53 protein-coding genes, 3 pseudogenes and 2 riboswitches (1 of these 58 running past the window's edge) are annotated in these 57,671 nt (G+C 40.9%); of the genes and pseudogenes, 46 read left to right on the top strand and 10 right to left on the bottom strand.

Translation table 11 applies throughout. The annotated features are described in order from the left end of the window. Window positions 1–118: 118 nt before the first annotated feature. Entirely contained in the window at window positions 119–1,291 is a 1,173-nt protein-coding gene (locus NCCP133_RS13340) for an SAM-dependent methyltransferase (protein WP_264805659.1), read from the top strand. 126 nt (window positions 1,292–1,417) lie between these two features. On the opposite strand, the gene NCCP133_RS13345 is transcribed toward NCCP133_RS13340, so the two are convergent. Next, the gene (locus NCCP133_RS13345) at window positions 1,418–2,497 is read right to left on the bottom strand and encodes an inorganic phosphate transporter (protein ID WP_442874265.1); all 1,080 of its coding nucleotides are present in this window, start codon (window positions 2,495–2,497) and stop codon (window positions 1,418–1,420) included. A gap of 264 nt (window positions 2,498–2,761) precedes the next feature. Then, a riboswitch (purine riboswitch) is annotated at window positions 2,762–2,861 on the top strand. Window positions 2,862–2,919: 58 nt separating this feature from the next. Between NCCP133_RS13345 and add the strand changes: the two genes are divergently transcribed. The 9 genes from add to NCCP133_RS13390 all read left to right on the top strand — a co-directional run bounded on the left by add (window position 2,920) and on the right by NCCP133_RS13390 (window position 15,639). Continuing rightward, complete coding sequence (add, locus tag NCCP133_RS13350) at window positions 2,920–3,921, top strand: adenosine deaminase (protein WP_264805514.1); 1,002 nt, start codon at window positions 2,920–2,922, stop codon at window positions 3,919–3,921. Between the two features lie 208 nt (window positions 3,922–4,129). Further along, window positions 4,130–4,660, top strand: a complete 531-nt coding sequence (locus NCCP133_RS13355; RefSeq protein WP_264805515.1) for a cell wall hydrolase — start codon at window positions 4,130–4,132, stop codon at window positions 4,658–4,660. A gap of 229 nt (window positions 4,661–4,889) precedes the next feature. After that, on the top strand, window positions 4,890–5,963 hold the full coding sequence (locus tag NCCP133_RS13360; RefSeq protein ID WP_264805516.1) for a DUF2220 domain-containing protein: 1,074 nt from the start codon (window positions 4,890–4,892) through the stop codon (window positions 5,961–5,963). After that, window positions 5,954–7,465, top strand: a complete 1,512-nt coding sequence (locus NCCP133_RS13365) for a hypothetical protein (RefSeq protein ID WP_264805517.1) — start codon at window positions 5,954–5,956, stop codon at window positions 7,463–7,465. Before NCCP133_RS13360 ends, NCCP133_RS13365 begins: the two co-directional genes overlap by 10 nt. After that, entirely contained in the window at window positions 7,465–8,211 is a 747-nt protein-coding gene (locus NCCP133_RS13370; protein ID WP_264805518.1) for a DUF6063 family protein, read from the top strand. Before NCCP133_RS13365 ends, NCCP133_RS13370 begins: the two co-directional genes overlap by 1 nt. Next, window positions 8,189–12,649, top strand: coding sequence for a hypothetical protein (locus NCCP133_RS13375; RefSeq protein ID WP_264805519.1), 4,461 nt, complete (start codon window positions 8,189–8,191; stop codon window positions 12,647–12,649). The genes NCCP133_RS13370 and NCCP133_RS13375 overlap by 23 nt, the downstream gene beginning before the upstream one ends. Before the next feature lie 83 nt (window positions 12,650–12,732). Then, window positions 12,733–12,839: riboswitch (SAM riboswitch) on the top strand. A 108-nt stretch (window positions 12,840–12,947) separates the two neighbouring features. Continuing rightward, window positions 12,948–13,526 (top strand): O-methyltransferase, encoded by a 579-nt coding sequence (locus NCCP133_RS13380; RefSeq protein ID WP_264805520.1) that lies wholly within the window; start codon window positions 12,948–12,950, stop codon window positions 13,524–13,526. A gap of 220 nt (window positions 13,527–13,746) precedes the next feature. Beyond that, window positions 13,747–14,937: an aminotransferase-like domain-containing protein gene (locus tag NCCP133_RS13385; protein WP_264805521.1), complete on the top strand. Its 1,191-nt coding sequence runs from the start codon at window positions 13,747–13,749 to the stop codon at window positions 14,935–14,937. Window positions 14,938–14,985: 48 nt separating this feature from the next. Next, complete coding sequence (locus NCCP133_RS13390) at window positions 14,986–15,639, top strand: DUF1801 domain-containing protein (RefSeq protein ID WP_264805522.1); 654 nt, start codon at window positions 14,986–14,988, stop codon at window positions 15,637–15,639. Between the two features lie 122 nt (window positions 15,640–15,761). Here the strand turns inward: NCCP133_RS13390 and NCCP133_RS13395 are convergent. The 3 genes and pseudogenes from NCCP133_RS13395 to NCCP133_RS13405 all read right to left on the bottom strand — a co-directional run bounded on the left by NCCP133_RS13395 (window position 15,762) and on the right by NCCP133_RS13405 (window position 18,312). Continuing rightward, window positions 15,762–16,043, bottom strand: a pseudogene (locus tag NCCP133_RS13395) (hypothetical protein). Between the two features lie 412 nt (window positions 16,044–16,455). Then, window positions 16,456–17,445: a GMP reductase gene (gene guaC / locus NCCP133_RS13400; RefSeq protein ID WP_264805523.1), complete on the bottom strand. Its 990-nt coding sequence runs from the start codon at window positions 17,443–17,445 to the stop codon at window positions 16,456–16,458. Window positions 17,446–17,933: 488 nt separating this feature from the next. Beyond that, a pseudogene (locus tag NCCP133_RS13405) lies at window positions 17,934–18,312 on the bottom strand (nuclear transport factor 2 family protein). Between the two features lie 209 nt (window positions 18,313–18,521). Here NCCP133_RS13405 and NCCP133_RS13410 point away from each other — a divergent pair. Together NCCP133_RS13410 and NCCP133_RS13415 are read left to right on the top strand one after the other, a co-directional pair. Then, entirely contained in the window at window positions 18,522–19,172 is a 651-nt protein-coding gene (locus NCCP133_RS13410; protein WP_264805524.1) for a YdeI/OmpD-associated family protein, read from the top strand. A 193-nt stretch (window positions 19,173–19,365) separates the two neighbouring features. Next, window positions 19,366–19,572 carry a hypothetical protein gene (locus NCCP133_RS13415; RefSeq protein WP_264805525.1) on the top strand — a complete coding sequence of 69 codons (207 nt, stop codon included), beginning with the start codon at window positions 19,366–19,368 and terminating at the stop codon, window positions 19,570–19,572. A gap of 120 nt (window positions 19,573–19,692) precedes the next feature. On the opposite strand, the gene sstT is transcribed toward NCCP133_RS13415, so the two are convergent. Next, entirely contained in the window at window positions 19,693–20,925 is a 1,233-nt protein-coding gene (gene sstT / locus NCCP133_RS13420) for a serine/threonine transporter SstT (protein ID WP_264805526.1), read from the bottom strand. A gap of 451 nt (window positions 20,926–21,376) precedes the next feature. On the opposite strand from sstT, the gene NCCP133_RS13425 reads away from it, so the two are divergent. The 5 genes from NCCP133_RS13425 (at window position 21,377) to NCCP133_RS13445 (ending at window position 26,807) form a co-directional block, all read left to right on the top strand. Continuing rightward, window positions 21,377–21,772: a VOC family protein gene (locus tag NCCP133_RS13425; protein WP_264805527.1), complete on the top strand. Its 396-nt coding sequence runs from the start codon at window positions 21,377–21,379 to the stop codon at window positions 21,770–21,772. Between the two features lie 1,668 nt (window positions 21,773–23,440). Then, entirely contained in the window at window positions 23,441–24,391 is a 951-nt protein-coding gene (locus NCCP133_RS13430; RefSeq protein WP_264805528.1) for an ABC transporter ATP-binding protein, read from the top strand. Next, the gene (gene opuFB / locus NCCP133_RS13435) at window positions 24,392–25,909 is read left to right on the top strand and encodes an osmoprotectant update ABC transporter permease/substrate-binding subunit OpuFB (protein WP_264805529.1); all 1,518 of its coding nucleotides are present in this window, start codon (window positions 24,392–24,394) and stop codon (window positions 25,907–25,909) included. 267 nt (window positions 25,910–26,176) lie between these two features. Next, complete coding sequence (locus NCCP133_RS13440; RefSeq protein WP_264805530.1) at window positions 26,177–26,287, top strand: gamma-glutamyl-gamma-aminobutyrate hydrolase family protein; 111 nt, start codon at window positions 26,177–26,179, stop codon at window positions 26,285–26,287. Window positions 26,288–26,459: 172 nt separating this feature from the next. Next, on the top strand, window positions 26,460–26,807 hold the full coding sequence (locus tag NCCP133_RS13445; protein WP_264805531.1) for a hypothetical protein: 348 nt from the start codon (window positions 26,460–26,462) through the stop codon (window positions 26,805–26,807). 47 nt (window positions 26,808–26,854) lie between these two features. On the opposite strand, the pseudogene NCCP133_RS13450 reads toward NCCP133_RS13445, so the two are convergent. Next, window positions 26,855–27,031 (bottom strand): annotated as a pseudogene (locus NCCP133_RS13450) (response regulator transcription factor); the annotation flags it as partial. A 209-nt stretch (window positions 27,032–27,240) separates the two neighbouring features. On the opposite strand from NCCP133_RS13450, the gene NCCP133_RS13455 reads away from it, so the two are divergent. The 3 genes from NCCP133_RS13455 to NCCP133_RS13465 all read left to right on the top strand — a co-directional run bounded on the left by NCCP133_RS13455 (window position 27,241) and on the right by NCCP133_RS13465 (window position 29,892). Next, window positions 27,241–27,864, top strand: a complete 624-nt coding sequence (locus NCCP133_RS13455) for a flavin-containing monooxygenase (RefSeq protein WP_264805533.1) — start codon at window positions 27,241–27,243, stop codon at window positions 27,862–27,864. Window positions 27,865–28,011: 147 nt separating this feature from the next. Continuing rightward, window positions 28,012–28,884 (top strand): flavin-containing monooxygenase, encoded by an 873-nt coding sequence (locus tag NCCP133_RS13460; protein WP_264805534.1) that lies wholly within the window; start codon window positions 28,012–28,014, stop codon window positions 28,882–28,884. Window positions 28,885–28,947: 63 nt separating this feature from the next. Further along, on the top strand, window positions 28,948–29,892 hold the full coding sequence (locus NCCP133_RS13465) for an alpha/beta hydrolase (RefSeq protein WP_264805535.1): 945 nt from the start codon (window positions 28,948–28,950) through the stop codon (window positions 29,890–29,892). 379 nt (window positions 29,893–30,271) lie between these two features. On the opposite strand, the gene NCCP133_RS13470 is transcribed toward NCCP133_RS13465, so the two are convergent. After that, window positions 30,272–31,207 carry a DMT family transporter gene (locus tag NCCP133_RS13470; RefSeq protein WP_264805536.1) on the bottom strand — a complete coding sequence of 312 codons (936 nt, stop codon included), beginning with the start codon at window positions 31,205–31,207 and terminating at the stop codon, window positions 30,272–30,274. Between the two features lie 317 nt (window positions 31,208–31,524). Between NCCP133_RS13470 and NCCP133_RS13475 the strand changes: the two genes are divergently transcribed. From NCCP133_RS13475 to NCCP133_RS13485, 3 genes are all read left to right on the top strand, one after another. Then, on the top strand, window positions 31,525–32,649 hold the full coding sequence (locus NCCP133_RS13475) for a M14 family zinc carboxypeptidase (RefSeq protein WP_264805537.1): 1,125 nt from the start codon (window positions 31,525–31,527) through the stop codon (window positions 32,647–32,649). A 622-nt stretch (window positions 32,650–33,271) separates the two neighbouring features. Next, a complete protein-coding gene (gene yyaC / locus NCCP133_RS13480) occupies window positions 33,272–33,892 on the top strand; it encodes a spore protease YyaC (RefSeq protein ID WP_264805538.1) in 621 nt (206 codons plus the stop codon). Between the two features lie 116 nt (window positions 33,893–34,008). Then, the gene (locus NCCP133_RS13485) at window positions 34,009–34,683 is read left to right on the top strand and encodes a GntR family transcriptional regulator (RefSeq protein WP_264805539.1); all 675 of its coding nucleotides are present in this window, start codon (window positions 34,009–34,011) and stop codon (window positions 34,681–34,683) included. Window positions 34,684–34,806: 123 nt separating this feature from the next. Here the strand turns inward: NCCP133_RS13485 and NCCP133_RS13490 are convergent, their stop codons facing one another. Next, entirely contained in the window at window positions 34,807–35,613 is an 807-nt protein-coding gene (locus tag NCCP133_RS13490) for an aspartate dehydrogenase (protein ID WP_264805540.1), read from the bottom strand. Between the two features lie 603 nt (window positions 35,614–36,216). Here NCCP133_RS13490 and NCCP133_RS13495 point away from each other — a divergent pair. Both NCCP133_RS13495 and NCCP133_RS13500 read left to right on the top strand, forming a co-directional pair. Next, window positions 36,217–37,659 (top strand): hypothetical protein, encoded by a 1,443-nt coding sequence (locus NCCP133_RS13495; RefSeq protein ID WP_264805541.1) that lies wholly within the window; start codon window positions 36,217–36,219, stop codon window positions 37,657–37,659. Between the two features lie 119 nt (window positions 37,660–37,778). After that, window positions 37,779–38,471: an NAD(P)-binding domain-containing protein gene (locus tag NCCP133_RS13500; protein WP_264805542.1), complete on the top strand. Its 693-nt coding sequence runs from the start codon at window positions 37,779–37,781 to the stop codon at window positions 38,469–38,471. Between the two features lie 271 nt (window positions 38,472–38,742). Here the strand turns inward: NCCP133_RS13500 and NCCP133_RS13505 are convergent, their stop codons facing one another. Further along, on the bottom strand, window positions 38,743–40,125 hold the full coding sequence (locus NCCP133_RS13505; RefSeq protein ID WP_264805544.1) for a hypothetical protein: 1,383 nt from the start codon (window positions 40,123–40,125) through the stop codon (window positions 38,743–38,745). 441 nt (window positions 40,126–40,566) lie between these two features. Next, on the bottom strand, window positions 40,567–40,902 hold the full coding sequence (locus NCCP133_RS13510) for a hypothetical protein (protein ID WP_048008850.1): 336 nt from the start codon (window positions 40,900–40,902) through the stop codon (window positions 40,567–40,569). A 319-nt stretch (window positions 40,903–41,221) separates the two neighbouring features. On the opposite strand from NCCP133_RS13510, the gene NCCP133_RS13515 reads away from it, so the two are divergent. The 21 genes from NCCP133_RS13515 to NCCP133_RS13615 all read left to right on the top strand — a co-directional run. Next, entirely contained in the window at window positions 41,222–41,554 is a 333-nt protein-coding gene (locus NCCP133_RS13515; RefSeq protein ID WP_264805545.1) for a 2Fe-2S iron-sulfur cluster-binding protein, read from the top strand. Window positions 41,555–41,605: 51 nt separating this feature from the next. Then, window positions 41,606–42,376, top strand: a complete 771-nt coding sequence (locus NCCP133_RS13520; RefSeq protein ID WP_264805546.1) for a creatininase family protein — start codon at window positions 41,606–41,608, stop codon at window positions 42,374–42,376. Window positions 42,377–42,598: 222 nt separating this feature from the next. After that, window positions 42,599–43,330 (top strand): TenA family transcriptional regulator, encoded by a 732-nt coding sequence (locus NCCP133_RS13525; protein WP_264805547.1) that lies wholly within the window; start codon window positions 42,599–42,601, stop codon window positions 43,328–43,330. A gap of 307 nt (window positions 43,331–43,637) precedes the next feature. Beyond that, entirely contained in the window at window positions 43,638–45,104 is a 1,467-nt protein-coding gene (locus NCCP133_RS13530; protein WP_264805548.1) for an aldehyde dehydrogenase family protein, read from the top strand. 21 nt (window positions 45,105–45,125) lie between these two features. Then, window positions 45,126–45,605 carry a GlcG/HbpS family heme-binding protein gene (locus NCCP133_RS13535; protein ID WP_264805549.1) on the top strand — a complete coding sequence of 160 codons (480 nt, stop codon included), beginning with the start codon at window positions 45,126–45,128 and terminating at the stop codon, window positions 45,603–45,605. A gap of 94 nt (window positions 45,606–45,699) precedes the next feature. Next, a complete protein-coding gene (locus NCCP133_RS13540; RefSeq protein WP_264805550.1) occupies window positions 45,700–46,296 on the top strand; it encodes a chromate transporter in 597 nt (198 codons plus the stop codon). Then, complete coding sequence (locus tag NCCP133_RS13545; RefSeq protein ID WP_264805551.1) at window positions 46,293–46,823, top strand: chromate transporter; 531 nt, start codon at window positions 46,293–46,295, stop codon at window positions 46,821–46,823. The genes NCCP133_RS13540 and NCCP133_RS13545 overlap by 4 nt, the downstream gene beginning before the upstream one ends. A gap of 42 nt (window positions 46,824–46,865) precedes the next feature. Next, window positions 46,866–47,552 (top strand): GntR family transcriptional regulator, encoded by a 687-nt coding sequence (locus tag NCCP133_RS13550; protein WP_264805552.1) that lies wholly within the window; start codon window positions 46,866–46,868, stop codon window positions 47,550–47,552. Window positions 47,553–47,750: 198 nt separating this feature from the next. After that, window positions 47,751–48,101, top strand: coding sequence for a (2Fe-2S)-binding protein (locus tag NCCP133_RS13555; RefSeq protein ID WP_264805553.1), 351 nt, complete (start codon window positions 47,751–47,753; stop codon window positions 48,099–48,101). Window positions 48,102–48,396: 295 nt separating this feature from the next. Beyond that, window positions 48,397–48,870 carry a RidA family protein gene (locus NCCP133_RS13560; protein ID WP_264805554.1) on the top strand — a complete coding sequence of 158 codons (474 nt, stop codon included), beginning with the start codon at window positions 48,397–48,399 and terminating at the stop codon, window positions 48,868–48,870. A gap of 240 nt (window positions 48,871–49,110) precedes the next feature. Beyond that, window positions 49,111–49,887: a hydroxypyruvate isomerase family protein gene (locus NCCP133_RS13565; RefSeq protein ID WP_264805555.1), complete on the top strand. Its 777-nt coding sequence runs from the start codon at window positions 49,111–49,113 to the stop codon at window positions 49,885–49,887. A 1-nt stretch (window position 49,888) separates the two neighbouring features. Further along, window positions 49,889–50,779 (top strand): NAD(P)-dependent oxidoreductase, encoded by an 891-nt coding sequence (locus NCCP133_RS13570; protein ID WP_264805556.1) that lies wholly within the window; start codon window positions 49,889–49,891, stop codon window positions 50,777–50,779. Window positions 50,780–51,077: 298 nt separating this feature from the next. Beyond that, window positions 51,078–51,752, top strand: coding sequence for a lysozyme family protein (locus tag NCCP133_RS13575; RefSeq protein ID WP_264805557.1), 675 nt, complete (start codon window positions 51,078–51,080; stop codon window positions 51,750–51,752). 390 nt (window positions 51,753–52,142) lie between these two features. Next, entirely contained in the window at window positions 52,143–53,558 is a 1,416-nt protein-coding gene (locus NCCP133_RS13580) for an ATPase domain-containing protein (protein ID WP_264805558.1), read from the top strand. 13 nt (window positions 53,559–53,571) lie between these two features. Further along, a complete protein-coding gene (locus tag NCCP133_RS13585; protein WP_264805559.1) occupies window positions 53,572–53,829 on the top strand; it encodes a hypothetical protein in 258 nt (85 codons plus the stop codon). Further along, window positions 53,826–55,949, top strand: coding sequence for a LuxR C-terminal-related transcriptional regulator (locus tag NCCP133_RS21885; RefSeq protein ID WP_309298068.1), 2,124 nt, complete (start codon window positions 53,826–53,828; stop codon window positions 55,947–55,949). The genes NCCP133_RS13585 and NCCP133_RS21885 overlap by 4 nt, the downstream gene beginning before the upstream one ends. Window positions 55,950–56,131: 182 nt before the next feature. Further along, window positions 56,132–56,500, top strand: coding sequence for a DUF192 domain-containing protein (locus NCCP133_RS13595; protein WP_264805560.1), 369 nt, complete (start codon window positions 56,132–56,134; stop codon window positions 56,498–56,500). Between the two features lie 36 nt (window positions 56,501–56,536). Beyond that, window positions 56,537–56,704: a Flp family type IVb pilin gene (locus tag NCCP133_RS13600; RefSeq protein WP_264805561.1), complete on the top strand. Its 168-nt coding sequence runs from the start codon at window positions 56,537–56,539 to the stop codon at window positions 56,702–56,704. Window positions 56,705–56,788: 84 nt separating this feature from the next. Continuing rightward, window positions 56,789–57,295 carry an A24 family peptidase gene (locus NCCP133_RS13605; RefSeq protein ID WP_264805562.1) on the top strand — a complete coding sequence of 169 codons (507 nt, stop codon included), beginning with the start codon at window positions 56,789–56,791 and terminating at the stop codon, window positions 57,293–57,295. Then, entirely contained in the window at window positions 57,289–57,663 is a 375-nt protein-coding gene (locus NCCP133_RS13610) for a TadE/TadG family type IV pilus assembly protein (protein WP_264805563.1), read from the top strand. The genes NCCP133_RS13605 and NCCP133_RS13610 overlap by 7 nt, the downstream gene beginning before the upstream one ends. Before the next feature lie 2 nt (window positions 57,664–57,665). Further along, window positions 57,666–57,671 carry the 5' end (the start) of a Tad domain-containing protein gene (locus tag NCCP133_RS13615; RefSeq protein ID WP_264805564.1) on the top strand. The gene runs 903 nt beyond the window's last position, so the window shows 6 of its 909 coding nt (coding positions 1–6); the start codon lies at window positions 57,666–57,668; its stop codon lies beyond the right edge, outside the window.

The following is a 57,671-nucleotide window of genomic DNA, read 5'->3' on the forward strand; positions in this document are numbered from 1 at the left end:
AGTTAAATTGCAGAAGCGCTTTACAGCCGCACCGATTGGCTCACGTTATATCGGTGCGAAAGTTGAGTTAATTAGTTATAGGGAAGGTAGTTATATAAATTTTTTCGAGGTGTTTATCGTGATTGATAAAATGTTTTATAAAACATTACTTAAAAATACTTTTTCAAGTCCTGTAAAAATAACCTTCTGGGATGGTGAGGAAGTCCATTATGGAGATGGAGAACCTCATTTCAAACTTATTTTTCGTGATATCATTCCAAAAGGAGACCTGATTCAAAACCCTTCAATTGCGTTTGGTGAAGCGTATATGGACGGAGTTATCGAAGTAGAAGGAAGCCTAAAAGAAGTTGTTGCCTCGATGTACCGCAATCAGGAGAGCTTCCTGAGCAATAGCAAAATCTATGCCCATCTTTTAAAAAGGATTTCCAATACATCAAAACGAAGTAAAGATAATGTCGCTTTTCACTATGATATCGGAAATGACTTTTACAAGTTATGGCTTGATGAAACAATGACATATTCTTGTGGCTATTTTAAAACGCCTAATGATTCACTTAAAACGGCACAGCAAAATAAAGTAATGCATATTTTAAAAAAACTGAATCTCCAAAAAGGCCAATCGTTATTAGACATTGGATGTGGCTGGGGAGAATTAATTATAACGGCTGCCAAACATTATGGAGTAAAAGCAACAGGCATTACATTATCAGAGGAACAGTATGAACGAGTAAAAGAGCGTACGATAGAAGAACAACTAGAAGATTTAGTCGAAGTGCATTTAGTTGACTATCGAGAATTGAAAAAAAGGCAATTTGACCGTATTGTAAGTGTTGGAATGCTTGAACATGTTGGACAAGATCATTTGCCGGAGTACTTTCACAAGGTGAATGAATTGCTTGTAGAAGGCGGATTGTCGGTTCTTCACACGATTACTTCTCCACGAGAAGGCGGTACGAACGCTTGGATTGATAAGTATATTTTCCCTGGAGGATATATTCCATCCGTAAGTGAGCTTGTAAATCATACGACAGATAATAATTTCTTTTTAACCGATCTGGAAAGTCTGCGCAGGCATTATGCAAAGACGCTTGATAAATGGGCAATGAATTTCGAAAATGAACTGGAAGAAATTAGCAAGACAAAAGACGAACGTTTTATTAGAATGTGGAGATTGTATTTAAATTCATGTTCGGCTTCATTCCAAGCAGGTAATATTGACCTAAGTCAATTTATTTTTACAAAGGGGCCTAATGATTCAATTCCTATGACACGAGAATACATGTATCGTTAACCGATTTCTACACCAATAGCTTAGGCTTTCATAAAATTTAAAAGTCACTTTAACAAGATAGGTGCCTATTCCCGACTTCGTTGATATATTAAGAAGTGAGGGGACAGGCACCTTTTTCACGATTCCTTATATCCCGCCACCGGCATCGTGGAAGCTTCTTTTCTCAGCCCTTTCGATTCGGGATAGTGCCATACTGCCAACTGCCACAATGATGGCGCTGCATACTATTAGGACGTTGTATATATCAAATTTGCTAAATAGATTGATTAATAGATACGATACAGTAAGAGAAGCTAAAGGTGAGATAATCCATACTAAAGCGATTTTCTTGATCACGCTTTTTTTCAGAATGGAAAATCCGTCCTTTGCTGCCCCAACACCCAGGATTCCGCAAGTGGTTACTTGAGTTAATGGAATAGGCAATCCGAAGATAGAAGCGATGATAACCAGCGTACCACCCGTAAAGGAAACAGCACTCCCCTGCAATAAAGAAAGCTTCGTGATTTTTTTACCGTTTGTTTCTAAAACCCTGCTTCCTAGAAACAAAGCGCCTAAGGAAACAAATAGGGCACCCATTAACAGTCCATTATCTGAAGAGATCATGTTTGCACCCACAAGAGGCCCAATCGCGTTGGCTACATTATTCATCCCGGCAGAAAAAGCTTCTAAACAGCCGCCCATTACCAACAATACAGAAAGCCACTTAGTCCAGGGGCCGTTTACTTTAAGGTTATTCCAGCGATTTTCTGAATAATGGATCAGCCAGCCCAGCACATAAGTAATTAGGAATGAACCGACAGGGATAATGACCCAAAAAGCCAAAATTACCAACAAGGTATCTGTGTATAAAGCCTGAAAGGCAGCGCCGACTCCAATAATGGCACCGACCGTAACTTCACTCGTAGACAAAGGAATTCCGATAATGTTTGCAATGAAAAGGGTTAATGTCGCTCCTAATAGGATGATAACAACGATCTCAACATCCAATATATTAGCAGGTATAATGCCTTCACCAATTGTCTTTACCACTTCACCGCCGCCTAAAAAAGCACCCAAAAAGGCGGAAACGGCCACTAAAAGAAGTGCCAGCCGTTTATTCTGAATAGCTCCTGCGCCGTATGGTGCACCCATGGAAGCTGCAGTTCCGCTTGCACCAATGTTCATGGCAAAGAAAAGTGCGACTCCAATAGCGATGTATGTAAGCAAAATCAAAACCTCTTTTCATCGATGTATTTTCAAAAGAGAGATAATTCAAATTGTTAATTCCTAGTAATCCAATAGGATTTTAATAAATTATATAGTTATTGAAAGAAATAAACAAGAGTTTTGATAAAGAAAGCTGCCTGACCTCGGCTCCGTTGTAGCGTTAATTAATATCAAAGGCACCTAAAACTTATTGTGTGAAAAAAATAACCTGTGAGAAAATCTACCCAACCCTTGACAATAAAGATAAATTTCATTATCCTTTTAAAAAACTGAACTACTCAAATTCGTATAACTCCAATAATATGGTTTGGAGGTCTCTACCAGGAACCGCTAATTCCTGATTACGAAGAAGATACAAGCATACATTTGTATTTTCTTCGTAATCAGGAATTTTTTTTTGAAAAAATTGAGGAGGATTAACGATGAATTTTTCTATCATGCCGAAAATTGAACTTCACTGCCATCTGGATGGGAGTGTTAGACCTGAGACGATTATTGATATAGCGAGAAGTGAAGGCATTAGTTTGCCTTCCTTTGATCAAATAGAGATTAAAGAAGAACTAATTGCCCCATTCGATTGCGAATCGTTAGATGAATACTTAAAAAGATTTTCCATCCCTAATTTAGTGATGCAGTCAAAGAAAAATTTAAAAAGAATTACCTTTGAGCTTTTTGAAGATGCAGCAGAGGAAAATGTAAAATATATGGAGGTTCGATTTGCCCCATTGCTTCATACGCGAATGGGGTTATCTGTAGAAGAAATCATTCAAAGTGTGATAGAGGGAATGAAAGAGGCAGAAAAACAATTTGATATTAAAGGCAATATCATTTTGTCATGTATGAGAACGATGAGTGTGGATAGTGCTTTTGAGGTCGTCGAAAGGGGTAAGAATTTCCTTGGAAAAGGAGTTGTCGCAATCGATTTGTGTGCTTCCGAAGAGGAAGGGTTCTGCGGGAAATTCATTGAACCAATCGCATTGGCAAGGGAATATGGCTACAGAGTCACGATCCATGCTGGTGAAACGGGAATCGGAAAAAATGTGCTTGAGGCCGTTGAATGGTTAGGGGCTGAAAGGATTGGACATGGAGTATTTATTAAAGACTGTGCAGAGGCTTATCAAATTGTGAAAGATAAACATGTAGTGCTTGAGATGTGCCCAACTAGTAATGTCCAAACTAAAGCAGTTAAGCAATTTAGTGAGCATCCGATTTACGACTTCCATAGAGATGGAATAAAAGTAACCGTTAATACGGACAACAGAACGGTATCAGACACAACGATGGCGAAGGAATATGGTGTAGTCAGTAATGAATTTGCATTGAGTACAGAAAATTATAAACAAATTTACCTGAATAGTGTAGATGCAGCTTTTGCAGATGAGAAAACAAAGGAAAAACTAAAGAAATATCTGCTTGATATTTAACAATTAATATTGTTTAAAATAATGAAAAACAAATGGAAGTAGGTCCCTGAACAGAAATAGTATAACTAGGTTATTATAACAGCAATTGGAATAGCTTTTCATGATTGGTAATTCCCCCACCTATTCACTAATGAGATACGCTTGTAAACCTGTTAGCCTTATAAATGGCCTGTTTTTATTCTAAAAACGACAAACAGGAGGTTTACAAATGAAAAATTTATTTACATTTGTTGTTGCTATTTCACTCATAATGGGTTCTTATAATGTATTTCCTGCTGATCATTTTAATGCTGAGTCAGTAGATCAAAAGGCTGCAGAAACTTTGACATATAAAAAAATTGAGGTCAATACGAAAGAGGCTGCATCAACGGATCATCGTTTTATTAAACCGGAAGAGAAAAAGCTGCTTGCGCGTCTTGTACAGGCTGAAGCAGAAGGCGAACCTTTTGAAGGGAAAGTTGCCGTGGCTGACGTTGTATTGAATCGTGTCGAGCATGAACAATTTCCAGATACAGTCAAGGATGTTATTTATCAAAAGAATGCTTTTGAACCAGTTCAAAATGGCTCCATAAATGAACCGGCAAGTAACGAAGCAGTTCAGGCCGTTGAGACAGCTCTTGTTGATAAGGAGAAAAACGTTGAGCTACTTTATTTTTATAATCCTGAAACAGCGACAAGTCAGTGGATCTTTTCCCGTGAAGTAGTGAAAAAGATCGGCAATCACGCATTTGCTATTTAAAAAGCGCGAACAGCATAAAAGCTGCGCGCTTTTTTTTTAGCAAAAAATTGTATATAATGCTGTCTCAGTCCATAGGAACGAGGAAAAGCTTGGAAGCGCCAACTTAACAATTGAGGATAAAAGTATAGATTTTTAATTAAACGTAATTCACTTACCAAGAATTACGCAATTCGTTATAATTAAGGATGGCACATTTAGCAGGAGCCTATTCACAGTTAGATTTAAGAAGGTGAAAAAAATCAACATCATTGAAACAAGGGTGAGAAGTTTTATAGAAGATATTCAACACCCGAAGCAAAAGAAGAAATTAAATATAAACGATTTAGAATTTCAGCTGCGGAAGCTGTTGGATGATTATTATGAAATGGATGGTTATTCGCTGTTTTATGAAGTCATTCAATCATTGCAAAATGAAGGGCAGCTGACACCAATACATAACAGTCAATACAATGGCAGAACACCGTCTCTGCCTTTATACTACTGGGTTAACGTGAAAGTTCAGGCTGATACATGGGATCGGCTCGAGATGATGAAGTTAAGTGATCGGTTTGATTTTTCGTTTTATGAACGGCACCCTGAATGGCAGACGAAAGAGGAATGGAACCGGATCCTGAATTTATATGTTTTCCTCCAATCCAGTCAGGAGCGGGAAGTCGTTTCACTCGAGGAAAGAAGCCTGGAGCTTTTTGGCCATGAAAAGTTCTTGCTGGATGGGATTAGCTTTCCTGACGGGAAAGGCTTTTTAGCTCGAATTGGCGTATCGGAAGAGCAGCTTCAGGTGGTGAAATACGGGGAACCTTTTGTGTTCTGGATGAAGCAGGGGAAAGAAATAAAAGATGTTCAGAGAGTGCTGATTGTCGAGAATCTATCTTTCTTTCATACTTCGATTCAATTATTGGAAACGGATCAGCTCGATTATGAGCCGGAACTTATCATTTATGGGGAAGGCACTAAAATTGAACGGAGCTTTTCATTTTTCTTTAAAATTTTCCCGGCCAAATCGTATCTTTTTTATTATGCAGGAGATCTAGATGCAGCAGGATACGGGATCCTCATTCGGCTTGTCGAAAAATATTCGGAGTGCTGCATTCAGCCTGCACTGAAGATTTATCGGAAGATGCTCGAATGTATGGATCAAAGAAATGAACAGAAATCAGGCCAGCTTCAAAATCTTAAATTCCGGGATGCATTCTTTGAGTGGTTTACGGAAGATGAGCAGCATCTATTAATGCAATTATGGCAGGAAAATAAACGGATTCCTCAGGAAGTCTTAACAATTGAAACATGGAGGAGATGGATGTGAACGAATCATGGGAAGGGTTTGCCCAGCGGATGCAGCGATTGAATCCGCTGTTTGAGCTTGGGAGAGGAATGGAAGTTGGAGAATTGAAGCCTCATATCCAAACGATTCTTATGCAGGTGCTCCTCACCATTTTTTATCGGGAATTGAATGATGATGATCATCGGAGTAAATCGGATATCAAGTATTTGGTGGAAGATTCGATTAAACAGATGAAGCTTTTGGCGGATGAGAAGCAGATTGAAAGGATCACAAGCGGGCTTCTGTATCAGGGAAAAGAGGAGTACAGCAGACCGTTTGAAGCTCTTTATTACGATGAAATCAGGCAATCATGGGAGACCCAGGTTTTCCGCTACGTGACGATGGATGAATTATATACAAACCTGGAGATGGGCGGATCGATTGTTTACAAACTCACCGATGTCTCACAGGAAATGATTTTTATGAGCAGAGAAATGGCTGAGGAATTCTCGATCACGATTGAACAGCTTTATAGTATGCAGCTAATTAAAAACGGTAATTTCCGCAAAGCTACTCGGAACCTCGATCACCTCATTTCACGGGTAAACCGCTTAATGGCAAAAGAATTCTCCTTTCAAAAAGAAATGATCAACAATCCCAAAATCTTATTGATGGAAGAAGAAATGCAAAGAGCTGATAATCGTGCAGAAATCGAAAAGCAATTTGAAGAAGAGAAAAATCATTTCCGCACCATCAGCAGCATGATTGAGAAAACGAAACGAAGAAATGAAGAAGATGATCTCATTCAAAAAGAATTGATCCTTCTCCAGGAGAAGATTGGCCATACAAGGCAGCTGCATGACCGCTTTGCCAAGCTCGTTATTCAAAACATCTCCTATGAAATGAAATTAAAAGCGGAAAACCCATCGCTTTTCTGGGAAACAAGCCTGGTTTCATTTCGGGAACATATTTATGAGAATTGGTTCATGAAGGAAGGATTTTCTTCTTTCGATATGATTGATAAGCTGCTAAGTCCTTTATTTTCTCCCAAAAATGATTTTATTTTGCCCTTGGACTGGATTTGGGGCGAACAGGAATTTGATGAAAAGCAGCTGACAGAAACAATCGAAGAAGAAGAGGAAGCAGAGGGTATTTCCCATCAGCGGGTGACGAACTGGGATTCTGTTATCAAGGCCTGGAGCTATGTTTTTCAATATTTGCAGACGTACGGAGAGTTTTCATTGGCCGATTTATCGACGCTGCCGCTCGAAGTTCAGGATTTATGGGTTGAAGAATCGGAAACGATTGATTTATGGATGATGTTTGATAAAAAGCCGCTGAAGGTACAGGTTCTGTATCGGAAGGAAGAGATTTTAAGCGATGAGCGGGAAATTCTTCTTTATAAGCTTATGCAGGAGTATCCTCAATTTCAGGTGTTTGAAGGATTGAGGATCTTTACCGAGTTTGATCATCGGGCGGAACCTTTCCTCTGGTATCAAATGAAAATCACCCCGTTTAAAATTTGTGTGCAGGAGGAGAAATGATGAGTGCAGAAAGTATCAAGAAAGCATCAGCTGTTTATTTTACGCTTTTAAAAGAGAAAGTCATCGACGAAAACAGCGAGCACTTCCAGGCGTATTTTGATCCAGATGTGAGACAGACGGTTCTTTTATTGGCAGATGAATCTGGTACCTATATCATTGAATCGCCTAAACGGATTCAGCTGGTTGTACAGCCGACCGGCTCTGTGTTTGCTACGAATTTTACTCATATGAAGGACAGGCATAAGCAGGTTGAAACGAAGAAACATTTTCACTTGATGAGCGTTGTTATAATGGCTTTTTTGGCGGGCATCGACCAGAACCAGGCTGCTAAGATCCGAACGAAGCGGGAAGGGATTAGCTTCTACGCGTTGGAACGGCAAGTCAATGATGTGATTATGAACTGGGAAAGCATTCTGAAAGCTAAGCAAGATTTCGGAGAAGATGAAAAAATTGATATGAAGGATGTTGTGACAACATGGAAATACATGGAAGTAGACACGGACGATTACGGTGCTAAGAAAGCCAACAGGCGAACCCGAATCGGTTTGATTGCGAGCAGCATGCGTTTATTGGAGACGGAAGGGCTGATCGTCATCCTTGACCGGGAAGATATTCCAAAGGCAATTCCGAAACAGGAACTTTTTGAGCGGATTGAGTACCTGTATCACGATTATGACCGCTATGAAATGTTCAAGGAATTAATGAAGACAGAGGAGGATCAGCATGCCGAAAATCCATCGAATTAGAATTGCCGGCCTGAAATATGATGGCATGCAAAAACAATACAAGGATACGACGTTTAACTTCCATAATGAGGAGACTTCCACAAACGGCCTCATTTCCATGATGAATGGCGGAGGGAAAGGAGTTTTCCTGCAAACTATCTTCCAGATCCTAAAACCCGGAACGGCATGGGGAAAGCAGAACAACCGCTATTATCAGCAATTCTTTTTTAATAATAAAGAGCAATTTATTCCTTATACCTTTCATGTGCTTATTCAGTGGGAGCTCGACGGTGCTGACCGTAGGCATTTGGTGACGGGGGGGATGTTTTCAGCTGAACAGCGGATTTCCCTGAACGAAGAAAGCGGAGAAAGCAAGACGCTTGAACAGGAAGCGAAGATTGTCCCGAATATCACCTTTTATACAAGAGAGTTTGAACGGAAAGAAGAGGCATCGCTTGATCATATTCCACTCTCTGAAGATGGTGAAGCAGCTGAAACGGATGGCCTGAAGGATTACTTAAAATGGAACGGATATGATGTTTACCGGGATACAAAGAAGCACTGCCGCATCCTTGATACGTACGGCATTAACCGCAAAGACTGGGATATAATGAAAGATATTAACAGAGATGAAGGCGGTGTTGGAAAATTCTTTGAAGGCGCTGAGGACGATCACTCCCTGTTCCAGAAGCGAATTATTCCAACTGTCAGTCAGGTCCTTCACCGGACAGAGCACCAAAAGAACGATCTGGTGGAGATTTTTAAAAGTCAGGCAAGCATCGCGAAAGACCTGCCGGTTCTGTTAAAAAGAGAGCAGGCCCATAAGGAGTTCCTGGAGGATATTCTACCTTTTGAAGAAAGTCTTGCAAAGGGTGTCCAGCATAAAGAAATTGCTGAGGACAGCATCAAGGATGGAAGGCAGCTGCTTGGTGCTTTGGAGCATTTGAAAAAAACGGAAGAAGAAGCTCTAATTGAGCTGGAAAAGGAAATCGAAAAATTAACGGGGAAGCAAGTGGATCTACGCTTTCAGAAGAATAACCTTGAGTACGCAAAGGCCCATCGGGAAGTGGTGGATTGGGAGAAGAAATTAGCAGAAGAACAGAAAAAGCATACGGTCCTTCAGGAAGCTGTAAAGGAAAAGCAGGAGCGAAAAGAGAACCTCGCTTTTCAGCTTTTATTGAAAGAGTGGCATGAAGAAGAACAAAGCATTCGCGCGCTTTCCCAGCAGATTGCGAAACTGGAGCAAAACAGCGGATTAGAGCAAGTAAATCACAGAATGGATGAAGTTAAAAAAGAAGCAGCACAGCAATGGGAGAAGTCTTCTGCAGCCATTTGGGAAGCTGTAAAGAAGTATTCCGGGTATCAGAAATATCTGAAGAAAAAAGCGAATGATCTCTCGAAACAGGATAAGCAAAAGACAAAAGAGATCGCCAAGCTTCATACGGAAATTGATTTTCTGTATACACAAATTCATGATTTTGAGTCGAAAGAAGAAAAGCTCATCAAAGAATACGGAGATCGCTTAACCTATGATCTGCAAGGATTTATTAAGAAGCTATCAAATCAGATTGAAATCAAAAAAGCGAGTATGCAAGATTTGCAGACAAAAGATAAACAATCAAATGAAAAGCAGAATCAGCTTGCATCTGCCCATGGAACACTCGCTCAATCCATACAGTTTTCTGAAGAAAAATGTGAAGAGTTAAAGGTCAAAAGTGAAGAGCAGAACCGCAAAGAAGCGAAGCTGGCCGATAAACTGCACGGACTATTGGATGAAGTCACAGCTCCGTTTACGAACGCGCTTTTATCAAAGTATGCCCTAAAGGTGGAAGAGCTCCTCGGTCAGAATCGGGAGCAAGGGGAAGAAATGAAAAAAGCACTCTGGGAAACTCAGCTGGATTATGCCTTGAATGATGAACATTTCTGGATTGCCAATAATGATGTGAAGGAACTGAAGGAGTGGATAGATGAAAAGACTGGGATTGACGTTTTCTACGGATCCCAATTCCTCCAATCCTTAAAACCGGAGGAAATGGCGAACCATTTGCTGGCGCACCCGCTTCTTCCTTATGGCTTAGTTGTAAGCAAGCCGCAATGGGAGAAAATTAATCAGCAGGTTTTGGCAGGAAGAATGTTTAAAAGCCCGGTTCCGATTTTTATGCGTGAAGAAATGACGAGCGAAAATCAGCAGGGTTCTTTTGTGATGATTACTGGCACGGAGAAGGAACTGCTGACAGATAAAAATCAATTCACGAACTGGAAAATTAAGATTGCGAAACAAATAGAAGAAAGGAAAGATACGCTTGCAGAGATTGAAAAAACGGAAACATCTTTACGACGAATTTTAAAAGAAATCGACCTCTACCTGGCGAATGACCTGGCCATTGATATCGATCGGGCGCTGAATGAGGAACAGGAAGCCATGGCTGCCAAGAAAACAGAATTACAGGCAATCATCGTGCAGGAGCAAAAAGAAACAGAACAGCAGCTGGGACTAAGAGAACAGCTGGAGAAGACAAAAGAAAAGGCTGGAAAACTATTAAAAGATGTAGAAACGCTTGAGGAATTTGACCGTGAAAAGTCGCTGCATCAGGAAAATAAGCGGGTAATGCAAGAAAAAGAAAAACAAAAGGACGCATTCGCAGCCGCCCAGCAGGAGATTGCCAGCGAGCATCAAACAATCGCTGACCTGCAGGAAAAGTGGAGTCAAACGTATCTGGAATGGAAACTATCCACCGAGCAACATATTAAAGAAATTAGCTTTTTTATTGAAAGTGCAGCTTTCCCAGGGGAAGAGAAGGCTGAAGCTTCTGAAGAGGTACCGCGTTTATCTTCCCATATGCTCGAAGAGGTCAACGGTAGCATTGATGAACTGAAACAGCTTCAAAAATCGAAAGAAGAACAAGCCAGTGAGTTGCTTGCGATTCAAGCGACTAGAGAATCTGAGCAAAAGCAGCAAAAGAAGCTGGAGAAAAAACTTAATGCTCTTAACGAAGAGTGGAAGGAAGCATCAGAGCCGGATGAACCAATGAGTATTTTGGAAAACATGATGCAGACAGCCGCAAAAGAAACAAAGGCAGCGGAGAAGGAAGAGCGTGAACAGGAAAAGGCTGTAACCGTTGCGGAAACGTCTTTAAAGCATGCGATGGATCAGCGCAAAAAGGCAGCAAAAAAAGTGGACAAGCATGACAAGCAGCCGGAAGAATGGGAAGAACTTGATCTCGAAGTGAAAACAGTTGAAATTACGGACCAGACCAAACAGACGACGGCCGAAATGAAGCAAACAGAAGCGCGCAAAAAAGAAACCGAACAAAATATTGCTGGTTTCGAAGGCGATCTGTTAACGCTATCTGTTATCCTGAAAGAGGATGCGGCTGCCTTTACAGAAGAGGATGTCGAGAAAATTAAGAGCCAAGGAAAGCAAAGTATCATTTCCTGGAGTGAAAAACACCAGGATATTCAGGAAGAAGGCAAGGAGAAGCACGCGAAAATTGAACAATCCTTGCGCAATTTAAAGCTTAATATTGAAGGGAAGGATTGGGAGGTCCGCTTTAAGAATGAAGTCTTAACTACCCTCGATCACATGGATACAAGGCATTATGTGCATGTCCAAAGTGTGGTTCAAAACATGAAGCGCTTTTCACAGAGCGGCTTAGAGCAATTGGAACGTGACAAAGAACGGGCAGAGAAAGCGCAAAACTTTTGGGCGAGCCGTGCAAGCATGAAGGTGATGGGCATTGCAGAAGCGATTCGCTCGATGGCTGCCAAGATGAAGCTGAAGAATGAACGGGGTTCTTTCCCGCTCGTCCAGCTAAAAGAAGACATCCTGCCTAAAAAAGCGGAAGATGTCGAACCAATCCTGAAACAGCATTTCGTTTCGGCCATTAACAAAATTACGAAGCGATTCCAGGTGATTGACGACAATAATCTGGAGCTGGATCAGGAAATCAAACAGCTTATCAGTGATGAACAGATTTTGTTTGTCTCCCTAAGAAATCGCTACCCAGAGCTTTTGGTTTATAATATGCGTACTGATAATGCCTTCATGTACGGAAAACCGCAGCGCGAACATTACTCAACATGGCAGACAATCAACCAGGGTTCGAAAACGAAATCCGATGGCAGCGGTGGACAAAAGCTATCCGCCCGCATGGTCATGATGATGATGCTCCTATCCGTAAAAAGTGAAACCGACCAAAGCTGGGTTCCATTAGTCTGTGATAATCCGTTCGGACAGGCAGCGTCAGCTCATGTACTCGACCCCATCTTCGCTGTTGCCGAAAAACTGAAGTTCCAATTCATTGTCGTCACGCCGCCTGAACTGGTGAAAACAGAAATCAGCCAGAGATTCGACGCGTATTATAAACTGGACTTTATTCGGGAAAAAGGAAAAGAGATTGTGTCGGATACGATAGTTCCGGCTTTTCGGATCTATCAGGGGGAGGAAGCTGTTCATTAAATTAGAGATTAGACAAAAAATTAAGTATTGCCATTTTAAAAAAACTATGTAATACTTGGTTGAAAATTAATATCTTATATAAATTCTTATCCAGAGAGGTGGAGGGACTGGCCCTGCGAAGCCTCAGCAACCCCTGATTATTTCAGGAAGGTGCTAATTCCAACAGAGTTAACGCTCTGGGAGATAAGAGGTCATTTTGGATAGTAAAGGCCTCTTATGATGAGAGGCCTTTTTTTGCTGCTCTTTTATAATTTGAGGCTGACTTAGATAAGAACGAAGAAAGAGGAGGAATGGCAAAATGGAAAACGGCGTTATACAAGTACCGGAAGCCTATTCGAGGATATTGCAGGAATCTAATGTGCTCGGCTTCGGGGAGTCATGTGATAGAAAAACAGGATTTTTATTAAAGGGGCTTGCTGCCTCAAAACCAGGAGGCAACTTTTTGGAGCTTGGAACAGGTACGGGAGCGTCTGCTTCATGGATCATTGACGGGATGGATCAAGGAAGTAAGCTTACGACCGTTGATATTGATTCGACAGTGCAATCTATCGCGAGAAAGTACCTCGGAACCGACAGCAGAATCTCATTTTGCTGTGAGGACGGGGCAGCTTTTATTCAAAATCTTTCGGAAGGGTTTGATTTTATCTTTGCAGACACCTGGCCGGGAAAATTTGAGCTTTTGGACAAAACATTGGATCATTTAAATATTGGAGGTTTTTATGTGATTCATGATGTGTTCCCGCAATCGAAATTGCCTGAAGAATTTAGAATCAAAGCGACTAAACTTCATAAAATTCTGCAAGACAGATCCGATTTGGATATTACAGAATTAGATTGGTCTACTGGGCTGATACTGGCAGTGAAGACTTCGGTTTAAGAGAACGAATCGGTGCGTAAAAGAAGGCGTTCTTCACAATCATATGATACGAAAAAAAAGGGCCGTTTGTCATACTGTCCTGTATAGTGTGTCACAAAGGAAGATTGGGGAAAAGTAAAAAGACATTTCGAAGAGCATTTGCTTTATTAAGGTTTTGTGGAGCATCTTACGCAAGAAGTTTATAATGAATAATAAGACTACTAGAAGGGTGTAGATAGAAGTGAATGCTGGTTCTGTTTTTCCAGATAATATCCAAAAGGCGCTTCGGAATAATCCGCCTGGGGAATGGATTCCGGAGATTCCAAAAGATTGTATCCGCCTGCATTGCGGCTATCCGGCACCTGCCCTTGTGCCTGATGAAGAGGTAAAGGCAGCTGTTAAAAGTCTATTAGAAGAAGAACATGATTTGCCGCTCCTTTATATAGGAAGTCCCAAGATTTTAAAACTCAAGGAACAGATTATAACAAGATTGAAAGAGCGGGGTATATCTGTAGCGGAAGAAGAGCTTTTGATAACTTCGGGTGCCTCTCAGGCGATCGACCTGATTGCCCGCATTCTCCTTGATGAGGAGGCAATCGTGGCAATAGAATCTCCCACTTATATGGAGGCTTTAGAAATTTTTCAAAATTATACAAGTCATATAATTAGTATTCCTGTTGATAAGCAAGGTCTTCAAACAGATGTATTGGAAGAGATTCTAAAAGAAAGGAAGCAAAAAGGGCTGACCCTGCCGCGTCTTCTCTATACGATTCCAACGTTTCAAAATCCTACAGGGACGACGATGACAGAAGAACGCAGGCAGCATGTGCTAATGCTTGCCGACAGGTATAATTTCTTAATAGTAGAAGACGATGCTTATGGGGAATTATCTTTTAATAAAAGGCTGGCCATGCTAAAAGAAATGGATCAAAGCTCCAGAGTTCTGCATGTCGGTTCGTTATCCAAGATAGTGGCACCAGGCATGCGTATTGGATGGATGGCAGGAACAAGTCAAATCATCCATGCATGCGCCTGGTTTAAAAAAGATCTGAACCATCCGTTTGCTCAAGCCGCCATGTCTGTCTATTTAACAAAAACCGATTTTAATAAAAAACTAGTCACTTTGAGGGATACATACCGGTCCAAATGCGCCGTTTTGATCTCCGCACTGGAAAAGTATCTTCCTGAATCAGCTTCCTGGTATGTGCCAGAAGGCGGTTACTTTGTTTGGATGAAAGTTCCTGGTGCCGATACTTCAAAAATGTTGACACAATCGCTAGCGGAGGGGGTATCTTATATTCCGGGCAAATACTTTTTCATGGATCAAGCAGATGGAACGGAATTTCTGCGCCTTTCCTTCAGTTATGCGGGTGAAAAGGAAATAACAGAGGGGATTCGCAGGCTGGGAAGAGTTGTAGGAGCTTATCTTTGAATGAAAAATTTACATTCGAAATTGTAAAATGGAAATGGAGCGTGCTAGATGACAAATAGCAGAACGAATCCAAAAGTTGATGAATTTTTAAGTAAAGCTAACCAGTGGCAGGTTGAATTTAAGAAGCTGAGAAGTATCGTTCTTGATTGTGGGCTGACCGAAGAGTTTAAGTGGATGCATCCTTGTTATACCTTAGAGAATAAAAACATCGTTCTCATACATGGATTTAAAGAATATTGTGCGCTTCTGTTTCACAAAGGTGCGCTGTTAAAGGATACCCATCGAATTCTAATTCAGCAAACGGAGAATGTACAGGCAGCGCGTCAGATTCGGTTCACCAATGTTCAAGAAATAGCTGAAATGGAAACCATCCTGAAAATATATATCAATGAAGCCATAGAAGTTGAAAAAAACGGGTTGGAAATCAAACCTAAAGAGCATAAAGAATACATAATTCCCGAAGAACTTGAACATAAATTCACTGAAACCCCTGCTTTGAAAACTGCTTTTGATGCTTTGACGCCGGGAAGGCAACGAGCGTATATTCTTCATTTTTCCCAGCCCAAACAATCCAAAACGCGAGTATCAAGGATTGAAATATGCATGCCGAAAATTCTCGATGAAAAGGGATTAACTGATTTTACTTGTGGACTATCACAAAAAAAGCCCAACTGTGACGGCTCGCATAAGAACATTCGATAAGATCAATTTTGATAACAGCCATCTAGTGAATTACTGAATAATGAACATCTCTTCAGAATTAAGATTTTTCAAGAGAAGGGCGTTTTCCGTAACAAGAAAGGTGCCCTTCTTTCTATCATAAATCATAGTTTAACCTTAACCTCAGTACCGTCCTTCGCTATGACATCTACTAGCACGATCCCTTTATGTTTTTTCAGTTCCTTGACGATAGGCTTTAGCGCTTTTTTGTCTATCAAAGGAAAGGTAAAGTCCAGATTTTTTCTTTCGAAGTGCTCTTTTGTCTATTTATTTGCATTTTGATGAAAAAATTTTGAACACAAAATTGAAATAGCAATGCTTAAAAAAGCATATGGAATTGGGATGGTTAACCGAATGTCTTTGGCTTTCACTTTTAAATGCAGCATAAGCAATTCACTAATCAATGATGACCGAAACGGTATCTCCGTTTGCCGATTTAATATCAACAATTTGGCCATCTCATTCGTTTTCAATTGCTTCCATAATTAGGCTTATGTCTATATCTTTAACATATTTTTCTGATTGAGGAATGCTCGCTGCGATGCTGTGTGGATCTTAATCATAGGGATACATAATTGCATTTAATTGTCCTGTTCTGAGTGAAAGTTTGTTCAATGAAAAAAACCACAGAAGGTGTCTGCCTGACGCACTTTCTGTGGTTTTTAATATAAAGGAACAAATGTTTGTTCTTGGTGTAAATCATTGTAATGAAATAGAATGGTGACAAAAAAGATTGTTTTTGATATTTTTAAAATAAAAGATGAGCAAACGACTCCTGCTCACCTGCCAATGAAAGGTTTAAAATACCCTGTCACCATTAAAGATCGAATTCTTAACAATAACATAATCGACATGGCGGATGGCATCCAGCTTGTTTCCGCCTGCATAAGAAATGGAGGATTGAAGATCCTGCTCCATTTCTTTCAGTGTATCTGCTAAGGATCCTTTATGCTCTACTAAAATTCTCTTGCCTTCAACATTTTTCTTTTCGCCTTTTTGGAATTCTGAGGCTGAACCAAAGTATTCTTTATAAAGCTTCCCGTCTTTCTCATTCTCGATGGTTTTTCCAGGTGACTCTTCATGTCCTGCAAATAAGGAACCAATCATCACCATTGCTGCACCAAATCGAATGGATTTAGCAATATCACCGTGTGTGCGGAGACCTCCATCGGCTATTATCGGCTTGCTTGCTGCCTTTGAACACCAGTGAAGTGCAGCCAATTGCCAGCCGCCAGTTCCAAATCCTGTCTTAATCTTTGTAATGCATACCTTACCAGGTCCAATGCCAACTTTTGTGGCATCAGCACCAGCATTCTCTAATTCTCTGACTGCTTCCGGGGTTCCGATATTACCAGCAATTACAAAGCTTTGAGGAAGGTATTTCTTAATATGCTGAATCATTTGGATGACAGCATTGGAATGGCCGTGAGCTATATCGATTGTAACGTATTCCGGTGAAAGCCTTTCATCTGCGATTTGCTGTATAAACCCATATTCGCCTTCTTTCACACCAACACTGATTGAAGAGTATAATCCGCGGTCCTTCATTTCTTTTATAAAAGAAATCCGCTTTTCTGGTTCGAATCGATGCATGATATAGAAATAACCATTCTCCGCTAAGTATATGGCAATTTTCTCATCTATGATCGTCTGCATATTGGCAGGCACCACAGGAAGCTTAAACGCACGTCCTCCTAACTTTACCGTAGTATCACATTCAGAGCGGCTTTTAATGATACTTTTTGCTGGAATTAATTGAATATCTTCATAATCGAATACATTTTCCATCGTTACCCTCCTGAAACATATAAATAAACCGTAACTGAATAAGAAATACGACCATTGCATGGATAGGTTTTTCGGTTTGGATCAATCTTATACAAAAAGGGAGAAAGCATCATGATAAGCAGAAGAGTATTTTCAATCAGAGTTCATCCGAAAATAAAAAAGAGCTTAGAAACCTCCTAAGCTCAAATGGATAATAGGGGGTCAACTTGTGATAGCTCGACCAATTTCATTTTATACAATTCAGCGTATTATTTCAACCCATTAAAGTAAAAACGCATAAAAGTGATAATGTGTTAAAATATCATCTTACTCATTTTATTAAATTCAATCGGATTTTCTTTTATTGCACAATTTAGACTATCTTCTAAATTACTCTTTTAATTTATAAGAACACCCAAAGGCAAAGTCTTTAGGATTGATTATTAAGCTACTATCTAAAACTTTTCCTTAACTTAATAATCCACAAGCAAGAAGTTCATATCATTTCTTTAAAACATCCCATTCTCATTAAGGGAATCCTCTGGTATAGGCTTCCCTAAATCCCACAGTTCAGCGATTTGGCCATCTTGAAACCGAAAGATATGTACAACTGGCTACTCCAAGATCCTCAGAATTCTGCCTTACATGGGAGTGGAAGGCAACGGTTTCATTCTCTTGTATGGCCAGTTTTACCTCAAGTATTTGGCCGGAGTTTTAGGCCGCGTTCTCTTCCATTGCGAGCATGAGCGAATCCTTACCACCTTGGAAATAGGGATTATGGTGAGAAAAGTCTGGACCAATATAACGCTGGTAGGCTTCACGTCCTTTCCCTGAAGCTACGAGCTGCAGAAAAGAAACCGCTTTCTCTTTTAGGGTAAGGTTCGCGATGTAAGAGGTTGTTCCGAATTCATCTAAATCATCCTTTCATTTCAGCATTGTTTTGTTTGAATTTACTTGAAGTATAAGATGTGTGCAGCTGAATGACAATTGTTTAGGGCAAGGGGGTCTAATTCTATTCAGCGGTTTTTAAGAATAATTACCAGTTAACCATTCTGACATGATATATTTTAGAAAAAAGGTATTCAAAGGAGTATGTTATGACAATTATTGATAAGTTAAATTTGCGTAAGTATAAGAATATGGCTGTGCTAAATCAGCCAAGTGATTATGAGATCTTTAATGGATATAAGACAGAATTATCAGGAGAACATGATGCTATTTTTATGTTTGCAGAAACGATTGATGAAATGGTGAATCATACTCAAAGGGTTATCAAAGAGAATCAGCTGCTTGAAAAAGGATATTTATTTCTCGCCTATCCGAAAAAAGGGAACAAGCGGTATGATACGTTTGTTCACAGAGATGATATTTTTCCAGCCATGAAAGTGGGCGAAGAAGGATATGTGGAAGGTAGTGATGTAAAATTCTCTCGTATGGTGAGCCTGGACGATGTATTTACAGTCGTTGGATTAAAACGTGAAAAGAAGAAAGAGAAAAAGTCACCAGCCTCAAGTCAATGTGTTGCTGATTACGAGGAAAATGTGAAAGATGTTGAACAGCTTTTAGCAGATTATCCAAATGAATTGAAATTTTATCAGGAGCTAACACCAGGCTATCAAAAGGATTGGGCCCGTTTTATCTATTCTGTTAAGCAGCAGAAAACACGTGAGAAACGGCAAGCACAAATGGTTGATATTTTATCTCAAGGGTATAAATCAGCTGATTTGTTTAGGCAGAAGAAGAAATAAAAAAGGTGCCTGTCCCCCGCTGTGGTAAAGTATTAGCGAGTAGGGGGCCAGGCACCTTTTTATAAAGTCAGTTGAGTGGAAAACACCAAAACCACTTAAACTTGGCTCTCAAATAGCTTTCAGGGCGGAGTTTCTTGGCCGGGAACTGGCTTATGTTTATGAAATTGCTGAATATATTTCTGAGAAAAAATTTGTGATGAAAACAGCAAATGGCCCCTTTCCAATGGAGACAATCTATACTTGGCAATCGATCGATGAAAACCATACTCGTATGACGTTACGAAATATAGGGAATCCCAATGGATTTAATAAGATCATGTCCCTTTTCATTGCACCCATGATGAGAAAAGCAAACATGAAGGATTTGAAAAAAATCAAATCCATTCTTGAACAGGAATAAGCCGTGGAATGGTAATTAAAAAAGGTGCCTGAGCCTGCTGAAAACCTAGGGCCTGGCACCTTTTTAGCGCATTCGGAATAAAAAAACCGGCCACTTTATATGGCCGGATCAATAGTCGTTCTATGCACTCATTTTTACAACCTTGTTTTGCTTACGCTTTTTAGCATATTCTGCAGTAGCGGTAAAAAGTGCGTCCGATGAAGAGTTAAGTGCCGTTTCACAGGAGTCTTGCAGAACACCAATGATGAAACCTACACCAACCACTTGCATGGCGATGTCATCAGGAATGCCGAATAAGCTGGAAGCCAAAGGAATGAGCAATAGGGAACCGCCCGCTACACCAGATGCACCAGCAGCAGAAACTGCGGCTAAAATACTAAGAATCAATGCAGTAACAAAATCGACTTGAATGCCAAGTGTATGAACAGCTGCAAGCGTCAAGACCGAGATCGTAACAGCTGCGCCTGCCATATTGACGGTCGCTCCTAATGGGATTGAAACTGAATACGTATCTTCATCTAAGCCCAGTTTTTCACACAAGCTCATGTTTACTGGGATATTTGCAGCAGAACTGCGCGTAAAGAATGCTGTAATTCCGCTTTCTCTTAAGCATCTTAGAACAAGCGGGTAGGGATTTTTGCGAATATTGATAAAGACAATAATCGGATTTACAACTAGAGCGATAAAGAACATGCATCCGAGCAGAACAGCAAGCAATTTTCCATAGTCGAGCAAGGCAGAAAGGCCGTTTGTGACAATTGCCTCAAATACAAGGCCCATGATCCCGATTGGGGCTAAGTTTATGACCCATTTAACTAATTTCGAGATCGCATCCGAGATGTTGCCCAGCATGTTTTTCGTCGTGTCTGCTGCATTTCTTAAGGCGATGCCAAGAAGAATCGCCCATGTTAGAATGCCAATGTAGTTGCCATTTAATAGGGCGTTGACTGGGTTGTCCACAATGTTAAAGAGCAGCGTGCGAAGGACTTCCACAATTCCTCCAGGAGGAGTCACATCTTCAGCACCTGGTGCAAGGGATAAGGTAACAGGAAAAAGGTAGCTTGCCAAAACTGCTACAAATCCGGCCAGGAATGTACTTATTGCATAAAGGGCTACAATGGACTTCATATTTGTTTTGTGGCCGCTTCTGTGTTTAGAAATCGCATGCATAACCAAGAACAGAACTAATACCGGTGCAACTGCCTTTAATGCACCTACAAATAATGAACCAAAAACTGAGACCCATTTTGCTGATTCAGGAACCGTTAAAGCCAGGGCAATACCGATCACAATACCGATCACAATCCGTTTGACAAGGTTAATTTGATTCCATTTCCGAATTGCATTTTTCATAAAAGTACCCTCCGAAATTTTTTAGAATAAGTAGATAAAAAAATAAGTTGGCCTATCACTGTTTTTTACGACAGTAATGATAGTGTAACACAAATATTTAAAATTGTGCGATAAATTATTATATTGAAATATTTGTAAGGGTGAGAAATCCAACCGTAAATTGCTTAATATCAACAGTTTTTCACACAGATTTCTAAGCTAAACGGCTTAAAAATTATTTTAAGGAGTTTCTTCACTGCCAAAATCTAAAATGATATTCACCATTTCCTTAAATGTCGGTATGACACAGTATCCGGGGTCCCAGGCTGGGAAGGGTAAGAAAATCAGAAGTCGAAATGGGCAGGAGTTTTTTACAAAAGGAAAGAGCCTTTTTCTCTTCATGAAGCAGGTTTACATTTGTTGCCGTCGAATAAATTATAGGGAACATTATTTTAATTACTAGGAGGCAATCATGGGACGTTTAGTTCATTTTGAAGTCCATGTGGATGACATGGAGCGGGCAAAGAAATTTTATGGAGAAGTTTTCGGCTGGTCATTCCAGGACTGGAGCGAATACGCTGGTATGCCTTACTTTGGAGCCGTGACCGGCGGCGAGAATGAGCCAGGAATCAACGGCGCTTTAATGCAGCGGCAAAGTCCTCCACCGGGACCAAACCAGGCACTAAATGGATATGCATGTACAATGGGCGTAGAAGACTATGATTCTGTGGATGCTAAAATTCTAGAAAATGGCGGAAAAGTCGCCATGCCAAAATATGCTCTTCCTGGCATGGCGTGGCAAGGGTACTATATCGATACAGAAGGCAATATTTTCGGAATCCATCAGCCGGATGCGAATGCAAAATAGGATTTCCAAATGAATCTGGCACAGTCAAATTAGTCCATATTCATCAAAAGATGGGTGCTCATTACATAAATACTGAAAGCAGGGCTGGTTGTACAAGAAGCATAAATCCCAAAGAAATAGCTGATCTTTTAAGACTCAATCTTCCCAGAGATTGAGTTTTTTAGTGCACCCCATCTTAGATTCCATTTTTATAAAATATTGTTTTCGTAAAGTTTGTTGCTTTTCATTAACTTAGTAAAATTTTGGTGTTGAGTGGAGCGGAAGGTACTTGACTCCTGCGGGAGACTCCCGTTCCCCCCCTCCCCCGCGGAAAGGAAGTGCCTCGTGCTGAAATCAACGGGCTAAATTCTTAGCAAAAACAACAATCTATGAGAAAAGAGCCTTAAAAAAACCCCATACAGTCATGCTCCTTCTCTGAAGAAAATCCTGGTTCAAACAAATCTCAAAATACAGTCCCTAAAAATTTCCATGTACGGAAAAGATGCCTATTTCAGCTGCTTTTGAAATCATTCTTTTAAAAGGTCGAGCGGAAAATGCCATTCCCTTTATATTCCTCATGATGGATTTGAACCTAGTTCCGATTTTTGCATTGGAGACTCCAGATATTTTTGCCGCAAATCGGGCCAGCTGCTTCAAACCCACAAGTCCCCTTTCGAAAACAGATCCTTCTTTCCTGCAAGCCACATTGCCAAATGAGAATTACATTCTTTTAAACTAGCGAAATGAGAAAAAGTATCAAATTGATAAAACTGCTGGATTTTAAATTCATTAAATGCCCCGCCCTTCACTTTCTATATACAAATGAAGGGCCGAAAAGGCCATGGTGATTTTTTTGGAAATGTGTCAGCATGGTGAACGAAGAGATATTTATTTGAAAGGTAAACACAAGAAAAGCGCAAGGCTCCTGGAACTAGACAGTTATCTAAGTTCAAAAAGATATAAATTCTGATATTACAAAAAAATCCGGCCTGATGATGGCCGGACCTGAAGGGGTAAAGAAAAAAGGGCTGTATGATGTTTCGGTACAATAACTAGATTACAGTCCAAATATTAACAAACTATGAACAAGATACTTCTAAATTATTAAATATTTTAATCAATCTTTTACATTTCACCCTGTCCTTTTTCTCTAATATTCTGTATATAGAAGATGAATGGATTATTTTAACTTATTTTAAAGTGGCCAAAAGTTATAGCAAATTGAACCTTGATCATAACAGTATGACAGCAGGTTCGGTCAGACCGAACATAACAAAAGTCCATGATATTAATTCTAGCAAGTTTTAGCAAGCTGCATTGAAGTGATAACAGCCTGCCATCTCGAGTATGCCAAATTGTTATCTTGAGCATGGCAAACTGCGGTAAGCAATACCAGAGATTACTACAGAGACTAACTAAAAGATTTAAAAGATATATATACCCTTGTCCCTGCAAGGCATGAATCAATCTACAGGCTAAGGTGACTTCTGCCGGCGTCAGGAAAGTGAAACCAAGAGTGCAAGAATTGACTCCAGCCTTTTAGCCAGCCGCTATTACTGGAAATCCACCCATTCGAAATGGATGATAGTAACACGTTTAGCTGGAAAAAATAACTGCATGTAGATAGGCTGGTTTTTACCTAAGCTCAAAGGGAAAATATCACAAGTGAACAGACAAAGGGGTGGAGCAATGATTAAATTTGATCAAGTGTCTAAGCAGTATCCAGATGGGACTACTGCTGTTGATTCAATAAATTTTGACATTAAAGAGGGGGAGTTTTTTGTAATTATCGGACCAAGCGGATCCGGAAAAACGACTGTGCTGAAAATGATTAACAGACTGATTCCTCTCACAGGCGGTACGATAAGGATCAATGGGAAAAGGATCAGTGATTATGATATTCATGAACTGCGCTGGGACATTGGATATGTACTGCAGCAGATTGCCCTTTTTCCGCATATGACAATTGGGGAGAATATAGCGATTGTACCGGAGCTCAAAAAATGGGGGCAAGATAAAATACATAAACGGATTGATGAGCTATTGGAAATGGCAGGGCTCGAACCGGAGATCTATCGAGACCGCAAGCCTCATGAACTTTCGGGAGGCCAGCAGCAGCGTGTAGGTGTCATACGGGCTCTAGCAGCTAATCCGCCCATCATTTTAATGGACGAGCCATTTAGCGCACTGGATCCTTTGAGCAAAGAAAAGCTCCAGGATGACCTTATAGATCTTCAGCAAAAAATCAAGAAGACCATTGTGTTTGTCACGCATGATATGAAGGAAGCTTTAAAGCTGGGCGACAGAATTTGTGTCATGAAAAATGGAGAAATCGTTCAAATTGGGACACCAGATGAACTGCTTTCCAACCCGGAAAGTGAATTCGTTCGGGAATTTTTAGGGGAAGACCATAGTGTTACCGGAGAAGGGTTTAATTTACATACTATATTAAAGCCAATTCCACAGGGTGGGTCGGTTGCAAGAACGATTTCCTCATTCGCTTCATTAAAAGAGACGCTTACCTTGCTGTCACAATTTGAGGAGCTTGCGGTTGAAGAGGGTGGTCAAATAATCGGAATGGTCAACAGGCAGGCTCTGATTCGTCAGCTGGCAGGGACCATGCAGAAAGAGGTGAGATAAATGAACACCTTCAGTTCTGTTTTTAGCGAAAGAAAAGGCCAGCTTTTAAGTGTGCTTGTTGAGCATATCCAGATCTCGATCATTGCTTTGTTCTTTGCGGTGCTCATTTCCATTCCTTTGGGGATCTATCTGACAAAAAAGGAAAAAATTGCAGAGGGAATCATTGGGGTAACTGCAGTCTTACAGACCATACCTTCATTGGCTCTCTTAGGTCTTCTGATTCCTTTATTTGGGATTGGAAAAGTTCCCGCGATTATCGCGTTAATTGTGTACGCACTCTTGCCTATTTTGCGCAATACATACACAGGCATTAAGGAAGTGGATGCCTCCATCATTGAAGCGGCAAGAGCAATGGGCATGAACAGGCGTAAGCTGCTTTTGAAAGTTGAACTCCCTTTGGCTATGCCAGTCATTATGGCCGGAATCCGTACAGCAATGGTATTAATTGTAGGAACCGCTACTCTTGCCGCACTAATCGGGGCAGGCGGGTTAGGGGATCTGATCCTGCTTGGAATCGACCGAAACAACACTGCGTTAATCATTCTTGGAGCCATCCCAGCTGCCTTATTGGCGATTCTTTTTGATATGCTGCTGCGCAGGTTTGAGCATATGTCCTTTAAAAAGTCTCTTACTGCATTGGGTGTTTTCATCGCAGCAATGGTACTGGTTATGGCCATGCCGCTACTCGCAAAACAATCTAATGAAGAGATCGTCATAGGTGCAAAGCTTGGAGCGGAGCCAGAAATCCTTATCAATATGTATAAGCTGTTGATTGAAAATGAGACAGACCTAAACGTTGAGCTACAGCCCGGATTAGGAAAAACTTCGTTTGTCTTTAATGCACTAAAGTCTGGGAGCATCGATGTATATCCTGAATTTACTGGTACAGCTATAGCAGAATTTCTAAAAGAGTCTGCAGTGAGTACAGATCGCGATGAGGTTTATGAGCAGGCAAGAAAAGGAATGAAAGAACAGTTTAACATGGAGCTGCTAAAGCCAATGGCTTACAATAATACGTATACATTGGCTGTGCCCGATGAATTGGCAAGTGAGTATGGACTGCAAACCATTTCAGATCTAAAAGCAGTCGGGCAAAGCATCAATGCTGGTTTTACACTCGAATTTTCCGACAGGGAAGACGGATACAGGGGCATTCAAAAGCTCTATGGATTGGATTTTCCAACCGTCTTAACGATGGAACCTAAGCTTCGATATGGTGCAATTGAAAAAGGCGAAATTAACCTGGTGGACGCATACTCTACTGATAGTGAAATTGCGAGATATAACCTTACTGTACTGGAAGATGATAAAAATCTCTTTCCTCCCTATCAAGGAGCTCCGCTGTTAAGAGAAGAAACCGCTGAAGAGCATCCGGAGCTTGTCAAAGCCTTAAATAAGCTGGATGGAAAAATCAGCGATGATGAAATGCGGGAGATGAATTATAAAGTGAATGTAAAGGGGGCAAGTCCTGAAGGCACAGCAAGGGAGTATTTGGAGGAAGAAGGATTACTGGATTAAGTATAATGTAGGCCGCTTGGAAAGTTCTAAGCGGTTTTTTCATGATATCAGAATTTATATCCTTTTGAACTTAGATAACTGTCTAGCTCCAGGCACCTTGCGCCTTTCTTATGCCTTCCTACCTAAGAATAGCTTTTGCATATCTTATCTTAACCGAAAAGAGGTATTTCCTGGCTAGTTTCCACCAGGCATCTTTTTACATAAATACAAAATCACTCAAACGGATAATTCAAAGTGAACAGCTATCATCACCAGGCTGTGAGAAACATGCCGGAAAACTTCGAGGTCTGTGCAGCAGCAAGTGACGGTGTAATAGAAGCATTTGAGAGTAAAAACATGCCTTTGTATTGGGTGTGCAATGGAACCCTGCATGTTTAGTTAACAAAAAAGAAGGTCCATCATTAGCTATTTTTGAGGCATTTAAGGAAGCTTGTAAAAATAAATAAGGGTATGGTTTTCAGAAAAAGTAATATGTTCCCTTTTTCCGGTATTAAAACATCTTCTCCAAACATACATTTTTCATATACATGCAGTTTTGAGGTGATAGAAAATGATTGTCGAAATGCAAAAAGCCATTTTGCTGGCAGAAAACATCAAAGGGTTTCTTTCATTTATTAATAAGAATCTCGATCACAATACTTTTTATATGGATCAGGATAAACTGCATCAAATCAAACTGATTGCAGAGGATTTTAAGTTTCATATTCTGGCAGATGAGCTGATTCGAATCAACCGCTTTGTATGGGATCCAAAGTATACTCATTACTTAGTCGATCGATTCAGAAGGGGGCTTCAGATTATTGATGAATTTACAGAACGGAACTATCATAGCTTATTCATGGTAACGGGAAGGCTATATACCTTAAAAAACCTTACCTTGTCATTCAGTAAAATTTAATACATCAAAAGGCTGCCCCATTTACAAATGGGGCAGCCTTTTGATGTTTACGAAATCATCCCTTTTCGAAACATCTCCGCAAGAGCCTGTGTCCGGTTTTGTGCGCCAAGTTTCTTGATGGCAGTTTTAATATACTGGTTGATGGTGACTTCACTGATATACATGGAGTCAGCCATTTCTTTTATGCTCTCTCCCCAGGAAATCCTCTTCATCACTTCCATTTCCCTTCGGCTTAATCATATATAGAAAATTACGAATATTTAAATTATATATAAAATAGTAAGATTTAGATAGAGTAAATCATAAAAAATTCTTAATTGTTAACAAGGAGGGTGTGGTATCTGGGAAGTCCGATATGTAATTCACAAGAAAAATAAAACCGCTTACAGAATAAGTTTTTTAAGTAGCTCGCAAAAAAAGAGGAGGAGAAAGAATGTCATTAACTCAAAAGTCGAATTCTCTAACAGATCTTGATGCTATTGTCGTAGGGGCAGGTTTTTCTGGTTTGTATATGCTTTACCAGCTGAGGGAAGCTGGTTTTTCAACTCGTGTCTTTGAAGTAGGCGATAATGTAGGCAGAACATGGTATTGGAATCGATATCCCGGTGCAAGGTGCGATGTTGAAAGCATCTACTATAACTACACTTTTTCAGAGGAACTTCTGAAAGAATGGAGCTGGTCAGCCAAGTATGCAGAACAGCCCGAGATACTGCGCTACATAAATTTTGTAGCGGATAAGTTTAATCTGCGGCGCGATGTGCAGTTTAATACCCGGGTCCAATCAACCCAATACGATGAAAATAAAAATAGATGGAATGTCCAGTTAAATAACGGTGAAACGGTATCTGCCCAATATTTTATTACAGCGGTAGGATGCTTGTCAGCGTCCAATGTACCTAAATTTAAAGGGCTGGAAAATTTTAAGAACGTATGGTACCATACCGGACACTGGCCGCATGAGGGCGTGGATTTCGAAGGTAAGCGTGTGGCATTATTGGTACAGGATCCAGCGGCATTCAGGCCATTCCGGTCATTGCTAAAAAAGCCAAACACCTGACTGTATTCCAGCGGACTCCACAGTACAGCAGGCCCGCCAGAAATGTACCGAATGACCCGGAATATCTCAATGATATTCGTAATAATTACAAAGAAATTAAAGAAAAAATGCGCCACTCTTTAACCGGAATCCCGGAAGAGCCGCGAAATGTTTCAGTGTTTGACGAATCCCCTGAAGAACGGCAAAAATTTTGAAGAAGCCTGGAAAGAAGGAGGACTACTTAAACTATCCTACGCATATAATGACTTGTCCATAACTCCGGAAGCGAATGAAATTGTGGCTGAATTTATCCGCTCAAAAATCCGGGAAACAGTCAGAAAGCCGGAAGTGGCAGAACAGCTTCTTCCAAAATTTTACTACGCCACGAAGCGTACCATCATTGATACCGATTATTTTGAGACCTATAACCGTGACAATGTATCCCTGGTGAATGTGAAAGCAGCACCGATTCAGGAGATTACCTCTTCTGGAGTACGGACTGCAGATGAAGAATATGAGCTTGATATGATCGTATTTACAACAGGCTTCGATGCCATGACTGGACCGCTGTTCAAAATGGACATTCGCGGAAAAGATGGCGTCTCCCTGAAAGAAAAGTGGGCGGGCGGTGCACAAACCCGGACCTATTTAGGTCTTGGTACTGCAGGCTTCCCGAATATGTTCATGCTGACAGGTCCTGAGAGCCCGTCCGTATTAAGTAATATGATGGTGTCGATCGAGCAGCATGTGGAATGGGTATCTGATTGCATTAATTTCATGCGGAACCATAACCAGGCTGTCATTGAGGTGAATGAAGAAGCAGAGAATACCTGGAGTAGGCATTGCCGGGAAATTGCCGACCAAACGTTATTCACGAAAACAGATTCCTGGTATATGGGTGCGAATATTGAAGGGAAAGCGCGGGGCTTCCAAATTTACCTAGGAGGAGTTGGAGATTACCGTAAAATTTGTGATGAAGTGGCAGAAAAAGGCTACGAAGGCTTTGAGCTGACAGCTGCTGAGAAATCGGTTGTGAATTAAGATAGAGCTAGCTTTTCATCTTGCTTCTACTATCTATTAATATAGTTAAGGGGGAAAATGATAATGGCATTAGATCCGCAGGCAAAATTCTTATTGGAACAAATGGAGGCAATGGGAGCCCCGCCAATGAGCTCTCTAACACCAGAGGAAGCGAGGCAGACAACAGATTTTAGTGCTCTTGCCGGAGAGCCGGAAGAGGTAGGCAAAATTGAGAACAGAAAGATTCCAGGACCAGGGGGAGAAATTCCTATCCGAATTTATACGCCTAAAGGGGTAGGACCTTTTCCAGCGCTCGTTTATTATCATGGAGGCGGATGGGTGATTGGCGACCTAGAAACGGTAGAAGTCCCTTGCAGGCTATTAACCAATCTGGCAAATTGCGTGGTTGTATCCGTGGATTACAGATTAGCACCGGAGCATAAATTCCCGGCGGCTGCGGATGATTGTTATGCAGCCACCAAATGGGTAGCTGAAAATGCGGCATCTATTGGAGTGGATCCCAATCTAATTGCAGTCGGCGGCGATAGTGCCGGAGGAAACCTCGCAGCTGTTGTTTCTTTGATGGCAAAAGATAAGAGTGAATTTTCACTGGCCTACCAAATGCTCATCTACCCTGTAACAAATCACTCATACGCAACAGAGTCTTACACTGAAAATACAGAAGGATATTTATTAACAAAAGACAGCATGGAATGGTTCTGGAATCATTATCTGCGAAATGAAGAGGACGGAAAGAACCCATATGCCTCTCCTCTGCAGGCAAAAGACTTGAGCGGACTTCCGCCGGCATTGGTCCTCACGGGAGAATTCGACCCGCTGCGCGATGAAGGTGAAGCCAATGCGGAACGCCTGAAAGAAGCAGGGGTACCTGTTGAGGCAAAACGGTATGACGGCATGATCCATGGCTTTTTCTGGATGCCAGGTGCACTTGAGCAGGGAAGAAAATCGATTGAGCAAGCGGCAGATGCATTGAATCGAGTATTCCAGGGCATTGTAGCGTCTAAATAATCGACTACCAGGAAGAGAAGGGTGCTTTCTACAAGCGAAAGTGCCCTTTTTGTTTTTTTGAATTATATCCTAAGATTTTTCTATGAAGATAAAAGCTCAGATAAAAAAAGATTACTATGAAGCGGTTATATCGCCGGAAAAAGAAGGAATTGGTTGAAAAAGGTCGACATAGAGCTTTCATGACGATGCAAACCGTAGTGCAGGAAGGAATAAGGTCGTCCTGAAGCTGTCATGACGACGGAAATGGGAGCTGGAGAAGGAAAAAGGTCGCGATGAAGCGATGAAACTGCAATTACAAAATTGTGGAATCGGGTACAAGCCTTTCTTAATTAGCCAAGGCGGGCAAAGGATGGACTCCTTTACCCTGGATAATTCTTAATTAAGCAGTATCGTTTTGAGCAATAGGTTCTTTGATCCTTCTTTTAAAAAGGTTCGCATTCGTCCCAATATAAACCCCTGTCAAAACGAAGGCAGCGCCTATACCGTGAGCCATTGTGAAAGTTTCGCCCAAAAACAGAGTAGCCATGATCACAGCTGAAACCGGCATGACATTGATAAAAATAGATGCTTTTGCAGCACCCACTTCCTTAATTCCATTATAGTACATAACAAACGAAATGACGGTAACAAATATGCTCATATGAGCAATAGAAGCCCATGTCGTAAAGCTTGCTTGCTGGATATCCTGCCAAGAAGTCTCCGGCAGTGCAAACGGGAAAAGAAATAGTGTCCCATAAGCAACCGCATAGGTTGTGGATTCCACTGAACTAAATTTCTTCAGCACAATTTTTCCTACGACACTATATAGAGCCCAGCTGACAACTGCACCAAGCAAAACAAAATCAATCGGTTCAAAACCATATTGGAAAAGTGCGAGCGGGTGGCCGTCCGTAATAATAAAGACAACTCCAGTCAAAGCGATTGCCATCCCAATAATATTGTTCCTCATAATTTTCTCTTTTAAGAATAATCCAGATAAGAGCACAATTAAAACGGGATTGGAGGCAATAAACAATGAACTTTTAATGACTGGTGCATGTTTCGTTGCCAGAAAGAAGCAAATATTATACAGCGCAATCCCTGTTAAGCCGAGAATGGCATACAGCCCGTGATCTTTTAAATTCGGTTTCTTCCGGTTCTTCTCCATGATCCACATCAGCGGAAAGAGCAGGATGGCTGCCCCAAAGAAGCGCAAAAAAGCAACCGTGGCCGGCTCAAAGCTTTGCACAGCAACCTTACCGGCAATGAATGCACTGCCCCATGTGGCAGTGGCCAAAGTCAGCATGGCATAAATTAGCCATAATCGTTTATTCATAAATTCGCCTTCATTCTTTTTGAATTTTATAGATTATTATAACATCTTTTTCGAATTCCGAAATTATTTTTATAAAAGGAATTTTACCTCAAGGTTATTTTAGGAAAAAGGAAATGCTATAGAAGTCGATTTTTGTTTTTCTTTATCGATTTAAAGGGCAAAACTGAGTTTTTTACTCAATTAGCACTATGATCCTGTAGAATTATTAAACGATAATTAGCAGAAAATTCATTCTTTTTACTCTTTTAAGGGACAAGCACTTCTATTATCATTTATTTAGACTCCCGAAAAAAGGGATCTAGAAGGGGTGAATACATATGAAGAAAATGGCAGGGAAAATTAGCTTTCTGACAGCGCTGTTTGTGATGCTGTTCTCCTCGCTTTCCTTTGCGGCTACTGTTCCAGGAGGACCGTCAACAGAAGGAAAAACGAATATTAACAGTATGCTTTCCTATGCAGAAGTTGTCAAAATACTTAAAAACATCGAGAAGATTAGCAAAGGCAAGGTAGAAGTCTTTACATTGGATCGGTTCGGGAAATCTGAGCAGGGCAGAAGTATTTACGTTGCAAAGGTAGGAACAGGGGAAAAGAAAATTTGGATACAGGCTCAAATTCATGGAAATGAAAAGCTGGTAACGGAAGCAGCGCTGCAATTACTGAAGACTTATGCCAGCAATCAATCGAAGAATGTACAAACTGTCTTAGAAGAATCAACTCTGTACTTTATTCCAATGTACAATCCTGATGGGGCAGAAATGAATACCCGCGGCACCATGATTATGGAAACAGGCCAGTCGCTGGATCTTAATCGCGATTGGGCAGAGAACAGCTTTAAAGCTAAGGAATCAACCGTTGTTTATTCTTATTGGACAGAATTGAAGCCTGACTTTGCCATCGACCTGCATCATCAAGGATTAAAGCAGGTATATGGAACCAATGAAGCAACTTCTTTCTCATTAGGGATATCGTTGGCGCCAGACGGACCTACATTGCCAAACGAAACAGACTATAATGATGTAACAAAGCAGATGATGGCATATGTGTATGATGAAATGAAAAGATACGGCTATACCCATATCGACCGTTACCAAATTGTTGATAGTGAAAATCAGATTGGCTATGATATCGACATAAAAGGCGGAGTCGTATCAGCCATGATGATGGGCCTGAATTACAATGGCTTGAATCCTGACAATCACAGCCATCCGGCAGTATTTTTTGAAACAAAAGGGAATTCGAGCGATGGCAGCCTCGGACAAAAATCAAATGGCTACTTAACAAAACAAAACTATTTGGCTTTAAAATCACTTGTATACGGCTATGTGACAGATGAAGTAGAAGAGGTAGACCCGGATCATTGGAATGACATTCCGGCCTATCCATTAGCCGGTTACTGGACGGATTATGATGGGATTGTTCATGTGAGGGCATCTGGGTTTTAAACTTGGTGTTTTTTAAAAGAATGGAAGCTGGTATATATGCCAGCTTCTTATTCATAATATCAGAATTTATATCCTTTTGAACTTAGATAAATGTCTAGCGCAAGGCACCTCCATATTTCGTCCAATCCTCCCAAAAAGGTAAAGGAAGCCTTCAGTGAGTCTCGTCTTGTGCTTTTCAGGGGTGGTTAAAGAATCTTGCGCTTTTCACATCTTCCGCCATCTGATTTACCCGATTCATTAATGCATCCTGTGGAGTCTTGCATTCTCTCTTTCCACGTTTCTTACTTTTTCCAATTTTCTCACCTCCGTTAAAAATATACGGCTTTTAAAAAATAAAATATTCTTCAATTGCTGCAAAAGGGAATGAACAACCGCTTGTCTTTCCTGTATGATTGTGTAAAGGGAAATTTCTGAGTATCCGGGATATATGGCTGTTTGTCAGGGTATTCCTTATTAATGTAGAAACAAACTTTTTAGAATGGAGACGAGTTATTATTTCCATTTTTAGTTGGCATTGTTTACATTAAGAATAATTATCTATATTAACTATGTACAGTAGTCTAATAAAATGGTGATTTTTTCACTATACAAGAACCTTTTATTCAGAAAAGAGGGGAAATCCATGTGGCCTTTTTCAGCAAACAAAAAGAGAAAAAAAATAGTGGATGCTGCAAGTTTTATTTCCGCAAAAGAAACAACGGAGGAAGCGGAAGTTGAAAAAATGGTATCGAAGCTTGAAAAGATTTTTTACAGCACTTCCAGGGAAATCGTAATATTGTGCGTTGGCTCGGACCGTTCAACTGGTGATTCACTAGGGCCGCTCGTGGGGAAAATCCTAAAAGAAAAGAATATATCTTATCCTGTCTATGGAACCCTGAAAGAACCGGTGCACGCATTAAACATCAAGAAGGTACTGAAAAAAATCAAAGAAACCCATCACAATCCGTTTATATTTGGGATAGATGCTTGTCTCGGGGACGAGAGGCAAATAGGCTATATTTTGATGCGTGAAGGGTCATTCATACCGGGAAATGCGGTGAATAGCATATTGCCGAGTGTAGGTGATTATCATTTGAAGGCGATTGTGAATGCGCTGGACCCGTTATCGCCCGTCCATTCTTTAAACAGCACAAGATTATTTACCGTTTTAAAACTGGCTGAAATTATTGGAGAGATTATTTCACGTGTCGCAGCAAATGACCTGAACTCTGAAGGAAAAATAGAAAAAACGAATGTACTTTAAACCAAAATCTTACCAGGCTGAAGGATTTCAATGGTTAAATCAGCCAAAAAATTGCTGTAATCCTAATAGGTAAGTTATAATCAGTATTAAGTATACCAAAGAGAAAGAGGGAAATTATGGGGAATAACTGGACGGAGGATAATCTGATCTCGATTCGCGAGCGGGTTTATCTTCATATTAAGGATTTGATTCTGGATGGTGAATTTAAAGCGGGAGACCGTTTGGTGGAACGTGAACTTGCAGAAAGGTTAAATATCAGCAGGACCCCTATTCGGGAAGCTTTGTTTCGCTTGGAATCACAAGGATTTGTAAAGACCGTAGCTAGAAAAGGTGTTATTGTGGCGGACATCTCTGAAAAGGAAATTATCGAGGTTTTTACGATTTTATCTTCTCTTGAAGTGCTTGCTGCGAAATTAGCGGTGCAAAAGCTGGATGATGAAATGAAAGGCAAGTTTGCAGCCAGTATTAAAAAGGTTGAAGAATACCTGAATAATCCTGAAGAGGATGCGTCGAATCTGCACAGGGAGCTGAATCATCTTCTATATAGCTCTGCTAAAAATGTTAAGCTATATGAAATGCTAAGCGGATTATCTGATTACATCCGGGCCTTCGCTAAGATCGGCCATAAAAATCCAGGCAGAGCAAAACAATCAATGGAAGAACATTTGAAAATCATGGAAGCCATTGTCAATCAAGAAATGGAAATGGCTGAATATTTAACAAAAATACATATTGAAAATTCGAAAAAAGCCTACATAGAAGCCGTTCAGCAGAGCGAAAAAAAAGATTAAGAAAGCGCAGCAGCCCTTTCTTAATCTTTTTTTATACAGTAAGAATATTTTTGAACGTCGATAATTGTCTAGCTCCCGTTCTTAGTCTGAGTTCCTTTGTGGGCAAGACGCCCCGCGCTATTCTTATACTCCAATTACAACCGCTGAAGTCAAATTCTTCATGACCTTTGCCACACTCATGGCAACAATCGGACTGGACTTGGGATTTTGTTCGTATGGGACATTTGAAACGGATATCTCGACCTCGCCAAAATAGCCCTTTGCTTTAATGGTATGGGTATTCGTTTTAATAGTCGGGTCAGCAAAAACCTGCACCTTTGTATTTTCAAATCCAACTCCGGCCAAACTTAAGGCAGCTGAAACATTCACGCTTTGAGGAAACAGCTTCGATGATTCCCGTGCATTTCCTTCATAAATGCACACCGGTTCGGTTAAAGCTTCTAGATTAACCTTTTCCTCGGCAATAGTCCCAGCCCAGCTGCGAGGATGCTTCCTGGTAATAAGTGTAATTTCTTCCATTTCTCCTAAAGCACCAGCTGTAATTCGATCAAGACCCGCGATTGCTGCAGAGGGGATAATAATTTGTTTCCTATGCTGCTCGGCACTTGCCTGCAGATTTTCATAAAAGCGAGTATCTCCTAAAGCTCCAACCGAAAGGACTACAAGGTGGCTGCCGCTGGAAAGTACTTTTTCTCCATACATATGTAAAGCTTGATGTCCGGCTGACTCAATGATGATATCAAGATCGCCATTAAAAAATTCTTCCTCTTCAGACGTTAAGGCAAAAGTCTGTTGGGCTGAATCCCAGCCATCTGGTTTTCTTCTAACCAGAACCGACTTTAACTCAACATTTCCAGCCTGCTTCGAAACTATTAATTCGGCAATGCTTTTACCAAGCGTACCATATCCGATAATTCCAGCTTTCAGCATATCTGACTCTCCTTATATGATGTATTTTATTTAAATGCATATAGCTGCAGAGGGGATTACTTCTGCACGAAAAAACTTATTTATATGGTATACGATATACTATATACAAATTTATTCTTGATTTTACCCGAAACTAATCAGAAAAGCAAGCTATTTTAAAGAAACATCTAAATTTTCAAAATAGTTTGCACAATAGTTATTTTTAGTGGTATTATAATATACAAGCTTAATATAGTGAGAATAGGAGGTGGTTAATAGTTAAGTTTCTGGAATGTTTTTGCGAACTAGAAGAGGGGATAGAACGGAAGGAACAAAACAAGACCAAATGAAATTATTATATGTTTTGTTGCAAAGTGCGATCGATTTATATTTCTTGGAAAGTTTTTTGTTTTTTTACCCATTTGGTATACAATCCACCAAATGCAGTGTGCTGATTGGATAATATTTCTTACCTCCTTTTCCAGCTGAAAAATTGAATGTGGCTTACTACATAGACATCTGCTGATCGAGCATAAACAAATGCCTCTTTCAAACCTGCAATTTGAAATCTATTTTTTTTACTAAATAGAGAGTTAAAATTCATACAATACTGGAGGGGAATAAATGGAATTAACATTTGCTCATTGGGTGTACGCAATTGTAACTGTGTCAGTTATTGCCACAATGCTTTTTAGGAGAGGTGTTGTTTTGCCGGTCATCTTGGGAACGTTCTTGGTGGCAGTTATGTATAAAGGAAATCTGATTTCTGGTTTTCAGGCAGTTTTTAACGCAAATCTCCTTGCTGCAAAAGAGCTATTTAGCATATTCTTAATCATTTCCCTCATGATTGCCCTGCTTAATTCTTTGAAGGATCTGGGAGCTGATAAGAGGCTTATTGGTCCAATCGAAAAAATTATGGTGAATGGGCATGTCTCATATTTCGTTTTGATGGTCACAACATATGTTATATCCCTGTTCTTCTGGCCAACCCCTGCAGTTCCGCTTATTTGTGCCTTGCTGGTACCTGCAGCTGTACGTGCCGGGCTTCCGGTCATGACATCCGCAATGGTTATTGTCATAGCAGGCCAGGGTATGGCTCTTTCTTCCGACTATATTATGCAAGTAGCGCCAATGCTTAGTGCAAAAGCAGCTGGCATTGATAAAGTTTTAGTCGCTGATAAAACGCTTGTTCTTTCATTGATTACAGGAGTAAGCGCATTGGCCTATATCTATTTTGCACATCGAAAATCAATTGTTAAAAACAACACGGAATCAGGGATCAATCCTAAAGATGCAGCGTTTTTTGGTGTAGCCAATGAACTTGCTGCAACGGCTGAAGAAAGTGCTGAAGCCCTTCAGCGGAAAAATACATGGGGAAAGGTATTTGCGGTACTAGTTCCGTTATCCATGCTGGCTGTTATGGTTTATATGTTCCAATCCAAGCTAACGGGTGCAACAGGCTTTGAAGGCACAGATGGAGCTGCTTTTATTGGAGGGGTTGCAACGCTTCTTTTGGTGCTTGCGACTATTGCATTTAACCGGATTCATGCATTGGATAAAATTAGTGAGCATTTAACAGAAGGCTTTGTGTTTGCCTTCAGGGCAATGGCGCCAGTTATTCCGATAGCAGGTTTCTTCTTTATGGGAAGTGCAGATTTTACAGGCACCATTCTATCATTAGATGAAAGCGCTGCCAAACCGGCATTCCTATTTGATATGATTCAGGCAGGTCAATCTTATATCCCTGAAAATGCCTTTATTGCAGGTTTTGGTATCTTAATTGTAGGTCTGATCACCGGTTTGGATGGTTCTGGCTTTTCCGGTCTGCCGCTAACAGGAGCTTTATCTGGTGCATTAGCTAATGGAAGCGGCATCGATCCTTCTACATTGGCTGCGATTGGTCAAATGGGTGCCATTTGGGGAGGCGGAACGATTGTGGCTTGGTCGTCCCTTGTGGCAGTGGCAGGCTTCCTGCAGCTATCTCCGCTTGAACTGGCCAGGAAAAACTTTTTACCGGTCATCACGAGCCTTTTTCTCGCCACTTTAATTGGTATATTAATCTGGTAAAAAATAAACAGCATACTTGAAAAAGAGAGGGCTATCCTGCAAAGTTGGTATTATACTGACTGATGGGAAGCCCTTTTATTTAGGGGATTTAGTCGAGAAAAAAGGCAGGGAGTGGGCAAATGAAGAACTTGAAAATTGGTTTAGCCGGGATAGGAAAATTAGGGACAGCTATGATGGCGCATTGGCAAAAAGCAAACATAGAGATTGGTGTATATCATCCAAACAGGATGAAGGCACAACAATTCATTCAGAGATTCCCAAACGGGCATTTATTAGCTGAACTAGAATTGAGGGACCTCGATATTCTTCTTTTGGCTGTTCCGGCTGGCAAGGTGATTCCTTTTATCGAAAGTATGGCAGCTATAGACGATTCCTCAATCAGCTTTATTAATATGGCCACTTCTCTTCCAACAAGAGAAATCTCTGAGAAGTTTCCGGCATATAGTGTGTACGGTGTTAAATATATGGGACATTCAAGAGATTTATTAGAACATGGAAATGGTTTATTTATTACCGGCAATCAGCTTCCAAATGAAGTAATGGCTCTTTTTAACCCGCTGGGCAAAATCGAAATAGACAGAGAAGAAAGGTTGGTAGGGGTCAATAAACTGGCAACCTATTATGCTGTTAAAATCGCAGTGGAAATTGAGAATGAGTTCACAAAACAAGGATACCCTCCCTCTTATATTAAAAGAGTCCTGACATCACTAGCTCCTGAAGTCATCCGCTCTTATAGCCAAGGCAATTTGGGGCATTTTGCACAGGAAATTGTGAAAGAAATACGGGAAGAGATCGAAATAGATGCGGATTAACTTTTGGTTAGTCAGCATCTTTTTTTATGTTTGTTGCAGTGCTATTATGGTAAGATATGTTTTCGGCTTTTCAGTAAAAATAGCTTTACATCAACTAAATCTAGAATATATCAACGAATTATCATAAAATACTACCAAAAAACTGGTTTCATCGGCCTAGTTTAAAAAGCCCCAGGCGATTGGCACCGGGAACTTGGAAAAAGGCTCGTACCTATTAGTTTTGCATTTTTTACATCTTCCTTAAATGTTGAATAAGGCTCCCCTATAGAATTTAACCTAACAGCTTTTCCAATGCGAACAAATACAGCATGACGCAAGCAACATAAATCCCTGCAAATCTGAGATTCCAGTTGGACACTTTATAGGAATTGACTTTTACGATGTTGGACATTAGCCCCAGAGTAGCATTATAAGGACCGACTAAGAAAGATGAAACGGCTCCTGAAAGCATGGCAACTGTCAAAATATGCGGAGAAATTCCAATTGCATCCGGGTTTACGCCTTCGATCATTAAGGCAAGCGAAACGGCGGGATGCAGCCCCAAAAAGGCTAAACCTAATGGAACGAGAGGCAAAATGATCAGGAAAACTTCAATTCCGGCAGCGTCTATAAAAGATACTATCCAGCTATATAAAATTTCATTGGCATTGGAGAAATTAATGGCGGAAATAAAAAATCCGGTTGATAAGAAAATGAAAAATTGATCCTTCATGCTCAAGGAAAAGGTTTGGAAATGTTCAACTAACTGTTCACCAAATTCTTTCCCTTTTTTAAGGAATAGGGACCAGCTAAACGCAAACGGAATGACAATCAAAGAGACAAGAATTAAAAACGGCAATGAAAATTGAGTTTCTGTCAGGGAAACAATGATATTGAAAATGGCGATGGCAAGCAGAATTTGAACCACTCTTCCTGGCCGGCCGATATTGCCAGTTTCCAAAGCTGCTGCGGTCTCATGCGCAGATTCAACGGCATGAGGCAAGGAAATTTTTTGCGATTTTCGAGATCCAATAAACCAATCCAACACAAGTCCCAATATGCTTAAGGGGATCACATAGGGGAGGATCGACCCCCAGCTGACACCCGTCATCGTAATGACAATCCCTACAATGGGCGTAACAGGGGCCCAAATGAGCGGCATGGCAAAACCTCTGGAAATTGCCCTGCTCATAAACCTTTCCTTATTCCGGACCGGAAAGCTTCCCAAAGCAGGCCGTATGGAATAATACGTCATCGGGAGGGTAGCGAGGTTCATAAAAATGCTAAAAAAATAAGAGATACCGGAAGTCATCATATATAATTGGCCGGATGTTTTCACTCGTCTGTGAATGATTGCCTGGATGCCCTCTCCATATCTTCCCAGCTTAATCGGGATCCCGAGTATGGGTATCAGCGTAAACATAGTAAGCAAGTCAAGCATTGGTCCAAAAGCAAGGATGTAATCTAGCCATAGGGAGCCGCTTGTCCAAAGCAGTAAAATACCCAGCGCAAGGAATATCCCCCCCAGAACTTGGACAAACTTCTTGGCAAGCCTGAATGTTAAAACAACAATAATGAAACATAAGATGGAGAGGAGGGGACCGATCTCCCATTCTGGCAGAAGAGTAGACAGCAAATATAAACTTATAACTGATAAAAATAAAACTCGCAGCATTTCAGACACCCTCACAATCGTATTGGTCCTTCTTCTAATCATATCGCAAATGTTGTTATAATTTTTAGAGATAAAAGTTAAGTATGAATTGTAAATTGTATACCAAATTATTTGGTTTTTGGAAGTTAGTTCACTATTTCGCCATTATTTTATTCTGTTTTTGGTATTTGGTATACAATTTTGTTGTAAAACATTAATGGGCATTATATAATAATGGTAACAGGAAAGATAAAAAAAGGAGGATACCCAAGTGTTCAACTTTCTATTTGGTTCTAAATATGCAAAAGAAAAATCAGAAAGAAAATTAGCACGGTTGAGAAAGACCTTAAGGTTCTAATCAGGCCGCCATTTTTGGCGGTTTTTTTTGCAAATAAATGTCCTTTTCTTAATAACAAACCCGGAAGAAGAACGGCTTCCTCCGGGTTCAGTTTCTCCTATTATTTATACTGCTACTTCATCAGATTTAACAAGCTTGGAATGAATGGAGTCCTCGCTGTTGCCTGAAGCTTTTACAATCTCATCTAATTCCTCACGGGCAGCTTCAAGGGTTTCAAATCGCTCAAAGAATTTCACTCCGATATGGTTTACATATTCTTTTCCTTCATATTCTTCAAACAGCTGGATTTTCATATTCTCATCCAAAACCTCTGCGATCGTGTATTTCGCCTTTAATTTATCGAAGAAATAAAAATGGTAAGTTTCCACTGGCTTTAAACCCTCATTCTCAAGAATTGTCTGGAAAGTATCTTTATTTGTTAAAACAATATATTTTCCCATATTAAACACTCCTTTTAATAGTTTTGGATTGTTTTAAATTAAGCTGATTTAAAGGCTGCATATCAAATATGTAATCTGCTCGCCTATCTCCCCCTCCAATATGGAATATTGTATACCAATAGCTTATATGTATTTTATAATATGAAAAAGAAATATTCAATATTATATTCTAAATTTTTTAATAATTCGGTTTGCATAATGATTTTACATAACTCTTTTTTTCAAAAAGTCTTAAAATCCTGTTTGCCAATCTCATAGAAAGATTGTATACTTTGAGAAAGTATCTAAATTTTTCGAATTAACTGAAAGGGGTAATGGCATGCCAAAGGTTACTCTCCATGTCGATGGAAAGAAAGTGGAACAGCAAGTTAAAGATCATGCTAATTTAGTCGTTTTAGCGGGAACCCGCCAATTTCCCGAGTTAAAGTATGGGTGTGGAATGGGAAGATGTACAAAGTGTACCTGCGTTGTTATTAGCGGGGGTGAAGATCTGGCACCGCCTAACTGGAAAGAAGAAAAGATGCTAGGGGAAAAGGTCAAAGAGGGCTATAGATTAACTTGCCAATTTACGGTTTTGCATGATATTGAAATCTCCCAGGAAAATATCTCTGTAAAACCACCTAAGAAGACAACAGCAGCTATAACGAAATAGTTTTTTAATTTTAATGGTATACAAAATACCTAATATAAAAGGAGATAGGAAATGAAATGTTATGATCTTACAAAGATGACTTGGAAAGAAGTAGAGGAATCTCTACAAACAGTTGAATTTGCCATCATCCCAGTCGGCGCGCATGAGCAGCATGGACCTCATATGGCTGAAAGCTGTGATGCGGTGCTGGCAGAAAAGATGGCGCTAAAGCTTGGAGAAAGGCTGTTTCCTTATGCGATCGTGACGCCTGTTGTTAATATGGGGGTGTCTGAGCATCACAGCCATTTTCCTGGAACCATAAGCTTGCAGCCATCAACATTAATTGCTGTTTTGAAAGATATGGTTTCGTCTCTCAAGCAGCACGGTATTAAAAAGATTCTGATACTGAATTCACATGGCGGCAACCAATCCACATTGAACCTCGCCGCCATGACAATAACAAAGGAATTGAAGGTCGAAGTATATTATGCAAAAACAACGGCATCAGCCAAGGAGTCTATTGGCAAGTTTGTCAAATCTCCTTTATTTGGCCATAGCTGTGAGCGCGAAGTCTCAGAAGCCTTGTATCTGGCGCCTGAACTGGTCAGAATCGAGCTTCTCGAAAAAGGCGATATCCAGGAAGAAGGAAGATGGAAAAGACTGAGGCCGGGAAAAGCTGTTCAAGGGTTCTATTTTTATGAAGAAATGACCGGGAACGGGTGTATTGGAGATGGCAGACAAGGCAGCAGAGAAATTGGCGAACAGATTGTAGAAGAAGCGTTAAGTAATCTTGCAGAAGAACTTTCCGAATTGCTTGATCTAAAAACAAAGCTATTGTATTGAATCTAGTATGCTAATAAAAATGTTCGTAAATCTTTAAAAATTCTAAAAATTTTGTTTACAATTGAAAAATAATAGGTTATTATTTGATTAAGGTATACCAAAGACCAAAAAAACAGGTTTAGAAGAGGTTGTAAATTGACAGCCTATTATTTTTTAAAATATTTTGGTATACAAAATATCAAATGCCAATCAACTGCATAAAAATTGAGGAGGAGTTTCCACATGACAGAATTATTATCTAAAGATGAATTTCGCAAAGAACTAGAGGAAGCGATTAAGGGCAATCATAGCCAGAAAGCTCCATTTACAGTAGCTTGGGCTGAAGGGAAACTGGAAAGAAAGCACTTTGCGAGATGGGCTGAAAACCATTACCACTATGTAGGACCTTTCGCAGACTACTTAGCGTATATCTATCACAACACTCCAACCGATCCGAAATTCGAAGCAGCAAAAGACTTCACACTTCAAAATATGTATGAAGAAGAAATTGCTGCTGACCGTCATACAGACCTTTTGATTCGCTTCGCGGAAGCTTGCGGAACAACTCGCGAACGCGTTATCGATCCTGAAAACATGGCTCCAACAACATTAGGCCTGCAAAGCTGGTGCTATGCAGTGGCCGCACGTGAAAACTTTGTAGTTGCAACAGCAGCTTTAGTTGTTGGTCTTGAGTCCCAGGTACCTGACATCTATCGCAAACAAACTCCTGCTCTTCGTGCACAATATGGATTTACAGATGAAGAAATTGAATTCTTTGACCTTCACATCGTATCCGATGAAATCCATGGAGAACGCGGCTACAAGATTGTTTTAGATCACGCAGACACTCCAGAATTACAGCAGCGCTGTCTAGAAGTAGTACGCACAGGTGCCAAAATGCGCCGTATGTACATGGATGGTTTGTGGAGAGAATACCTGGAACAGGATCTGGGATCTTTAGTAGAAGCTAAATAAGTTATAAAAGGGTTGGCTGTATGAAAGCCAAATGGTGATTTAGCACTCTGTTGATTGGAGCAGAAGGCACGAGACTCCAGCGGGAGGCTCACCGCCCGCTCCTCGGAAAGCGAGTGCCTGGAGCGGAAATTAACAGGCCAATGTAACAAAAGCTAGTAAATCTTATAAGACTTTTTCATCATTTAAATTAGTCTCTATTCCAGGCCGTCACACTAAATCTTGTCAATCGAGGTCTAAGTGGCGGCTATTTTTATAAACAGTGAATTTGGCGCAGTTAAGGGAGAAATAAACAGAGAGTAAGGTGATAATGTTGATTACAACAAAAGTAGAAACATTCAATAACTACATTAATGGAGAATGGCAGGAATCAGCCAGCCAAAAAAATTTTTATAGCGTAAATCCTGCAAACACCGAAGATGTCGTTGGTGTTTTCCAGGCATCCAATGAAACCGATGTGAAGCTGGCCATCGAAGCTGCGAACGAAGCTTTTCCAGAATGGGCAGAAACTGCTCCATCCAAGCGGGCAGCCATTCTAAACAAAGCGGCAGCCATCCTGGAGGAAAATGCCGCCCAATATGCCGAAGAACTGTCTAGAGAAGAAGGAAAGCATGTCAATGATGCTAAAAATGAAGTGCTAAGATCTGCACAAACTCTTCGCTATTATGCAGTTGAAGGACAAAGCTTCACAGGCGAAACCTTCCCGAATGATGATCCGAATATGAAAGTATCGACGGAAAGGGAACCGCTCGGGGTAGTGAGTGTGATTACACCTTGGAACTTTCCGATTTCCATTGCTGCCAGAAAAATCGCTCCCGCTTTAATTACAGGCAACACCGTTGTCTTTAAACCTTCATCAGATACTCCGCTAATCGCTGTTCGGCTTGTTGAGGCATTGCAGCAGGCTGGCATACCAAAAGGTGTCCTGAACTTTGTAACTGGCAGGGCGTCTGATGTTGGGAACCCATTAATCACTCATCCTGCTGTTAAAGCTGTAACTTTTACCGGTTCAACAGCTGCAGGTCAGGATATCCACCGCAAGAGCTCTTTCACTATCCGTACCCAAATGGAACTTGGCGGGAAAAATCCGCTTGTTGTCATGGATGATGCCGATCTGGATCTTGCCGCAACTTTAACCGTAAATGGGGGTTTCTCACTGACTGGGCAAGCTTGTACAGGAACAAGCAGAGTCATCGTGATGAAAGAAGTAAAAGAAGCATACGTGCAAAAGTTAATTGAGAAAACGAGCGCTCTTAAAATCGGCAGCGGTTTTGAAGAGGGAGTTAAAATCGGACCGCTGGCTAATGAAAAGCAATTAAAAAATGTGCTGAAGTATATTGAGTTCGGCAAAGAAGATGGGGCTGAACTTGTATTTGGCGGCGAACATTTAACTTCCGGGTCGTACGAAAAGGGCTTTTTCGTATCGCCAGCCATTTTCACAAATGTTAAACAAAATCACCGCATTGCCAAGGAAGAAATTTTTGGCCCTGTGATTGCCGTGATTGAAGTGGATACATATGAAGAAGCCATTGCAATTGCGAATGACGTTGACTATGGATTGTCTGCTTCGATCGTGACCAATAATTTAAAAACGGCAAACAGGTTTACGAAAGACATTCAGGCAGGGACGGTAAAAGTGAACCGGACAACTACCGGCAACTTGATCAACGCACCGTTTGGCGGCTTGAAGCAATCCAGTACGGCTACCTTCCGGGAATCAGGTAGAGTTGGCCTTGAATTCTTTACTCAAGTAAAAACCGTCTACATCGGCTACTAATTAGATAGAAGGAGAATGAACATGAAAACAGCCCTTAAATTGGAACTAGAAGAAGCAAAATTAATGATTGAAGCAGCCAAGGAAAAATCGGCAGAAATCAATGTACTCGAAACGATTGCCATTGTCGACGATGGCGGCAGCGTTATTGCGCTGGAACGAATGAATGGTGCAAGAATTACAGGACCAGATATCGCTATCGCCAAGGCTTACACTGCCTCCGGCCATAAGCGCTCTACACATTTATTCAATAAAGAGCCAAACGGCCCGGCACTGCCAGGAAATGAAGCATTCGGCATTCAGCATATGCTTAACGGCAAGTTTGCTGTGTTTGTCGGCGGTTTCCCGATCGTGGTAAACGGAGAAGTAGTTGGAGGAATCGGAATTAGCGGCGGCAATGGCGAGCAGGATACGACCGTAGGAATCGCTGCTTTACAAGCTCTTCAATCCTATCTGGAAAAAGACGGATATGAAGTTGTAACGGAAGCGAATATTAAAAAATAATAGAAAAGGGCCTCATTCGTTATGGCGATAGCGGAATGGGGTCCTTATTCAGTCATAAGGAACTTTTGGAGAAAGATTGGAGGGGGAGGATCGCATGAAACCTTATCTTGAATTGGCGATAGGATTTGCCCGCACCGGTGTTACAGGGTATGGGGGAGGTCCTTCGACAATACCGCTGATTGAATATGAGGCGGTTAAAAAATATAAATGGATGAGCGAAGAAGAATTTGGGGAGATCTTAGCGCTGGCAAATACCATGCCTGGACCTATTGCAACAAAAATGGCAGCTTATATAGGTTTTAAAGTAAAAGGGGGAATGGGGGCAACCGTAGCCATTCTTACGCATATCCTGCCATCCATTATTGCCATGCTTGCCCTGCTTGGCGTGCTGTATTCGTTTCGCCAATCCCCTATCGTAAGTGGGATGGTTCAGGGAGTAACGCCTGTTATCGGCTTTATGCTTGCAGAAATGGCCTACCGTTTTTACCAAAAAGGGAGCAAGGGGCTCGGCATGCCAAAAACCATATTGCTCGCCGCTGTATCATTCCTATTTGTTCAATTTATGGGATGGCATCCGGGAATATTGATTGCGGCAGTCTTGATTTCCGCCTTCTACATTGCACATAAAAAAGAAAAGGCTGAGAAAAAGGTTAATGAAGAATTCATGCCAGCAAGGGAGAAAAGTTCATGATTTATTGGGATATTTTCTGGGCGTTTTTTATTGCGAATTTACTAGGATACGGAGGCGGACCGGCAACCATTCCGCTGATTCAGATTGAAGTGGTAAACAACAATGGGTGGATGACGTTATCTGAGTTTGGGGATGTACTTGCAATTGCCAATGCCCTGCCTGGGCCGATTGCAACGAAAATGGCAGGCTTTATCGGCTACGAATTGGGCGGGGTGTTAGGTGCGGCTATAGCTCTTGCAGCAACAATCCTTCCATCCGCTTTAGCTGTCATTTTGCTTTTTAAATTTGTTAACTTATTTAAAGACTCGCCTAAAGTCAAGCTCATGACAAAGTCCGTGCAGCCGATCATTGCCGTGCTGCTGGCGATCATGGCCTATCAATTCTTTTTAACGGCATTCGAAAATAGCGGTGTTATGCATCTTGTGCTGCTTGCAGCAGTCAGTTATTTCACATTAATCAAGTTTAAGGTGCATCCTTCTCTCGTTATATTTGGAGCCTTGTTTTATGGAGGGATCTTCTTATCTTAAAGTCTATCGATCTATAAGAAAATAACAATAGCAGGTGGGAAAATGGAAAAGACATGGGAGGAAAATCAACTAATATCTATACGAGAGCATGCTTATCTATACTTAAAGAAACTCATTTTAGAAGGGGAATACCAGGCTGGCGACCGGCTTGTTGAAAGGGAACTTGCTGCCAAGCTGAACATAAGCAGGACGCCAATCCGCGAGGCTTTGTTCCGGCTTGAATCACAAGGCTTTGTGAAAACTGTTCCCAGAAAAGGGGTTGTCATTTCCAATATTTCAGAGGAAGAAGTGCTGGAAGTATTTACGATTCTCTCTTCCCTTGAAGTCCTGGCTGTAAAATTAGCAGCCCAAAGATTGGATGAAGAAACAAAAAAAGAATTGGATCGGAAAATTCAAGAACTAATGATGCTTGATGAACAAGATGAAGAGCATTTCAACTTTGAACATATTCAAATGAACAGGCTCATTAATAAAGCATCCAAAAGCCCGAAATTATACGAAATCCTGTCTGGTCTTATCGACTTTATTCATATGGCTGCCAATATGGGATATGAAACACCCGGCAGAAGGAAAGACTCCTTAAAGGAACATATTGAAATTATGAAGGCATTGCGTGATCAAGATATTGAAATTGCAGAATATCTTATGAGAATTCATATAGAAAATTCGAAGAAAGCCTATATAGCTTACATGAAACGGATGAAAAAGAAGCATAATAGCAATCTATAAACAGGCGTCTAGAGGGGAGAGCCTGTTTTCCATATCTTTGAAAGGGGTAAGGTTAATTAAGTAAATAGGAGAAAAAATTTAAAATAGAGTGGCTACAGAAGAAAAAACTTGAATTATTTAAAAGTTTTATATTGTCTGAATATTATCTTTGTGGTATATTGTATACCAAGAAGAGGAATGACAAGGAGGAAGTCGATCATGCCAAATATCCATTTTGTAAACAGCCAAAAAAAGTTAGAGGTACCTGAAGATTCCAATATACTAAGAATGTCGCTTCGCTATGATGGAGAACTTCCAAATCGCTGCGGCGGCGGAATTTGCGGAACATGTGTCTTTAAAGCGGAAGAAGGATCGGAACATCTGGATAATGTCAAAATTCAGGAAAGAAGAAAATTAGGGGAAGAGTGGCTAGAGAAAGGCTATCGTTTAGGATGCCAGACATTTGTTACAAACGGTGATATCGCTATCTCCTGGGACGAGGAAGTAACCAGCCAGGTGAAAAAGAGAAAGCCGGATAAATTAAAACCGACGGTATCTGCAAGCAAATGATTAACAAGCATTTCAATGTGTAATGGACGAATCTATACAGAATCGCCTATTACACATTGAAAGAGTGAAAAAAAAATAAAAAAAGTGGGTGAAATGATGTGGGTTTGCAGCAACCATTTAAAAGAAGCCATACAATTATTGAAAACGCCTCATATTCGAAAAGCTCCGTACGAAATCAAATGTTCGCTTTGTGACAATCAGGCTTTTGCTAAAGTTTATTACACTCACCGGTCTTTCAAGTTCACGAAACAGCTTTATTCTTCATTAAAACAACGTGTTTCCCAGGAGGCTTAGTATGGAAGGAATAAAAAAGGGGATTGAAGAAAGGCTTGAGGAGTTAGAGATTCAGCTTCCTGTTTTAGTAGATATTAAGATGCCGTTTGAACCGGGTGTCATCTCAGGCAATATCGTCTTTCTATCCGGACAAACGCCAAGAGTTAATGGCGTTCAGAAGTATACGGGGACTGTTGGAGCGGATATCAGCATCGAGGAAGCGCAGGAAGCTGCACAAATCTGTACGTTAAATTTGCTGGCAGCCCTTAAAGGAATAATTGGAGATTTAAATAATGTCAAAAGAATTGTCAAAATGGATGGATATGTTGCTTCAACACATGATTTTAAAGACCATCCTTCCGTCATCAATGCCGCATCTGAACTGCTTCATAAAATTTTTGGCAAAGAGAATGGACACGCACGCAAAGCAGTGGGAATGGCCTCCCTGCCAGGAGGAGCTCCGGTAGAAATTGAAATGATAGTGGAAATTAAATAGCTTTTTAAATCCTTTTATGGGCTGCTCAGTTGAATGAGCAGCTTTTTGTTTGGACATTCTTAAAGACTGTATAAATTTGCAATGAAAATGGAGTAGAACAAACTGGATTTTTGATATTTTAAGAAGAAAAAAGGGTTCTATTTACTTTTACCGAATTAATCTAATAAAGCTTGTCAAATGGCATTTATCTTCAATCTGGGAGAAGACCCAATTTTTCCTTTTAGAGTAAAGGAGGCTGTAATGAATAGATATTCTGTAAATCTATCAACCGTTTTTACTGAGGTTCCTTTTTTAGAGCGTTTTAGAAAAGCTGCAGAAGCTGGTTTTTCTTCGGTTGAATGCCAATTTCCGTATGCTTATACAATAGAAGAAATCCGGAAAGAGCTTGACCAAAATCGATTATCAATGGAGCTGCTGAATTTGCCGCCTGGCAATTGGGAAAAAGGAGACAGGGGCCTAGCTGCTGATCCTAACCGGATTGAAGAATTTAAGAGATCAGTAACTGAAGGCATTCGCTATGCTAATGGACTTGGTGTTAAAAAAATTCATTGTATGGCTGGTGTTGTGTCTGCCAGCAGCGAAAAGGAAAAGGCAGCACAAGTGTATAAAAAGAATCTCTATTATGCCGGCTTGGGCATGGGGAAGGCTGGAATTTCTCTATTAATTGAACCGATTAACACAAATGATATGCCGGGCTATTTCTTGAATGATATCGGGCAGGCAGCAGAGATCATAAAGGTAGTGAATTTGCAAAATGTGAAACTGCAATTTGATTTTTACCATATTGAAAGAATTCATGGTAACCCGCTTTCTTTCTATCAAAAATATACAGATCTTACGGCACACGTTCAAATCGCGGACCATCCAGGCAGACATGAACCCGGCACTGGCAGAATGAATTATCAGGATATACTCCGGCATTTGGCGGCCACAAATAAAAGCATGATCGGACTTGAATATAATCCGAAGTTCAGAAGCGAAGATAGCTTTGAATGGCTAAAAAGTTGGGGGCATTAAGATGAAGATTGGATTTATTGGGACGGGTATAATGGGGTCGCGGATGGTCAAGCGTCTCCTTCTAAATGAATATGAGGTTCACGTCCATAACCGGACGATTGAAAAAGCGCAGCCGCTTATCGAACAGGGAGCGATCTATGCCGAATCCATCAGCTCACTAGCCCGTGATTGTGATGTGATTTGCACGTGCTTATCGATGCCAAAAGACGTTCTCGATGTCTACACAGGCTCCGGCGGCGTGATTGGGAATGCCCGGCCAGGAGCGATTTGCATAGACCTGACATCTGTGGGAGCCGATACCAGCAAAAAAGTATTTGAGGCAGCAGCCGAAAAAGATATCAGTTATCTTGACTCTCCTGTAAGCGGAGGACCTGAGGGAGCAGAAAACGGAACCTTAACGATTATGGCTGGGGGAGAGAAAGGTGCATTTGAAAAAGTTGAGCCAATTTTAACTGTACTGGGTAAAACAATCGAGTACCTTGGCTCACCCGGGTCCGGCAGCATTGCCAAGCTGATCAATCAATATCTGGTAGCGGTCCATTCGCTTGCAGCTTCAGAGGCAATGGTAGCTGGAGCGGCTTACGGATTGGAGTCCGAGCAGCTTTTTAGCATTTTAAAGGCAAGCTATGGAGACAGCCGAATTCTGCGAAGGCATATGGAACAATACGTATTTGACCGCAATTTTACGCCTGGAGGAGCAGTGAAATATGTCCATAAAGATGTCCGGCTTGCGAATCAGCTTTTCCAGGCAGCAGGGTTGGACGATGTAACCGGGCTGCTGGCTGAAAAGGCTTTTGAGCATGCAGCCGAACGTGGCCTAAGCGATCAAGATATGTCGGCAGTCATTCAGCCGCTGGAGGAAGCATCAGGAGTTTTGGTGAAGAGGAAATAATCAATTAGCGGAGGCGAGTGTCCCTCCGTTTTTATCGTTTATTTGATGACGATGGTGAAAAGCCGGTTTGAAGGGAACTGACCGATATACTGGAAAAGTGGCCGATAAAATGAAAATTTGACCGATATAAAGAAAAACTAACCGATAAACGCTGCAAACTGACCGATAAAAGATCTGCTACCAAAAAAGATTGCTCTTAAAAGAAGCTTTTCCTATTAAAATTTCAATCGATTGCTGTTATTCTAGTAAATAGATACAATAAAAACAAAAAAAGAATTGTTAAACTGGGAGAGCAGCGATGAAGCGCAAAAAAAGCAAAAAAAGGGCAAAACGCAGTTCAAGTATAGCACTATGGTTGTTTACGATTATTTTTATCTTTGTATTAATCGATCAAGCTAAACAGCTGAAGATAGATGAAAAAACGGTGACTCTCCTTCCTAATCCAGTGGCGGAGGAAGTTCAAAAATACACCCCTGTTCTTCAGAAGGAGCTTGAAAAAGTACAGCTCGAAGAATACACTGTTGTATTAGCAGCCATTATGCAGCAGGAAAGCAAAGGAAAGGGCGGGGACCCTATGCAGGCATCCGAATCTGCAGGCTTGCCGCCGAACTCCATCAAGGATCCTGGGCAGAGCATCGAACAAGGAGTTAAGCATTTTTACCGTGCATTAGAATATGGGAATAAGAAAAATGTTGATTTTCCAACCGTGATCCAGGCATATAACATGGGAATCGGCTATATCGATTTTGTTTCCCAGCAGGGCGGGAAGCACAGCGAGGAAACGGCAAAGGAATTTTCGCTAATCCAGGCTGAAAAGAACCCGGGAGTTTATAATTGCGGCGGCGACAAAAATAACTTCCGATATCCTTATTGTTATGGGGACTTCACATATACAACGAAGGTTACGAAAAATATAGAGAGTTTAACGGCAAGCAATTCTGGGGAAATTCCTCAGGATCTTTTGGATATTTAGCAAGCTGCCCTCTTCCTATTTTGGAAGGGGACAGCTTGCTTTTTCTTCATTAATAAAAAATTGCTTGTTTTAGTTAGTTACATTCCATCTTTAGTAACTGGTTAAAGTTGTAACCAATTTGCTTCCTACTATATTCCCAATTACTCAGAAATATTTCACAAAACTTTTAGGTTAAAACATAACTGGGTATAGAGGGTATAAATGTTATAGTATGGAAATTTATTTCTTTGGCATGAAAAATACATAGCTGCAATCCGGTACATAAGTAAAAATCGATACAGAATGGGAATGGTGGGGGATATTCAGTCCGCATGGGTTAGATTAAGATAAGATGAACTCTTTCTCATTCTGATGAGATTTTTCGAATAACAGAGAAGGGGTGTTAATCTTATGAAGGTATCAACAGGAATACGGGGATTGGATAAGGTTTTGGATGGCGGGATACCACAGGGTTCTGCCGTTGTCCTGGAAGGAGCTCCAGGTACAGGGAAGACAACGTTAGGGATGCAGTTTTTGTACAAGGGAATTGTTGATCATAATGAGCCAGGAATCTTTTTTACATTCGAAGAATTTCCGGATCAAATCTATGAAGATATGAAGAGCTATGGCTGGGACTTAAAGGATCTGGAGAGAAAAAACATGCTCAGGGTTATTGGCATTTCTCCAGATATTTTACTGGAACAAATGGTAGCAAACGACGGATTATTTGAGCAGCTTGTCAGGGAGATTGATGGCAAGCGGATTGTGATCGACAGCATCAGCTTATTTGAGTATCTATCAAATGAGGCAGGGGAAAAGGGAAGGAGTATTTTATATACGGTCCGCAATATTGTAAGGAAGTTTGGGCTTACTTCACTATTCATTCAAGAGGATGACAATCTTGATAAAAGCAAGATCCCATTCGAGCATTTCATCGCAGATGGTGTCATACGCTTATCGTTAAAAGAGCATATGAATATTTATCGGAAGAGAACATTGGAAGTGACGAAAATGAGGGGCACGAAAATAAAGGAAGGGGAACATATTTACCAAATAACTGATAGTGGCATCTATCTCCTTCTTGCATCTCAAATTGTTACGGATAAATACATTAGCGACAATAACGAGAAGATCAAAACGGGCATACCAAAGCTGGATAGTCTTCTTGGAGGAGGCATGGCGAAAGGTGCGGTATATATGCTGGATACGAACAGCAAGGCAAATTACCGCCACATCGTAGGGGCTATTTATGCGGAACGGGTTAAGGCCGGAAACCGTATCTTGAGCCTGCTGTCAAGCACACAAACGATAACCGAGTTAAAAGCCCTGATGGATCTTTATGGCATTAATATAGACCAATTGGCAAAAGAAAAAAGATTCTACTTTATAGAGCATTACAACCGGCCGTTTCCTGCCGGATGGGAAGGTTCCGTCTTTCAAGTCCAGGATATGAAAAATGAAGAATATGATCTTTTTCTGCGGGAAAAGTGCACATCCCTGATTAAGGATAATCACGAAGATTGGTTTGCTTATTATGATTTAAGCACGATCTTTAATGAACGGGGAGCAGAATATGTGTTAAGGTCATTTGCCAAGGAGACTGCATTTGCCAGGTCTGTTGGCATGACGGTCCTGGTTCTGTGTAATTTTAAAGAAGTCGGTGTACAGGCGGCATCATTTTTGGAGCGTACATCAAATGGTGTTTTTAAGACCTGGGTGGATGGTTCTTACCAGTACATGCAGGTGACAAAATCACCGGATGGACAGATTTCAAAGCCTTATCTGCTGGAAAGCATCGATCAAAAACCATATATCCGATTAGTATAGAGGAGGGAAGAATATGGTGAAAAGAGAGCATTTGTCACTTGAAATGGAATGTTTGACGCTGTTTCAGTCCAACCCTTATTTATTTGAGACCATACAAGGACTGGAGAAAAGGCTGGGGAGAAGAATGTCCGATCTGGAGCCGATTCTGGAGGGTTTAACTGCCCAGGGCATCCTGCAAAAGACAGGAGAAGGAGCCCTGGCGTATTTCCGTTATAAGGAACCTGCCGTTATTGCTGAATTTAGCTTTACAAGCGAGCTGGAGCCATTATGATTCGATCATTTGACCTCATTGAAGAATTGCAGGAAATGTATGCGAGCCATTATAGCCTAACAAATTTCATTACGGATGAATCAGGGAATATCATAATGCCGGCAAAAGGCAATAACGCGCTTTTTAACCTGCTGCTCGTACGGGGCGCTGTTAAAGAAATCATAGAGACTGTAACAAAAGAATTTGAACTCTCAAAACCTTTTTTTATTGATATACTGCCAGGTGTTTATGCCTGTATTGCTCCAGTGGAAGGCCATCCCGGAACTTTATTATGGAGCGGGGTAAAAATCGAGCAAAGCTCAAGAGATATGGTCAAAAATAAAATTGATCACTTGATAGATGGTGTGGAAGTGGATCGGCTATTGTCTCAGACATCAACCCTCACACTGGAAAGCAAGAAAGAGTGGCTCCTTTCCGTAAAGAAAGCCGCAAACATGATATCTCAATTAAAGGGTGGCGGAGTTTCTCTGTTTTCAGAACACTTGAAGGTTCTTCAGGAAGCTTTCAAAGCGGAAGAAGGGAATGTTTCCCGTTTTCTTTACAGCTTCCTTGAAAAAAACAGCAGAATTGATTTTCTGGGAATATGTGAACCGCGATTGGATGATTTTTATGAGGTTTCCCATGCTGCCGGGGAAGATGCTGAACAAATACAGGGAGCCAGTTTTTCACCTGGAGAAGGCTTTCTTGGAAGGGTGCTCCTGACCGGAGAGCAAGCATTTTGGGAGGGTATCGAAAAAGATCCAAAGTATACTTTTTTTCAGAAGTATCACTTTTATCCAAAGTCATTATTCTGTTTTCCTATTCAGCTTAGGGATGGAACCCTTTCTCTCTTTTTTGGCGGAAGCAGATCAAGCGAAGTGAACACGGATACAGTAAAAGATTCAATTAAGAATATGGCAATGCTGATGGAAGTAATTCTTTCGGCTGAGTCACTCCAAAAAGAAAACAGCGGCCATCTCAGCAGGCAATCTGCACTGGCGGATATCAGCATGATGCTGGTCTCTGCACCAGATCTAAAAAAGATCTCCTATATTCTTGTAGATATTTCCATGAGTTTAGTAAAAGGTCCGTTTTCTGCCGTGATGTTGAAAAATCCACAAAAGCAAAACATGATGCTCGTTTCAAGAGGCAATATCAAGGGAGAGAGGGGCAGCTACCTGAAAAGGGCTGCAAAGGATTACTTCACTGCAACATCAGATTTGCCCCCAGACCGGTTAGTGCCAAGTATGAAGAAGCTGGAAGGATCCCCTGCCATTATTGAATGCCCGCTCCATTTTAGGGGAGAAATTTTAGGGCTAATTTGTGCGGGAACAAACGGTCATCCAAACCAAGAGACAGAAGAGCTGCTGCCATTCCTCCACACTCTATCCCTGATTGCGGGAGTCTCTTTGCAGCTGGCAGGCGAGGGACAGGAGAATGTGATGGAAAGAAAGATCGAAATCCTTCACTCCTCGATCAAAGAGTTTGATGCTGAAACCAATCGGATTGCAGAGGAATCTTTTAAAATCGCCCGGGAATTCACCGGTAAACTGGCTCTTTCTGAACCTCTTATAAAAAATATCTTAATAGCCTGCAAGGTTCATTGTTTTTCACACGAATATTTGGCTGAAAAGTTCCCGGAAGCTGAATTTCCCCAGATCGTAAAGGATGGAACAGGGATCCTTGCTGAAGGTTCCGCGTTTAAAAACGAAGAACCGGGCATTGGCAGTCAAATATTTGCCTTGGCAGTTTCCTATGCCAGGAACGAAGGAGATATGGAAGCGATTATAGTCCGTCCTTACATGAAAAAGATCCGCCAGGAATTTTTATCGTATCTGGAAGACAGCCAGGTAGTGGAGCAGGAGCTGACCCTGGAGCCGGAAAGCAGCCATGCTATGGGAAGCAAATCTGTAGAAAGCACCATTAAAAACCACATGAATCTGTCCTCCAGAGAAAAAGAAGTTCTGGACCTGGTCATCCAGGGACTTAATAATAAGGAAATCGCACAGGAACTCTACATTAGCGAACATACCGTTAAAAATCATCTCACCAAAATCTTTCAAAAGCTTAATGTACCAGATCGCACCCAGGCGATTTCAAAAGTCTATCAATTAACCTATAATGGTTCAGCCAATCCGTAGCCTCCTGATTAAGGAGGTTTTTTTAATTCCTATAGATATAGGAATACTAGAGAGATAGCTGTGCCATAATAGGAAACCATTCTTATAAAAACCGTTTTTCATAAAGGGAAAGGAGGGGGATATTTTATTTTCCCATTTCCCTGCATAATAAGCATTGTAAGTGATCAACACAAAGGCAGGAGGTGCTGAAAACGAATCTGCTGAACCTCGATACGAAGAGAGTGATCGCGGAGGAGGTCAAACCGGCTTATACCTTTTGGAAAAGATTTAAAGGCCTGATGCTGACAAAAAGCATGCCTGAAAACCTGGCCCTTCATCTTTCGCCATGTCCGAGCATTCATACCTTTCTAATGAGATATCACATTGATGTTTTATATCTGAATGATCGGAATGAAATTGTCGGACTGGAGGAAAACCTTGCGCCTGGCAAAACAGGCAAAAGATATCCGGAAGCTGTATCGGTCATCGAGCTGCCTGCCGGAAAAATAAAAGCAACCTTAACCGCGGCTGGACAAGCTGTAGCCTTTGTGGAGAAAAACGAACAAAATTAATAAAATACTATTTTCATATAAAAGGAGAGAGTTTACATGTTAAACAAAATTAAAGGATTATTTATCGAAGAAGAAGGTCAAGGGATGACTGAGTATGGCATGATTCTTGGGCTAGTGGCTGTTGGTGTAATCGGAGCGCTAGTAATTTTAAAGGATAAAATCGCCGGTCTATTTGAAAAAATTAGTTTCAATCCGCCAGCATAATAAAAGAAAAGAGAAAAAGGACCCTTATTACAGGGTCCTTTTTCAAAGAATTACTCAAAAACCCAATGAAAGGATGGCCCACAAATGGATCTTTTTCTAGTCATTATCCTATTGATATGTGTCATAACCGATGTGAAGAGCAGAAAAATATATAACAAGGTTATCTATCCAGCCCTTCTAGCGGGATTTGCCTATCATCTGGCCACTGGAGGCTGGGATGCTTTATTCCATTCTTTCCTTGGCTTTTTGATCGGGCTTGGACTCCTTTTAATCCCTTACTTGATGGGAGGCATGGGGGCAGGGGACGTTAAGCTTCTCGCCTTAATTGGCACTTTAAAGGGCGGAGCCTTTGTTTTCCAGTCCTTCTTATATATAGCCGTGATCGGAGGAATCATCGCACTGGGGATTGTTCTTTTCCGAAGCGGAGTGCTGAAGTCAATGATTTACTTTTTTTATAGTCTCCTAAAAGGAGTACGGAATACGGCAATCATTTCAAGGGGGTCCTTAACAGCCACATATCCTTATGGATTGGCGATTGCTGTGGGCACTGCCCTTTCACTGCTGTTCGAAAGGGTGCCCGGCCTATGGTAAGAAAGGAAGATGGCCAGTCATTGGTAGAGTTTGCGCTCATTCTTCCCTTGTTTCTTCTATTGCTAATAGGTGTGATTGATTTTGGGAGAATCCTGTATACCCAGATGCAGCTTGAGCTTGTCTCCCAGGAGTCCGTAAGACTTGGGGGCCTTGGAAAAACGGACGACGATATACGAGCATATGCAAAAAATCAGTTTACACAGGGTGATTCTTCCCAGCTTACAGTGGATATTACTCCTGCCGGAACGAGAAAACCAGGTACCTATGTAACTGTTGCTATTTCCTATCCGGAAACTCTTTTGGAAGCATTGGGAAGCATGGCTATGCCGTATACCATTAAAACCAGTTCGACGATACGGGTGGAATGACCATGATC

The organism is Cytobacillus sp. NCCP-133, assembly GCF_026011715.1.
Classification (GTDB): domain Bacteria; phylum Bacillota; class Bacilli; order Bacillales; family Cytobacillaceae; genus Cytobacillus.

What these genes read in the sequence shown, in the direction of transcription:
- NCCP133_RS13445 (WP_264805531.1), top strand. Translation starts at nt 26,460, where the DNA reads ATGATTGTCGAAATGCAAAAAGCCATTTTGCTGGCAGAAAACATCAAA.
- NCCP133_RS13580 (WP_264805558.1), top strand. Translation starts at nt 52,143, where the DNA reads ATGAAGGTATCAACAGGAATACGGGGATTGGATAAGGTTTTGGATGGC.
- NCCP133_RS13585 (WP_264805559.1), top strand. Translation starts at nt 53,572, where the DNA reads ATGGTGAAAAGAGAGCATTTGTCACTTGAAATGGAATGTTTGACGCTG.
- NCCP133_RS13535 (WP_264805549.1), top strand. Translation starts at nt 45,126, where the DNA reads ATGAAAACAGCCCTTAAATTGGAACTAGAAGAAGCAAAATTAATGATT.
- NCCP133_RS13430 (WP_264805528.1), top strand. Translation starts at nt 23,441, where the DNA reads ATGATTAAATTTGATCAAGTGTCTAAGCAGTATCCAGATGGGACTACT.
- sstT (WP_264805526.1), bottom strand. Translation starts at nt 20,925, where the DNA reads ATGAAAAATGCAATTCGGAAATGGAATCAAATTAACCTTGTCAAACGG.
- NCCP133_RS13545 (WP_264805551.1), top strand. Translation starts at nt 46,293, where the DNA reads ATGATTTATTGGGATATTTTCTGGGCGTTTTTTATTGCGAATTTACTA.
- NCCP133_RS13550 (WP_264805552.1), top strand. Translation starts at nt 46,866, where the DNA reads ATGGAAAAGACATGGGAGGAAAATCAACTAATATCTATACGAGAGCAT.
- NCCP133_RS13370 (WP_264805518.1), top strand. Translation starts at nt 7,465, where the DNA reads ATGAGTGCAGAAAGTATCAAGAAAGCATCAGCTGTTTATTTTACGCTT.
- add (WP_264805514.1), top strand. Translation starts at nt 2,920, where the DNA reads ATGAATTTTTCTATCATGCCGAAAATTGAACTTCACTGCCATCTGGAT.
- NCCP133_RS13410 (WP_264805524.1), top strand. Translation starts at nt 18,522, where the DNA reads ATGACAATTATTGATAAGTTAAATTTGCGTAAGTATAAGAATATGGCT.
- NCCP133_RS13515 (WP_264805545.1), top strand. Translation starts at nt 41,222, where the DNA reads ATGCCAAAGGTTACTCTCCATGTCGATGGAAAGAAAGTGGAACAGCAA.
- opuFB (WP_264805529.1), top strand. Translation starts at nt 24,392, where the DNA reads ATGAACACCTTCAGTTCTGTTTTTAGCGAAAGAAAAGGCCAGCTTTTA.
- NCCP133_RS13605 (WP_264805562.1), top strand. Translation starts at nt 56,789, where the DNA reads ATGGATCTTTTTCTAGTCATTATCCTATTGATATGTGTCATAACCGAT.
- NCCP133_RS13470 (WP_264805536.1), bottom strand. Translation starts at nt 31,207, where the DNA reads ATGAATAAACGATTATGGCTAATTTATGCCATGCTGACTTTGGCCACT.
- NCCP133_RS13530 (WP_264805548.1), top strand. Translation starts at nt 43,638, where the DNA reads ATGTTGATTACAACAAAAGTAGAAACATTCAATAACTACATTAATGGA.
- NCCP133_RS13490 (WP_264805540.1), bottom strand. Translation starts at nt 35,613, where the DNA reads ATGCTGAAAGCTGGAATTATCGGATATGGTACGCTTGGTAAAAGCATT.
- NCCP133_RS13355 (WP_264805515.1), top strand. Translation starts at nt 4,130, where the DNA reads ATGAAAAATTTATTTACATTTGTTGTTGCTATTTCACTCATAATGGGT.
- NCCP133_RS13365 (WP_264805517.1), top strand. Translation starts at nt 5,954, where the DNA reads ATGGATGTGAACGAATCATGGGAAGGGTTTGCCCAGCGGATGCAGCGA.
- NCCP133_RS13485 (WP_264805539.1), top strand. Translation starts at nt 34,009, where the DNA reads ATGGGGAATAACTGGACGGAGGATAATCTGATCTCGATTCGCGAGCGG.
- NCCP133_RS13390 (WP_264805522.1), top strand. Translation starts at nt 14,986, where the DNA reads ATGACAAATAGCAGAACGAATCCAAAAGTTGATGAATTTTTAAGTAAA.
- NCCP133_RS13495 (WP_264805541.1), top strand. Translation starts at nt 36,217, where the DNA reads ATGGAATTAACATTTGCTCATTGGGTGTACGCAATTGTAACTGTGTCA.
- NCCP133_RS13375 (WP_264805519.1), top strand. Translation starts at nt 8,189, where the DNA reads ATGCCGAAAATCCATCGAATTAGAATTGCCGGCCTGAAATATGATGGC.
- NCCP133_RS13425 (WP_264805527.1), top strand. Translation starts at nt 21,377, where the DNA reads ATGGGACGTTTAGTTCATTTTGAAGTCCATGTGGATGACATGGAGCGG.
- NCCP133_RS13555 (WP_264805553.1), top strand. Translation starts at nt 47,751, where the DNA reads ATGCCAAATATCCATTTTGTAAACAGCCAAAAAAAGTTAGAGGTACCT.
- NCCP133_RS13540 (WP_264805550.1), top strand. Translation starts at nt 45,700, where the DNA reads ATGAAACCTTATCTTGAATTGGCGATAGGATTTGCCCGCACCGGTGTT.
- yyaC (WP_264805538.1), top strand. Translation starts at nt 33,272, where the DNA reads ATGTGGCCTTTTTCAGCAAACAAAAAGAGAAAAAAAATAGTGGATGCT.
- NCCP133_RS13465 (WP_264805535.1), top strand. Translation starts at nt 28,948, where the DNA reads ATGGCATTAGATCCGCAGGCAAAATTCTTATTGGAACAAATGGAGGCA.
- NCCP133_RS13505 (WP_264805544.1), bottom strand. Translation starts at nt 40,125, where the DNA reads ATGCTGCGAGTTTTATTTTTATCAGTTATAAGTTTATATTTGCTGTCT.
- NCCP133_RS13475 (WP_264805537.1), top strand. Translation starts at nt 31,525, where the DNA reads ATGAAGAAAATGGCAGGGAAAATTAGCTTTCTGACAGCGCTGTTTGTG.
- NCCP133_RS13570 (WP_264805556.1), top strand. Translation starts at nt 49,889, where the DNA reads ATGAAGATTGGATTTATTGGGACGGGTATAATGGGGTCGCGGATGGTC.
- NCCP133_RS13560 (WP_264805554.1), top strand. Translation starts at nt 48,397, where the DNA reads ATGGAAGGAATAAAAAAGGGGATTGAAGAAAGGCTTGAGGAGTTAGAG.
- NCCP133_RS21885 (WP_309298068.1), top strand. Translation starts at nt 53,826, where the DNA reads ATGATTCGATCATTTGACCTCATTGAAGAATTGCAGGAAATGTATGCG.
- NCCP133_RS13440 (WP_264805530.1), top strand. Translation starts at nt 26,177, where the DNA reads ATGCCGGAAAACTTCGAGGTCTGTGCAGCAGCAAGTGACGGTGTAATA.
- NCCP133_RS13460 (WP_264805534.1), top strand. Translation starts at nt 28,012, where the DNA reads ATGTTTCAGTGTTTGACGAATCCCCTGAAGAACGGCAAAAATTTTGAA.
- NCCP133_RS13455 (WP_264805533.1), top strand. Translation starts at nt 27,241, where the DNA reads ATGTCATTAACTCAAAAGTCGAATTCTCTAACAGATCTTGATGCTATT.
- NCCP133_RS13600 (WP_264805561.1), top strand. Translation starts at nt 56,537, where the DNA reads ATGTTAAACAAAATTAAAGGATTATTTATCGAAGAAGAAGGTCAAGGG.
- NCCP133_RS13500 (WP_264805542.1), top strand. Translation starts at nt 37,779, where the DNA reads ATGAAGAACTTGAAAATTGGTTTAGCCGGGATAGGAAAATTAGGGACA.
- NCCP133_RS13610 (WP_264805563.1), top strand. Translation starts at nt 57,289, where the DNA reads ATGGTAAGAAAGGAAGATGGCCAGTCATTGGTAGAGTTTGCGCTCATT.
- NCCP133_RS13380 (WP_264805520.1), top strand. Translation starts at nt 12,948, where the DNA reads ATGGAAAACGGCGTTATACAAGTACCGGAAGCCTATTCGAGGATATTG.
- NCCP133_RS13525 (WP_264805547.1), top strand. Translation starts at nt 42,599, where the DNA reads ATGACAGAATTATTATCTAAAGATGAATTTCGCAAAGAACTAGAGGAA.
- NCCP133_RS13520 (WP_264805546.1), top strand. Translation starts at nt 41,606, where the DNA reads ATGAAATGTTATGATCTTACAAAGATGACTTGGAAAGAAGTAGAGGAA.
- NCCP133_RS13575 (WP_264805557.1), top strand. Translation starts at nt 51,078, where the DNA reads ATGAAGCGCAAAAAAAGCAAAAAAAGGGCAAAACGCAGTTCAAGTATA.
- NCCP133_RS13565 (WP_264805555.1), top strand. Translation starts at nt 49,111, where the DNA reads ATGAATAGATATTCTGTAAATCTATCAACCGTTTTTACTGAGGTTCCT.
- guaC (WP_264805523.1), bottom strand. Translation starts at nt 17,445, where the DNA reads ATGGAAAATGTATTCGATTATGAAGATATTCAATTAATTCCAGCAAAA.
- NCCP133_RS13510 (WP_048008850.1), bottom strand. Translation starts at nt 40,902, where the DNA reads ATGGGAAAATATATTGTTTTAACAAATAAAGATACTTTCCAGACAATT.